Origin of the sequence: Vibrio hepatarius (genome assembly GCF_043642085.1) — a bacterium.
In the GTDB taxonomy this organism is placed as follows: domain Bacteria; phylum Pseudomonadota; class Gammaproteobacteria; order Enterobacterales; family Vibrionaceae; genus Vibrio; species Vibrio hepatarius_C.
Window position 1 is genome coordinate 1 of sequence record NZ_JBHZSA010000006.1, and the last position, 57,671, is coordinate 57,671.

Genomic DNA, 57,671 nt, shown 5'->3' on the forward strand with positions numbered 1-57,671 from the left:
TTCCACGTTCAGTCCTCTTTGTTCCGACCAAATATCCGTTTAGGTATAAGCGTTAGCGCTTATCCGAATGGCATTAATGTCAAGGCATGGGGTTTTCTTTTGTGTCCGCTCGTGACTCTTAATCCCGAGTATCTTCTTCGATGGTCACTTGAAGGGTCTGTTCTTTCCCTTTGCGTAGAATCAAGACATCAACCACTGTTCCCGGTCGAAGCTCAGTAACTATATCCATAACGCTTTGGCGGCCATTAATCTTCTGATCGTTAATCTTTAGAATGATATCTTGCGGCTCAAAGCCTGCGTTGGCAGCCGGCCCATTAGGGTCCACTCCGAGTACGACGATACCGCCCAAATGTTCGCTGCCTAGTAATCGAGAGGTGACCGAATTAATATCTTGGCCATCAATACCAATGTAGCCACGAATCACACGTCCATCAGCAATGATTTTTTGCATGATTTTGTTGGCAAGCGCGTAGGGAATGGCAAATGAAATTCCATAAGTTTCAAGCTCAGTCGCTTGCTGGAATGACGCCGTATTGATACCGACCAGTTCACCACGGGTATTGACTAAGGCGCCTCCAGAGTTACCTTCATTGATGGCTGCGTCTGTTTGAATAAAGGCTTGGTGACCATCTGCACTGATCGAGGAGCGACCGGTGGCTGAGATAATACCGAAGGTAGTGGTTTGCCCTAGGTTGTATGGGTTACCAATGGCTAAAACGACATCGCCAACAATAGGGGAATAGTCAGGGTTGAGCGGGATAACAGGTAGGTTATCTCCCTCAACACGTAATATTGCGATATCTGTGCGACGATCTTTACCGACCAACTGAGCAGCGGCAACTCGACCATCTTGTAGCGCAACAATGATTTGGTCAGCTTGAGCCACTACGTGGTAGTTGGTAATGATGTAGCCCTTCTCACTAACAATCACCCCTGAACCTAAGCCTTGGGTAAGCAGCTTAGAGCGATCATTCTCAGTGTATTTTCGGCTATAGATGTTAACCACGGCAGGGGCGGCTTTACGCACTGCCTTATTAAACGAAATCTGCGATAAGTTATCGATGCTGCGATCTTCGGGCACATCTTGGGGAAGAATATTAGTGCGTAGAGAGGGCACGGCTACTAACAACAGAGCTGCTGTCGCTATACCTAAGCCAACAGAACGCAATAAAAACTGCAGCATGCTTTCCTCGTCATGGTTATAAAAGGGATAAGTTGGTGAAGAATAGCACTAGATGAGAAAATAATAAAAGGACAGCCGCTTATGCAGCTGTCGTTTCGAGGTTGTATCGCATTTTGTGTTGAGGTGGGGCTAGCGAATGACTAGGTAAATGCTGCGATCGCCACGTTGGATATTAAGTGCGAGTACACCTGATTGTTTTTCGACGATTTTTCTAAAATCAGCGAGGTTTTTCACTCTTTGACGGTTAACGCCAATAATGATGTCGCCCTCTAGGAGCTGGTATGCTTCTGCTTGAGAGCCTGCTTCTACAGACGTGACCTTAACTCCTTTAACCTTATCTGAGCTATTGGTATTGCTTAACTGAGCACCAGATAACCCTTCATGCAGTTTATCTGCGGTCGTCTTGACACTCGCTTGCTCACCTAAGGTAACGTCGAAAGACTTCTCCTTGCCGTCACGGACTAGACCTAAAGTGATTTTCTTACCTGCGCCCAAGGTGGCGACCTTAGCCCGTAATTCACTAAACGAGTTAATCGCTTTGCCATTGACTGAGACAATAACGTCGCCCGCTTCTAACCCCGCTTTATCTGCGGCGCTGTCAGGCACAACTTGGCTAACAAATGCCCCTTTGCTCGACTCAAAGCCAAGTGCTTCAGCAAGCTCTGAGGTGATTTCACCGCCTTGAACACCAAGCATACCTCGCTTCACTTCGCCAAACTCAAGAATCTGCCCAGTGAGATTAGTCATCATATTGGAAGGAATGGCGAAACCAATACCCACATTACCGCCATTTGGTCCTAAAATAGCGGTATTAATACCAATCAGTTCTCCGTTAAGGTTGACCAAAGCACCACCTGAGTTGCCGCTGTTAATCGCCGCGTCGGTTTGAATAAAGTTCTCGAAATTCTCAAGGTTTAAGCCACTTCGGCCCAAAGCGGAAACAATACCCGAGGTGACGGTTTGGCCTAAGCCAAATGGGTTACCAATTGCGACAGTGAAGTCACCGACACGCAAGTTGTCGGAGTCAGCGATTTTAATCTCGGTCAGATTCTTGGCTTTCTCCAGTTTGAGTAACGCCACATCAGACATTTGATCGCCGCCAACCAGTTCTGCGTCGTATTCACGGCCATCATGCAATTTGACGCGAATTTTTTCTGCACCATTAATCACATGGTAGTTGGTGATGATATGGCCTTTTTGGGCATCAATAATCACGCCAGAACCAAGTCCTCTAAATGGACGTTCTTGTCGCTGTTCCGCGGGAAAGTCTGGACCAAAGAAGAAGCGAAATTGATCGGGAATCTGTTGCTTCGAAACTTGAGTGCCTTCAACGGAGATGCTGACGACTGCAGGGGTTACTCGCTCTAGCATTGGCGCTAGGCTTGGTAATTGTTCACCACCAACAGACAAAGGCAGTGCTGCCGTTGCTTGAATTGGTGTGATGATTGAACTTAGGCTTAAAGATAGAAGAGTTACTGCAAGCAAAGGTTTTTTCATCGGATACTCCTAGTTGATTAAGGACACTCTCTTAAACTGATACGTAGAATAAGAATTCAATGGCCACTGCTAGGAATATGACTCAAAAACCTTTGCAAAGTTCAGCAAAGAAATGGTTATGAAGCTTTCGCTGACACTACATCTTGAGAATCTAGGATCTCTTTCTTCTCTTCTTTCAGCAGGCCAGTTGAGCCAGACGCATAATCTTTTGGCGCTTCGTTAAGAGGTTGAATATCAGCTAGGACTTCGACACTTTCGTCGTCACTTGGCGTTTCAGATTGCTGGTTAATCTTTTTAACGAACGGGTTGTCTTGTTCTGGAATGTTAGGCAACAGCTCACTTGAGGTCTTTGCCATGTGCTGGTAAAGCTTAGTGTATTCTTTACCTAGTGAGTCTAACATTTCCGCTGATTGGGCAAAGTGGTCAGCAAGATCTTGTTTTTGCTGCTCTAATTCAAACTTCGCGGTTTCTAAATCTTTTTGGACACTTTTCTGTTTCTTATATCCAGGCGTGCTCAAACGAGAGATCACAACCCCTAAAACGGTACCGACAAGCAAACCAACGAGGGCATACATCCAAGGCATAATAGCTCCTTATCATTGTTATTTAACATGTTTTTTACTGGTTAGTTACACATGTTGTACTCACATGGTACTATGAGAGCCTTAGCCAATAAAGAAAAATGCATGTGCTCTACATAGCAGTTTCATAGTCTTCTTCATTAGGTAACGAAGCGATGACGCCACTAGATATCTATAACAACGACATAAAAGAACATGGTTTTCAGAAGGATGCAGCTCAACTTCAAGCGGTCTCAGCCCTTGATAAGCTCTATCACGAATTTCTCGAATACTTGAATACGCCAGTCGAGAAGCCAAGTGGTTGGCGGAGTTGGTTCTCCAAGAAATCTCCAGATCTACCTCAAGCGCCGAAAGGCCTCTATTTTTGGGGAGGAGTAGGGCGAGGCAAAACCTATTTAGTGGATACTTTCTTTGATTCTTTGCCTACCGAAAAGAAAATGCGTGTTCACTTCCACCGCTTTATGTACCGAGTTCACGATGAATTAAATGCTCTGGGTGATGTGAACGATCCGTTGGAGTTAGTCGCAGACAAATTTAAATCTGAAACGGAAATTATCTGTTTTGATGAGTTTTTTGTTTCTGATATTACCGATGCGATGATTTTGGGTACGTTATTTCAAGCGCTGTTCAAGCGTGGGGTGATTTTGGTCGCCACCTCTAATATCCCACCTGAAGATTTATATCGTAATGGCTTACAACGAGCGCGTTTCCTCCCGGCTATCGCCTTGATTCAAGAAAACTGCCACATACTCAATGTTGATAGTGGTATCGACTACCGACTTAGAACCTTAGAGCAAGCGGAAATATACCATTTCCCATTAGACCAACAGGCGAGTGAAAACTTGGCGCTCTACTATGAGCAACTGGTCGGTGAAGGCAAGCGCGGTGCTGAAAGTATTGATATCAACCATCGTGAGATTGCTGTTATTCAAGCGTCAGAAGATGTGCTGCATGCTACATTTGAGCAGTTATGCCAGTCAGCACGTAGCCAGAATGACTATATCGAGATGTCTCGCCTTTATCACACCGTGTTGCTGGCTGACGTTAAGCAAATGCACAGTACCATTGATGATGCAGCGCGACGCTTTATCGCACTGGTGGATGAGTTTTATGAGCGCAATGTAAAACTGATTATCTCATCGGAAGTGGCATTAGAAGAGCTTTATGCTGGTGGATTACTTGAGTTTGAGTTTAAACGTTGTCAATCGAGATTGATTGAAATGCAAAGTCATGATTATTTAGCGAAAGAGCATTTGGCGTAACTCCTCGCCAAGCCAGAGCGGGATTGAAAAAAAATGAACTTTTTCTGCGAAAAGAGGTGATTTTTTCTACTGACTTCTCTATAATCCTGCGACCCACCGTTACTGCAGACCTTATTATCGAAGGTATTTCGACATAACGGGTCGAGAGTGCCAACCACTCGAAGGGGTGTTGACTGGACTCTTAGTCAGTGGGAGCGAAAGCTCCTTAAGTGTAAATTTAATTATTGAACGGGTTATTATTAGCATGAAAACTTTCGTTGCTAAACCAGAAACTGTAAAACGCGACTGGTACGTTGTAGACGCTGAAGGTAAAACTCTTGGCCGTCTAGCAAGTGAAATTGCATCTCGCCTACGTGGCAAACACAAAGCTGAATACACTCCACACTGTGACACTGGTGATTACATCATCGTTGTTAACGCGGAGAAAGTTACTGTAACTGGTAACAAGGCTAAAGGTAAGATTTACTACCGTCACACAGAATTCCCTGGCGGCCTAAAATCAATCAGCTTCGAGAAGCTAATTGATCGCAAGCCAGAGATGGCTCTTGAACTAGCAGTAAAAGGTATGCTACCACGTGGTCCTCTTGGCCGTGCTATGTACCGTAAGCTGAAAGTTTACGCTGGCGCTGAGCACAACCATGTTGCTCAACAACCACAAGTACTAGACATCTAATCGGGGATTTCGAAAATGGCAGATAATCAATACTACGGTACTGGCCGTCGCAAAAGCTCAGCTGCACGTGTTTTTGTTAAACCAGGCAGCGGCAACATCGTAATCAACAAGCGTAGCCTTGATGAGTACTTTGGTCGTCCAACTTCTCGCATGGTTGTTAAACAGCCTCTAGAGCTAGTTGAACTAACTGAGAAACTAGACCTATACGTTACTGTTAAAGGTGGCGGTATTTCAGGTCAGGCAGGTGCGATCCGTCACGGTATCACACGTGCTCTAATGGAATACGATGAGTCTCTACGTCCTACTCTACGTGCAGCTGGTTACGTTACTCGTGACGCACGTTGCGTTGAACGTAAGAAAGTTGGTCTACGTAAAGCACGTCGTCGTCCACAGTTCTCTAAGCGTTAATCTTTTTTCGAAAAGATTCGCTTCCAATGCTTGCATTGGGATGTGGTACCAAAAGCCTGGCTTCTGCCAGGCTTTTTTGTTTTCCCCTCAAAAAAATCTCCTATCCGACACATACTTAGTGTTTGAGTTATCCTACTTCATCTCCTTTTGTGACCTCACTGGCGATTCACCTCACAAATGTTACAAAAAGGTAGCTTTATCTTGTCAAAAAGTAGGGTTTTATTTATCATTTGCCGTCAAATAAATACAACTAAATTCGTATTTTGTTAGCCATGCTCTTTAAGCGGAATAACAATAATCCACAAGGAGCAAATGGGAGAATGTTTGGATGAGCAATGCGCCTTTAAATAACGGTCGCAGACGTTTCTTAACCGCTACAACAGCTGTTGTTGGTGGTCTAGGAGCAGCTGCAGTCGCCGTTCCTTTTATTAAATCTTGGAACCCAAGTGAAAAAGCCAAAGCTGCGGGTGCCCCTGTTGAAGTTGATATCGGTAAACTTGAAGAAGGGCAGATGGTTCGTGTCGAGTGGCGTGGTAAACCTGTATGGGTTGTACGTCGTGCACAAACTGTCGTAGACGGGCTTAAAGCGATCGATGGTCAATTACGTGACCCTTCATCAGGAGAAGAACAACAACCGACTTATGCTCAGAATGCTTACCGCTCAATTAAGCCAGAGTACTTTGTCGCTGTTGGTATTTGTACACACCTTGGTTGTTCTCCAACCTATCTACCTGACAGTTTTAATGAACAAGTTCAGGGTGTGAAGTCAGGTTTCTTCTGTCCATGTCATGGTTCTAAATTCGACATGGCAGGCCGTGTATTCCAGGGCGTTCCTGCGCCACTGAACCTAGTTGTTCCAAAACACATGTATTTAAGCGATACGAAAATCCTTATCGGTGTTGACGAAGAAGGGGAGGCATAATGCAAGCTCTACTTGATTGGGTAGAAAAACGCATACCCGCAATGAATGCGTACAAGAAGCACCTTTCTGAGTATCCGATGCCAAAGAACTTTAACTTTTGGTATCTATTTGGCTCACTAGCGATGCTTGTCTTGGTTAACCAGATCCTAACGGGTATTTGGTTAACGATGAACTACGTACCATCAGGTGATGGTGCATTCGCTTCAATCGAATACATCATGCGTGATGTAGAGTACGGTTGGTTACTGCGTTACATGCACTCGACAGGCGCTTCTGCGTTCTTCGTCGTGGTTTATCTGCACATGTTCCGTGGCCTTATCTACGGTTCATACCAGAAGCCTCGTGAGCTACTGTGGATCTTCGGTATGCTTATCTTCCTTGTGTTGATGGCTGAAGCCTTCATGGGCTACCTACTTCCATGGGGCCAGATGTCTTACTGGGGTGCTCAGGTAATCATCTCTCTCTTCGGTGCTATTCCTGTTATTGGTGATGACCTAACACTATGGATCCGTGGTGACTACGTTATCTCCGGTGCGACGCTAAACCGTTTCTTTGCTCTACACGTTATCGCGCTACCAATCGTACTTCTGCTGCTTATCGTTCTACACGTACTAGCACTACACGAAGTGGGTTCAAACAACCCAGATGGTATCGAAACCAAGCTTCCTAAAGGTACAATGGGCGACGACTACAAGACTCAGTTCCCATTCCACAAGGATTACACTAAGAAGTACGACATTATCGACTCTATTCCTTTCCACCCGTACGGGACGGTGAAAGATATGGTCGGTGTTGCCGGTTTCCTATTCTTGTTCTGTTACGTGCTGTTCTTTAACCCAGAAATGGGGGGATACTTCCTTGAGCCGCCTAACTTTGAAGCTGCAAACCCACTGAAAACACCTGAGCACATTGCTCCTGTATGGTACTTCACTCCGTTCTACGCGATCCTTCGTGCGGTTCCGGACAAGCTACTAGGTGTTATCGCGATGGGGGCATCGATTGCGGTTCTATTTGTTCTACCTTGGCTAGACCGTTGTCGCGTACGTTCTTACCGCTACCGCAGTAAGTTCCATTTATTCAATATCATCCAATTCACGATCAGCTTTATTGCGTTAGGTATTCTTGGTGCGCTTCCAGCAACACCAACATACACGCTGCTAGCTCAGATCTTCAGCTTAGCCTACTTCATGTTCTTCGTGCTGCTGTACTTCTACAGTAAGAACGAAGCGACTAAGCCACTACCAGAAAGGGTGACATTCAAATGAAAAAATGGATTGTAATTTTATTTGCAATGCTGCCTTCATTGGCAATGGCAGCGGGTGCGAACGTACCACTTGATAAAGCAAACAACGACCTGAGTGATCAAGCGTCACTGCAAAACGGTGCGAAACTGTTTATGAACTACTGTTTCGCCTGTCACTCAACTCAGTACCAACGTTACGAGCGTGTTGCTCGTGACATTGGTATCCCAGTTGACTTGCTAAAAGAAAACCTAATCTTTGACCCAGAAGCGAAAGTGGGCGACTTGATGGAAAACGCGATTCCTGACAAGTCTGCAGCGAAATGGTTTGGTGCTCCACCACCAGATCTAACGCTGGTAGCTCGAGTTCGTGGTACAGACTGGCTATACACTTACCTACGTTCTTTCTATGAGGATCCAAGCCGTCCATTTGGCGTAAACAACATTGTTTTCCCAAGTGTTGGTATGCCTCATGTTCTAGAAGAGCTACAAGGCATTCCTAAGCCAATCTTCGAAACGCACGTTGTTGACGGTAAAGAAGTGACTAAGGTTGTTGCTGTTGAGTCTGACGGTACGGGTGAACTAAACACCGAAGAATACGACAACGCAGTTCGCGACCTAGTGAACTTCCTTGAGTACTCAGGTGACCCAGTTAAGCTAGAGCGTCATGCACTAGGTTGGTGGGTAATGGGCTTCTTAGTTATCTTCACTATCGTTGTTGTGCTACTGAAGAAAGAGTATTGGCGTGATGTGCACTAATTGTGCTATCATACTGTGCTAATTCCCAATTTTTGAACTTAACAATGGAGGCTTAGCCTCCATTGTTTTTATATTTGTAAGTGTGCTGGAGGGCTCCATGGCTGTAGCTGCCAATAAACGTTCTGTGATGACTCTATTCTCAAGTGCATCTGATATGTATAGCCATCAGGTACGTATTGTTCTAGCGGAGAAAGGTGTAAGTGTTGAAGTTGAACTAGTAGATGAAGCAAATCTACCAGCTGAACTTATTGAACTTAACCCGTACAAGACAGTTCCAACATTAGTTGACCGTGAGCTTGCGCTTTACGATTCAAAGATCATCATGGAATACCTAGATGAGCGTTTTCCTCATCCACCATTGATGCCTGTATACCCGGTTGCTCGTGGTAACAGCCGTTTAATGATCTACCGTATCGAGAAAAACTGGTACACGCTTGCTGAAAAAGTCGTTAAAGGCAACGCTGAAGAAGCGGAAGCTGCGCGTAACAAACTACGTAACGACCTTCTAACTCTTGGTCCTGTATTCGCAGAATACGAATACTTCATGAGTGAAGAGTTCAGCCTAATTGACTGCTATTTAGCACCGTTACTATGGCGCCTACCACAGCTTGGTATTGAGCTAGTTGGCCCAGGTTCTAAAGAGCTAAAAGTTTACATGAACCGCGTATTTGAGCGTGATTCATTCCTAGCTTCTCTAACTGAAGCTGAACGTGAAATGCGTCTAACTCGTTAATCGGCGAGAAGATGGATATTGCAAACATGACACCACGCCGACCATATATGCTACGTGCATTTTATGATTGGCTGGTGGACAATGACTTAACACCACACTTAGTTGTGGCGGCAGATCTTCCAGGGGTACGTGTACCGCTAGAGTTTGTCCAAGATGGTCAAATCATTCTTAATATCGCACCAAGAGCGGTAGGAAATCTAGAGCTAGGCAACGAAGCGATTACTTTCAGTGCTCGTTTTAGTGGTCGTCCACATTCCGTTATCGTTCCACTGTATGCTGTTCAAGCGATTTATGCGCGTGAGAATGGTGCTGGCACAATGTTTGAGCCAGAAGATGCATACATGGGTGAATATGAAGAAGAGGGTATCTTCGAAGAGGAAATGGCAACAGAAGAGTCACCTTTATCTGTTGCCACTGAATCTGAAGAGCTTGAGGCTTCTGAAGTGACCGATGGTGGTGACGATGAGCCACCAAGACCAAAAGGTCGCCCAAGCTTAAGAGTCGTCAAATAATAAAAAAGCAGCGTATCACGCTGCTTTTTTGTATCTCAATTAGCTGATTTTAGCTTTCGCTTTCACCGGAATGAAATGCTCGCACCACTTGTTTAACGCCCGAGATATTTCTCGCGACATCAGTGGCAATATCAGCATGTTGCTGTGAAACGTAACCAAGTAAGAACACTTCTCTATCTTCGGTAATCACTTTGATCTTCACGCCACTCAAATCAGAGTTAGCCAGCAGTGCCGATTTCACCTTAGTGGTGATCCAGCTATCGTGACTAATTTCGCCCATAGATAAAGGCTGCTTAACTCTAAGTTGGTTGTGAACGTTATTCACCCCTTTGATTTTACGCGTCTGGGACTCTAAATCACGCTTGAGCGCTTCTGTATTGGCTTGTCCCACTAAAATCACAGTGCCATCATATGAGCTGGCAGTCACGCGAGCATTGCCGCGGAATGGGGCTTTATTGCCAATACCGGCGACTTCAAACTCTATGTTGTTATCGTTCCAAATTTCTTGAGTGGTTCTAGGGTCGATAACAATGCTTGCCGTCGTTGCAGCTCCCGCAACAAACAAGCCTGCACAGCCTGTTGTGGAGAGGATAAACAGTGATAACAATAAAGCCTTAATTGAATGCATAGCTTACTCTTCGTGCGCTGGGAATAGTACTTGGTCGATAAGATCGCACAAGCAATGCAGCGTCACCATATGAACTTCATGAATTCTTGCTGTTCTGTGAGAAGGAATACGGATTTCTACATCATGCTCACCGAGTAAGCCGGCCATTTCACCACCGTCTTTACCTGTGAGTGCAATGATGGTCATATCACGCGTTACTGCCGCTTCCATGGCTTTGATAATGTTCTTACTGTTACCGCTAGTAGAGATCGCCAGCAAAATATCGCCTGGTTGACCAAAGGCACGTACCTGCTTAGAGAAAATCTCTTCATAGTGGTAGTCATTTGCGACGGCAGTCAAGGTTGTATTGTCCGCCGTAAGAGCCATACCAGGTAGGCTAGGACGCTCAGTTTCAAAACGGTTAAGAAGACAGGAAACAAATTGTTGCGCGTTTGAAGAAGAGCCACCGTTGCCACAGCAGAGGATTTTATTGCCATTCAATAGACTAGCGACCATCGCTTGTGCTGCATGGGTAATGGCATCTGGAAGCGCCTCTGCAGCGGCGATTTGGATCTGAATACTTTCTGTAAAGCTGTCTTTAATGCTATCGAGCATTGTTTATCCTTGAGTTATTGCGTTTCTTATCCACTCGATTTGCTCACCGTTTTGGTGAATGGCGACTAAATCAAAGCGAAAATCAGTTGAATAGACGGACAAGCCATTTTTCATTAGCCATACATTGGCCGTTCTAATTAGCTTTTGTATTTTTGAGCGAGTGACAGTCTCAGCCGCATGACCAAAAGCTTGGCTCTTTCGGTAGCGCACCTCAACAAAAACAATGCTGCTTTTGTCTCGCATGATGAGGTCGAGCTCTCCACCTTTAGCAAGGAAGTTTCGCTCAATTAGCGTTAAGCCGCAACTGATAAGATACTTTTCAGCAACGGCTTCATAGTGTTGACCGCTGGCGCGCTTAGTCGTTGGCACCGTGTTCAGCCCAGCTGATTTCACGTTGTACGATACAGTTCTCGTCAATGCTTAGCGTACCAGTATTGCCATCAATGGTGTAGTCAGTGACCACTTTCATTTGCGGCAAATGTTCCATTAGTCGGTAAGCATCCATACCCAGCGCTTGGAGACGTTTTTCAGCATTTGAGTCTTTAGGCCATAGCTGATCCATTTGCGCTTTTAGCGCGGCATCTGGATGAATGAGCAATGGAATATCGCTATACATTACGCCAGATAGATCTTCGTACTGGTGGCGACCACTGTTACTACGTGAGTTGGAGTACAGCTTTGGTGGTACAGTGTCTGGGTTAATCGCGACTTCGATAAATGGTTTAATCAAAGTTAGCTCAGCGCTGTTAGCAACAATGTAAACGGAATCAATGTCGCGACGGCTACGTGGCTGGCTTTCAAGTGGCGTGCTCAGTAGAGACTCCATTTGAGCAATGTTTTGTTGGCTTGCTTGTAGGCCAAATACATTGTTGATGTCACGCTGAAGTTGGCGTTTGTCGCCAAACAAGCTTACCGCAACTTTGTTGTCACTGTATTTTTTCCACTCTTGCTCAAAAGCTTCAACGACGCGAGGACCTAAACGCCCTTTTGGCGCAAGGATTAGAGGGAATTGGTAGCCTTGTGCTGCTAAGTGTTTTGCTGCCTGAGCAACTTCTTGCTCAGGTGATAGGGCTAGGTAACAAACATTGGTTCCTGGCTTCACTTCATCAGGAATGTTGAGCGCTAGTGCCGAGACGTTACTGTTTGAGCTCGCAAGAGATTCTTGCAGTTGCTCAATGTTATCTTTAATCAGTGGGCCGACAACCGAGTCAATTTGCTTGTCACTGAGCGCGAGCTTTATTTCGTCAGCAGATTGTACGTTGGTATCAATGACCGTCAGTGTTGCATTTTCATCGCGCTCATCGTCATTCATCATTTCAAGAATGAAACCATCGCGGATCAGTTGTGCTTGTTTCGCAAATTTGCCTGACAGGGGTAACAGCAACGCAGTATTGACTGGCTTAGTCATTTCCAATGCCAAGATATCGACAATGCTTTGCGGTGTATAAAGTGCCGCCGGGTGGTTAGGGTTAGCCGCTAACCATTGCTCGATCTGACTTTGCAGTTCCGGTAAGTGACTGGATAGTGTTTTGGTGTAGCCAGATAGTTCAAGCCAGCCAAGCCAGACTGAATTAGTTTCTTGTGCGCGTTGCGCTTCTAACTTAGTTGCAGGAATTAGGCTAAGGTTGCGCCAAACGTTCTGCGCCAGTTGTGGCTGCTCCTGTTCTGAGGCAAATCGACTGCCTAAAGAGAGTTCTTTAGTTGCATTGTAGTCATCACCGAGAGTCGTAAACAATGAGGCGCGCAGTTGATGGTAGTTTTGCCACTGGTCATTAGCAAGCTGCCATGACGGACGGAAATTGAGTTGCGCTAGTGCATCTTGAGGCTTCTCTTGAGCGATCAGTAACTCGGAACGGGCCAGTTGCCACTCCGCTTGCTGCATGTCACTAAGCGACTGGCGAGCAAGACGCTTGATGAGTAGCTCTGCTTGAGCAACATCTCCGTTGTCTACTGCAGATTTCAGCGCCATGACCAACCAATCATTTTGCAAACTACCAGTGCTGCTATCTGCTCGCATCAAATAGGTCTGAGTTGGTTGGTTTGGATCCAAAGTAATATCGACGCTTTGCGGTGTCTTAGGGGCAGAAGAACACGCCGCCAATGCGACAGCGAGTGCTACAGGAGTCAATAAGCGTGTTACACTGAGACGCTTGTGGTTATTCTTGGCCATGAGTTCTTTACTAATTCCGTATAAAATTGTGTCTATATTAATCGTTGAAGTGATGGTAAACAAATGACAGATAACAAAACCTTACCAACAGAGGTTCCAACTCTCTATATCGTACCTACGCCAATTGGCAATTTAGGTGATATTACTCAACGAGCGATAGAAGTTCTATCTACAGTCGATCTTATTGCCGCTGAAGATACACGACATACAGGTAAGTTGTTGTCTCACTTCTGTATTCAGACTAAAACTTTTGCTCTTCATGATCATAATGAACAACAAAAAGCGCAAGTGCTAGTCGACAAATTGTTAGCGGGGCACTCAATTGCACTCGTTTCTGACGCTGGAACCCCATTAATAAGTGATCCAGGATACCATCTTGTCAATCAATGTCGTCAAGCAGGCGTCAAAGTTGTCCCATTACCGGGGGCGTGTGCGGTGATCACTGCGTTGAGTGCCTCTGGCCTACCATCCGATCGCTTTAGCTTTGAAGGCTTTCTGCCTGCGAAAAGCAAAGGCCGTAAAGATAAGTTTCTAGAAATTGCAAAGGCAGAGCGTACTTGTGTGTTTTACGAGTCACCTCACCGTATTCTTGACTCGCTTGATGACATGTTAGAGATTCTTGGGGCAGAGCGTGAAGTGGTACTTGCCCGCGAACTAACCAAAACGTTTGAAACCATTCAAGGGATGCCACTCGGCGAGCTTATTGAGTGGGTTAAGTCAGACTCTAACCAACAGCGTGGCGAAATGGCGTTGTTGATTCATGGCTATCGCGCTGAAGCGGACGATACCTTGCCAGAGGAAGTGACGCGCACTTTAACTATTTTAACTAAAGAGTTACCACTGAAAAAAGCCGCAGCGATGACAGCAGAGATCTACAATCTGAAAAAGAATGCGCTCTACAAATGGGGTTTGGATAATCTGGACTAAGCAGTTCGAGGAAATGACAATCGAGTTTGATAACTACTTGTCACTTCATATCGTCATCCTCAAGAGTGAGGTACGAACGAGTTGGGGATCTCTATTTTGGTTAGAGATTCCCTACTCATTCCTTCGTCGTTCTATGGCATGACCAATTATAGATAATTAACTGCACGTTTTTTGTCCAGTTAACACCCTCATTGCATCATATCTGTGATCTCGCTAGACACTTAGCTGATAACTCTATACAATCCGCCCTCGGAGCTGACTGGGTAGTCGCTGCTTTGTTGATGTCCTTCGGGAGACTGACGTTGAGGTCCTTTTAGGAGACTGACGTTGACGTCCTTCGGGAGACTGACAAGGGGGAGGAAAGTCCGGGCTTCATAGAGCAAGGTGCCAGGTAACGCCTGGGGGGCGCAAGCCCACGACAAGTGCAGCAGAGAGAAGACCGCCGATGGCCCTAGGGCACAGGTAAGGGTGAAAGGGTGCGGTAAGAGCGCACCGGACGACTAGTAATAGTTCGTAGCAGGGTAAACTCCACCTGAAGCAAGACCAAATAGGCCTCCACATTGCGTTGCTCGCGTAAGGAGGCGGGTAGGTTGCTCGAGCCAGTGAGTGATTGCTGGCCTAGACGAATGGCTACCGCCGCGCAAGCGGAACAGAACCCGGCTTATGTGTCGGCTCCACCTATTCGAGACCCATCGTAACTTTATTGTTATGATGGGTTTTTTGCTTTTAATTGACCTAATTTATTTTCTAACGATTAAACTTGGCGCAAAATCACGTGTTCTCTCACGCTAGAGGTGGCGATAAGCCGCTAAATCAGTACACTGGAGAGTCAGAATTCGTCAATGCGTCAGCTACATGAGATAACTATGACCGAAGCATTTAAACACATATCCGTACTTTTACATGAATCTATCGATGGTTTAGCGATTAAACCTGATGGCATCTACATAGACGGAACATTCGGTCGTGGTGGTCATAGCCGCACGATTCTATCTAAATTAGGTGACAACGGTCGTCTTTACAGTATTGACCGTGACCCTCAAGCGATCGCAGAAGCGGGTAAAATTGATGACCCTCGCTTTACTATTATTCATGGTCCTTTCTCTGGTATGGCGCAATATGCGGCAGAGTATGGCCTTGTCGGTAAAGTTGATGGCGTACTACTTGACCTTGGCGTGTCCTCTCCTCAGCTAGATGATGCAGAGCGAGGCTTTAGCTTTATGAAAGATGGTCCACTAGATATGCGTATGGATCCGACATCAGGAATCCCGGTCTCTCAATGGCTAATGGAAGCTGACCTTGATGATATTACCTGGGTTATCCGTGAGTTTGGTGAAGACAAACACGCTCGTCGAATTGCTAAAGCGATTGTTGCTTACCGTGAGAATGAAGAAAACGAACCAATGACACGTACAGGTCAATTGGCGAAGTTAATCTCAGAAGCCGCGCCGAAAAGCTTTAAAGAGAAAAAACACCCAGCAACGCGTTCTTTCCAAGCTTTCCGTATCTACATCAACAGTGAGCTAGAAGAGATTGATACCGCACTAAAAGGCGCAGCGAGCATTTTAGCGCCTGAAGGTCGTTTGTCTGTGATCAGTTTCCACTCATTAGAAGATCGTATGGTGAAGCGATTTATTCGTAAAGAGAGCAAAGGTCCTGAAGTACCTCATGGTATTCCTATGACGGAAGATCAGATCAAAGCCCTTGGTAGTGCCAATCTAAAGCCTGTTGGTAAAGCGATCAAACCATCGAAACAAGAAGTTGAAGAGAACGCTCGCTCGCGCAGTTCTGTTCTGCGTATTGCTGAGAAACTTTAACCTGCAATGAGTAAGTCGTCTCCAAACCTAGCTAAATTAATTGCGCTCGACATTGTTAGTGTTGGGCGCGTGCCACTTGTGTTACTGGTACTGATTTTTGCTAGTGCAATGGGCGTCGTATTTACTACTCACCACACTCGTCAAGCGATCACCGAGAAAGACCAAACCATGGTCGAGCGCGAAAGATTAGACAATGAGTGGCGTAACTTACTGTTAGAAGAGACCGCCTTGGCTGAACATAGCCGTGTTCAGGCGGTGGCCAAAAAAGAACTGGACATGAAACGTCCAGACTCAGACAAAGAAGTCATCATTAATCTCCCATGAGCAAAAAAGTAAAACCAGCAGAAGCTAAATCAGACAATCAGCCAGCGACACTTATTCGTTGGCGTTTCTATCTTGTTCTTTTCTTTGTGTTCTGCGCGTTTGCTGCACTGTGTGGCCGTATTGCTTATATCCAAATTATTGAGCCTGATAACCTGATCAAACAGGGCGATATGCGCTCGATTCGCGCTAAGACTTTGCACTCGGCGCGAGGAATTATTTCAGATCGTAATGGCGAGCCTTTGGCTGTGAGTGTTCCTGTTGAAGCGGTATGGGCCGATCCGGCGACTATTTTTAAAGAAGGTGGCCTTGAAGACATTAACCGCTGGTATGCGCTTGCCGATGTATTGGGGCTTAAGCGTCAAGGTATGGTTGATAAGATCAACCGCAACAAGACCAAGCGCTTTATTTATCTGCAACGTCAAGTCAGCCCTGCGATGGCACACTATATCCGTGAGCTGAAGTTAGCTGGTGTTGGTCTAAAAGCTGAATCAAGACGTTATTACCCTGCTGGTGAAGTTAGTGCCCACTTAGTCGGTGTGACCGGTATTGATGGTCATGGCCTGGAAGGTGTTGAGCGTAGCTATGACAAATGGTTAACGGGTGAGGCGGGTAAACGCATCATTCGTAAAGACCGTTATGGTCGTGTGGTAGAAAACATCTCTTTAGAAGAGCGTGAAGAAGGCAAACCGCTCGAACTGACTATCGATCAGCGCATTCAGGCGATCGCTTATCGTGCGATTAAACAGGCGGTGGCTGACTTCCGTGCAACTTCCGGCTCGGCGGTTATCCTAGATGTGAAAACTGGCGCGGTATTGGCGATGGTTAATGCGCCATCTTATAACCCGAATAATCGCTCAGACCTTCAATCGGCTAAAATGCGAAACCGTGTTATTACTGACGCGTTTGAACCAGGGTCAACGATAAAGCCTTTTGTTGTTCTTGCTGCACTTGAAAATGGCGTCGCCGATGAAAACACTATAATTGATACTGGCAACGGCATTATGCAGATCGGTGGCAGTCGCGTACGAGACACGTCTAAGGTGGGTAAAGCCAATCTTCAAACCATTCTTAAAAAGTCGAGTAATATCGGTGTCGCTAAGCTAGCTTTGGATATGCCGCTTGAAGCGCTACTCGGTATGTATAGCTCAGTCGGTTTTGGTGAAGTATCTGGCTTAAACCTAGTGGGTGAAACGCAAGGTATTTTCCCTAACCGCCGTCGTTGGTCAAAATTTGAAATAGCCACGCTATCATTTGGTTATGGTTTGACCATTACCCCTCTTCAACTCGCCCACGCCTATGCAACTCTAGGCAATTTAGGTGAGTATCAACCGATCCATATTATTGAAAACAACCAGCAGAACCTCGCTAAGCAAGTGATTGATCACGATAACGCTCGTAAGGTGCTTGATATGCTTGAAACCGTGACTCAGCCCGGTGGTACTGCAACTAGAGCGGCCGTTCCTGGCTATCGAGTGGCGGCGAAAACGGGTACCTCACGTAAAGCGATTGCGGGTGGCTATGGTGATGAATATTTTGCCTATACCGCGGGTGTTGCGCCAGCGAGCGAGCCAAGGGTCGCTTTAGTTGTCGTAATTAATGAACCGCAAGGTGACAGCTACTACGGTGGTTTAGTGGCTGGTCCTGTATTTTCAGAAATATTAAAAGGGACGCTGCAGATTTTGAATGTAGCGCCTGATGAAAATCGATTTAAACAAGATTAAGTGAGTTTACTATGTCCAAGGAACTGACCTTAGCAGCACTGCTCTCTTCATGGCTGGATATCTCTACTGATAAGAGCGCTAATATTGTCGTTAAGCACCTTGAGCTTGATAGTCGCAAAGTTACGTCAGGAACAACGTTTGTTGCGATTAAAGGACACGCTGTTGATGGACGCCGTTTTATTGCTTCTGCGATTGAAAAGGGGGCCAACGCCGTTATTGCTGAAGCGTGTGAGCAACATGCAGCTGGAAACATTGAGTTTATCGGCGATGTTCCGGTTATTTATGTCGCGCAGTTGAGCGAATACCTTTCTGCTTTAGCGAGCCGTTTATACCCTTTAGATACTCACCAAGTCATCGGCGTGACGGGAACCAATGGCAAAACCACCATCACCCAGTTGATCGCGCAGTGGCTTGAGCTTGTTGGCAAGAAAGCAGCCGTGATGGGCACCACAGGTAATGGTTTCTTAGACAACCTACAACCTGCTGCTAATACCACAGGTAACGCGATCGAAATTCAACAGACCTTGCATCAACTAGAGCAACAGTCTGCTCAGTTTACAGCTCTAGAAGTCTCTTCTCATGGTCTTGTTCAAGGTCGAGTAAAAGCACTCGACTTTGCTGTGGGTGTCTTTTCCAACTTGAGCCGTGATCACCTTGATTATCACGGTACGATGGAAGAGTACGCTGAAGCCAAATTCAGTTTATTCAGTGAGCACAATTGTCACAACGCTGTGATTAATATCGATGACCAAGTAGGTGCGTGCTGGGTAGAGCGTTTAGATAACGCGATCGCTGTTTCCCTTAAGCCGACAACGATCGAACGTGCCGTGTGGGCGAAAAGCGTTGCCTATTCAGAGTCGGGCATCACACTGTCGATTGATGGCATGTTTGGCGTAGGTGACTGCGTTGTACCACTTATCGGTGAATTCAATGCGAGCAATGTTTTGCTGGCAATGACGACCTTATTGGCGTTGGGTATCGATAAACAATTGCTTCTTGATACCGCGAGTTCTTTGAAACCGGTATTAGGTCGTATGGAACTCTTTACCGCAGAGAATAAAGCTAAGGTCGTGGTCGATTATGCGCACACACCGGATGCACTTGAGAAGGCGCTTAATGCATTGCGAGTTCATTGCCAAGGGCAGCTGTGGGCGATCTTTGGTTGTGGCGGTGATCGAGACAAAGGTAAACGTCCGATGATGGCCGAAATTGGTGAACGCTTAGCTGATCAAGTTATTTTAACCGATGATAATCCGCGCAGTGAGTCACCAGCAGAGATCGTTAAAGACATGCTTGTTGGTATGAACCAACCCAATACCGCTGTTGTTGAGCACAGTCGTTTCGATGCACTTCAATACGCCCTAGCTAATAGCCATGCAGATGACATTATCTTGCTTGCAGGCAAGGGGCATGAAGACTATCAAGTGATGGCGAATGAAACGGTTCATTACTCAGATCGTGAGTCTGCGATTCAATTGCTGGAGCAAAAAGCATGATTTCATTAATGTTAAGTCAAATCGCTGAGTCATTAGATGCTGAGCTTATCGGCAATGATAGGGTGATCAATTCAGTTTCAACGGATACGCGTAACATTGAGCAGGGGGCTCTGTTTGTCGCATTAGTCGGTGAACGATTTGATGCCCATAATTTTACTCATCAAGCGGTTGAATCAGGCGCGGGTGCACTGTTAGTCAGCAAGCCTGTTAGTGACGGTGTACCTCAGCTGTTGGTAAAAGATACCAAATTGGCGCTTGGTCAATTAGGTGCTCTCGTGCACCAGACATGTATGACTCCAACCGTGGCGATCACGGGTAGCTGCGGCAAAACCACAGTCAAAGAGATGATCGCGAGTATCATGGAGCAAAAAGGCCAGGTGCTGTTTACTGCCGGCAACTTTAACAATGAGATTGGCGTTCCGCTTACTCTACTACGTTCCACACCTGAAGATGACTTTGCGGTTATTGAGTTGGGTGCTAACCATATTGGTGAAATCGCGTATACCACACACTTGGTTCAACCTGATGTCGCTTTGGTCAACAACGTTGCGGCTGCGCACCTTGAAGGCTTTGGCTCGATGGATGGGGTGAAACAGGCTAAAGGTGAAATCTATCAAGGTCTTAAAGCAGGCTCGGTTGCGATTGTTAACCTAGATAGTAATGGTGGCGACTACTGGCAAGAAGTTCTGGCAGATAAGGTAGTGAAAACTTTCTCTCTGACAGATACCAGTGCTGATTTTACTGCCGCGGATATCTCACTGAATGAGATTGGGGAAGCGAGCTTTATGCTTAATACCCCACAGGGTGAGATTAAGGTAACGCTTGGCATCATTGGTCAACATAATGTGGCTAATGCACTTGCGGCTACAGCTTTAGCGTTAGAGCTAGGAGCAAGCCTAGAGATGATTCAATCGGGCCTTGCTTCACTCAATAAAGTGAAGGGTCGAGTTGAACTGATCGAACTTAATCAGCAGATTAAGTTAATTGATGACAGTTACAATGCCAGCGTTCCTGCGATGAAGGCTGCCGCAGATTTACTTGCAGGCTTCAAGGGCGTTCGTTGGTTAATTTTAGGCAATATGGCTGAGTTAGGCGATGAAAGTCTTGCACTTCACCGTCAAGTCGGACAACATGCTGCCCCATTCAAATTTGAATATGTGCTTACATTTGGCGCTGACGCGAAAGCGATCAGTGAAGAGTGTGGTGGCCTTCATTTTGAAGACCATCAGAGCATGATTGATTTTATTAAACAGCAGATAGAACAGCACCAAGAGCCTCAAACCTTATTGGTTAAAGGGGCGAATAGTGCTGGAATGAGCAAAGTTGCCGCTGCTGTCAAGGAGATGTACACATGATTATTTGGCTCGCGGAGCTGCTACAGCCATATTTTTCATTCTTCCGTTTATTCGAATACCTATCTTTTCGAGCGATTGTCAGTGTTCTAACTGCACTTGGTATCTCGTTGTGGATGGGGCCGATTATGATCCGTCGTCTGCAGTTACTGCAAATTGGTCAGGTAGTCCGTAACGAAGGTCCAGAATCCCATTTTAGCAAACGCGGCACCCCAACTATGGGCGGGATCATGATCCTAACTGCGATTGTTACCACGGTTTTACTTTGGACGGATTTATCCAACCCTTATGTTTGGGCTGTACTGGCAGTATTACTTGGTTACGGTGCGGTTGGTTTTGTCGACGATTATCGCAAAGTTGTGCGTAAGAACACCGATGGCTTAATTGCGCGTTGGAAGTATTTCTGGCAATCCGCCATCGCTTTAGTGGTAGCATTCGCACTATATGCTCATGGTAAAGACACGGCTGCGACTCAGCTAGTGGTGCCATTTTTCAAAGACATCATGCCTCAGCTAGGTTTGCTCTACATTGTCCTTACTTATTTCGTGATTGTTGGTACCAGTAATGCGGTAAACCTGACTGATGGCTTAGATGGCTTGGCTATTATGCCAACGGTATTGGTTTCAGCTGGCTTTGCTGCGATTGCTTGGGCAACGGGTAACGTTCAATTCGCGAACTACCTGCATATTCCATATATTCCTCAAGCGTCTGAATTAGTTGTTGTTTGTACCGCTATTGTCGGGGCAGGTTTAGGCTTCTTATGGTTTAACACCTATCCAGCGCAAGTGTTTATGGGCGATGTAGGCTCACTAGCACTGGGTGGAGCACTGGGTACGATTGCCGTTCTAGTACGTCAAGAGTTCGTACTGGTGATCATGGGTGGTGTATTTGTGATGGAAACCTTGTCAGTGATCTTACAGGTTGGTTCATACAAACTGCGCGGCCAACGTATCTTCCGTATGGCGCCAATTCACCACCATTACGAATTAAAAGGCTGGCCAGAGCCACGCGTAATTGTACGTTTCTGGATCATCTCTATCGTTCTTGTGCTTGTTGGTTTGGCAACACTGAAAGTTCGCTAAGGAAATCTCACTCATGACAATGGAACGCTGGGAAAATGTTGAGAAGGTAGTGGTTGTAGGGCTTGGTATTACCGGCCTATCAGTGGTTAAACACTTACAATCGCTGCCGAAAACGCTACAAATCCGTGTTATTGATACTCGTGAGTGCCCGCCGGGACGCGAGGAGCTAACGGAAGACGTTGCGCTTCACTCAGGCAGCTGGAATCTCAACTGGTTGCTTGAGGCTGACCTTGTGGTTGCCAATCCTGGTATTGCCCTCGCAACGCCAGAGATTCAACAAGTACTCCAAGCTGGCATTCCTGTTGTGGGTGATATTGAGCTATTTGCATGGCAGGTCGATAAACCTGTCATTGCGATTACTGGCTCAAATGGCAAAAGCACCGTTACCGATTGGACTGGCTGTGTGGCAAAAGCGTCCGGCCTCAAGGTTGGTGTCGGCGGTAATATTGGCGTGCCTGCGCTTGATCTTCTTCAGCTTGATGCCGATCTGTATGTGCTTGAACTCTCGAGTTTTCAACTTGAAACGACCTCGTCATTAAAGCCTACCGCAGCCGCGTTTTTAAACCTCTCAGAAGACCATATGGATCGCTACGATGGGATGAGTGATTACCGTCAGGCGAAATTGCGCATTTTCCAGCATGCAAAAACTTGCGTGGTGAATGCTGATGACAAACAAACCTATCCAGATGATGACTGCAATGTGGTTGAGTTTAGTTTAGTCGAGCAGACTCGCTATCACTTAGTCACAGAAGGGGACGTTGAGTATGTAGCCATCGCTGGGCGTAAACTGTGCCCAACTCAAGCGCTTTCTCTAGTTGGCCGACACAATGTCGCCAATGCATTGGTTGTTTTGGCTCTACTTAATGAGTCGGGTGTCGACATTACTTCAGGTCTTGACGCCCTTAAGTCTTACAATGGTTTGACACATCGATGCCAAGTGGTTGCTGATAATCATGGCGTTAAGTGGGTCAATGACTCTAAAGCAACCAATGTCGCAAGCACATTAGCAGCATTGGCTGGGCTAGAGTTAGCTGGCAAATTATATCTGCTAGTCGGTGGTGTCGGTAAAGGGGCTGATTTCTCAGAGCTCAAGCCTGTATTGAGTGCGTTGAATGTTCAGTTGTGTTGCTTTGGTGAAGATGGTGACGAGTTCATGCCTCTACACCCTAGTGCGAAATCTTTTACCTCGATGAAAGAGATTATTGAATGGCTTGCACCTCAGGTTGAATCAGGCGACATGGTGTTATTGTCTCCAGCTTGTGCCAGCTTTGATCAGTTCAATAATTTTATGGCCCGTGGTGATGCATTCACTGAGCTAGCAAAAATCTACTCTTAGTTGTTAGGGAACTATGCAGATTCGAGATGTTTTCAGCAGTATTAAGCGTTGGATGACCACTGCGTCACCAGAGGCTTTGTATGACCGTCAGTTGGTATGGATATCCCTTGGCTTGATGCTTACTGGATTGGTTATGGTAACGTCTGCTTCGTTCCCTATCAGTTCTCGTCTAACGGATCAGCCATTCCACTTTATGTTCCGTCATGCGATATTTCTTGTGCTTGCTCTTATAGCCTCGTCGGTTATTTTGCAAGTGCCGATGAAGCGCTGGCTGCAATACAGTACTTGGTTACTGCTGATCTCTATTGGTTTGCTGGTTGTGGTGCTTGTCGCGGGTAAATCCGTTAACGGTGCATCTCGCTGGATCCCGCTTGGTCTGTTTAACCTACAGCCTGCCGAAGTAGCAAAACTGTCGCTGTTTATTTTCATGTCGGGATACCTTGTGCGTAAAAGCGAAGAGGTACGCTCAAGTTTCTTTGGCGGCTTTATCAAGCCGATCATTGTATTTGCTACCTTAGCAAGTTTACTTCTTCTCCAGCCAGACTTAGGTACGGTCGTGGTAATGCTAGTGACCTTGTTTGGGATGCTATTTATTGCCGGCGCGAAGCTGACTCAATTCCTTGCGCTGATGGTAGTGGGTTTGATGTCGGTCGCGACTCTTATCTATATAGAACCTTACCGTATGCGCCGTGTCACTTCTTTCCTCGATCCTTGGGAAGACCCATTCGGCAGTGGTTACCAGTTGACGCAATCTTTGATGGCGTTTGGTCGCGGAGAATGGTTTGGTCAAGGGCTAGGTAACTCGATTCAAAAACTCGAATATCTTCCGGAAGCGCACACTGACTTTGTATTTGCCGTACTGGCTGAAGAGCTCGGTTTTGTGGGTGTTGTCTTAGTATTGCTGTTGATTTTTAGTTTGGTACTTAAAGCGATATATATTGGCCGTAAGGCATTCGACAATGAGCAGCTATTCGGTGGCTACCTTGCTTTTGGCATCGGTATTTGGTTTGCTTTCCAAACACTGGTTAATGTCGGTGCAGCGGCCGGAATGGTGCCAACCAAAGGTTTGACTTTGCCACTGATCAGTTACGGTGGTTCGAGCTTGATTGTTATGGCAGTAGCCGTTTCTATCCTACTGCGCATCGATCATGAATGTCGTTTGGTCGCTGCAGATAAGCATCAACAACAGTTAGAAAATGATGAAAAAGAATAAAAGATTAATGGTGATGGCCGGTGGTACCGGCGGTCACGTTTTCCCCGGCCTTGCCGTTGCTAAACAACTACAATCACAAGGTTGGGAGATTCGCTGGCTAGGTACCGCGGATCGTATGGAAGCTGATTTAGTACCTAAACATGGTATTGAAATCGACTTTATCAAAGTAAAAGGTCTACGAGGTCAAGGTATTGGCCGGCTAATTAAAGCACCATTCCAGATCATCAATGCCATTATGCAAGCTAAGGCGCACATGAAACGTTGGCAACCTGCTGCTGTGCTTGGCATGGGTGGTTACGTCAGTGGTCCGGGCGGGATTGCAGCTTGGTTGCTGGGTATCCCAGTGGTACTCCATGAACAAAATGCAGTAGCAGGGTTAACCAACCAGTGGCTATCAAAGATCGCGAAGAAGGTGTTTCAGGCTTTCCCTGGTGCATTCCCAACGGCGCCTGTCGTGGGTAACCCCGTACGTGAAGACGTAGTGGCGATTGACGCTCCTGAGCAGAGAATGGCGCAGCGTGATGGAAAGATTCGCATCTTAGTGATGGGTGGAAGCCAAGGCGCTCGCATCCTTAATCAGACCCTACCAGAGGTCATGGCCAAGCTAGGTGAAGGGTATGAGATTCGTCACCAAGCGGGCAAAAATAGCCAACAAGAAGTTGAGCTAGCGTATCAGCAACATCAAGTGAGTAATGCGCAAGTAACAGAGTTTATTGATGATGTTGCAGAAGCTTACACATGGGCTGATTTACTGGTATGTCGCTCAGGTGCGCTGACCGTGTCAGAGGTATCAGCGGCAGGTGTTGGGGCTATTTTTGTCCCATTTATGCACAAAGACAGACAACAAGCGCTGAACGCAGACCATTTGGTCGAGTGCGGTGCGGCAAAAATGATAGAGCAGCCTGAGCTGAGCGTGGATAAGTTGGTTACAGAGATTCAGACAATGGATCGTGAAACCCTAATGACCATGGCAACAAAAGCGAAAGCGGCAGCGAAGTTAGATGCAGATAAAGTGGTAGCCGAAGCCATTATCGCATTGACGAAATAACGAGAAGATTCATGACAGTTCAACATACTCAAAATTTAGCTCAGATTCGAGCGATGGTGCCTGAGATGCGCCGAGTTAAATGCATTCACTTCATTGGTATTGGTGGTGCAGGCATGAGCGGTATTGCCGAAGTGCTACTCAATGAAGGTTACCAAATCTCTGGTTCTGATATTGCCGAGAATCCAGTGACTGAGCGACTTGCTGATAAAGGTGCAACCATCTACATCGGTCATGCTGAAGAGAATGTCGCTAAAGCGAGTGTGGTCGTGGTGTCGACGGCGATCAATGAAGAGAACCCAGAAATCATTGCAGCTCGCGCTGCACGTATTCCTGTTGTTCGTCGTGCGGAAATGTTGGCTGAGTTGATGCGATTCCGCCACGGTATTGCGGTAGCTGGTACTCACGGTAAAACCACGACAACCGCTTTGGTTACCCAAATCTACTCAGAAGCAGGTTTAGATCCTACGTTTGTTAACGGTGGTTTAGTTAAAAGTGCCGGTACCAATGCGCGTTTAGGTTCGAGCCGAATCTTAATCGCAGAGGCGGATGAGAGTGATGCTTCATTCCTTCATCTTCAGCCAATGGTAAGCATTGTCACTAATATCGAAGCGGACCATATGGACACTTACGGTGGTGATTTTGAGACACTTAAGCAGACATTTATCGATTTTCTGCACAACTTACCTTTTTATGGTCAAGCGATTGTGTGTGTTGATGATCCTGTCGTTCGCGAATTAATTCCAAAGATTAGCCGCCAGGTGATCACCTATGGTTTCTCTGATGATGCCGACGTACGTATTGCCAACTACCGTCAAAATGGCCAACAAGGCAAGTTTACCGTGATTCGCCAAGGTAAGGCTGATCTTGATATCACGCTTAATATCCCTGGTCGTCACAATGCATTAAATGCTTCTGCAGCCATAGCGGTCGCGACAGAAGATGATATCTCAGATGAAGCAATCCTAAATGCGATGGCTGGCACGCAAGGTACAGGTCGACGCTTTGACCACCTTGGTGAGTTTGATACTGGTAATGGTCAAGCGATGCTGGTAGACGATTATGGTCATCACCCAACCGAGGTTGATGTGACGATTCAGGCAGCACGCAATGGTTGGGAAGATAAACGCCTAGTGATGATTTTCCAGCCTCACCGTTATAGCCGTACACGAGATCTTTATGACGATTTCGCCAACGTACTTGAGCAAGTCGATGTATTGATCATGCTTGATGTATATTCTGCAGGTGAGAAACCGATCGCTGGCGCTGATGGACGAGCATTATGTAGGACTATTCGCAGTCGCGGTAAGCTGGATCCGATTTTTGTACCGGAAAGCAAGGCATTACCTGCAGTTCTCGCTAATGTTTTACAAGATGGTGACTTAGTACTAACTCAAGGCGCAGGGGATGTTGGTAAAGTCGCTAAACAACTCGCTGCTTTTGAGTTAAATATCGATAAGATGAGCCAAGCTTAATCAAAAACATCGAATTTTAAGTATTTGCTGCACTTATTGCATTTAAAGTAGCAATTTCTCACTTTCAATGTTTGATACTTTCTTTGACCCCAGTATAATCCGAAGGTTAAAGTAGGTGCTTTAGTCTCTATATACGAATTGGGTTAGGGAAAGATAAGCGAGCTAATAGCAAGGACTATGGACTTTGATTAAAAGTGCTTTTAATGAAGGCCGTCGTTTAACCTCTGCGCCACTAGTGAAACAACATGCCCTCGGAGGCAGTTTCTTGCTAGTGGTCTTGTTGTTAATAGGCTCTCTCCTCTACTCGACGGTTTCTTGGATGTGGGATGATCAACGTCTGCCACTATCAAAAATCGTACTTCAGGGCGAACTGCATTATGTTACCGCGCGAGACGTTCAACGAGCGTTTGCTCAGTTAGAGCATGTCGGAACATTCATGTCTCAGGACATTGACGTACTGCAAAGTATGGCAGAATCAATCCCTTGGGTTTCTCATGCCTCAATTCGTAAACAGTGGCCTGATACCGTAAAAGTCTTTTTGACAGAACATCACGCAGAAGCAATCTGGAATGGAAATGCTCTGCTTAACGATTTCGGTCAAGTTTTCGACGGTGATATCGGTCAACTGGATGAAGATCGTGTAAAACTATACGGACCGCTTGGTACAAGTAGTGAAGTACTGCAAGTATGGCGAGATATTAGTCCAAAGTTTGAAGCACTGCATTTAACGATAACTTCTCTGGTTCTCAATGAGCGTAGAGCTTGGCAAATTATTCTGGATAACGGGATTCGCTTAGAGCTAGGCAAAGAATCTTTAGAAGAGCGTATTGAGCGCTTTATCTCGCTTTACAAGAATTTGGGTAGCGATGCTGAAAGGGTTAGCTACATTGACCTCAGGTATGATACGGGAGCCTCTATTGGATGGTTCCCTGAGCAAGAGTTAGAACAAGAGAATACAGATGACTAAGACCGCTGATGACAACATTATTGTTGGTCTTGATATAGGCACTGCTACCGTATCAGCTCTGGTAGGCGAAGTATTGCCTGATGGTCAAATCAATATTATTGGCGCAGGCAGCAGTCCTTCCCGCGGGATGGATAAAGGTGGTGTGAACGACCTTGAATCGGTAGTGAAATCGGTTCAGCGCGCTGTCGACCAAGCAGAACTGATGGCTGAGTGCCAGATCAGCAATGTGTTCATTTCGCTTTCAGGGCGACACATTGCGAGCCGTATTGAAAAAGGCATGGGAACGATATCTGATGAGGAAGTGTCTCAAGAGGATATGGACCGTGCCATTCATACCGCAAAATCAATTAAAATTGGTGACGAGCAACGCATTCTCCACGTAATTCCTCAAGAATTTACGATTGATTACCAAGAAGGGATTAAAAACCCGCTAGGTTTATCAGGAGTGCGAATGGAAGTTAGTGTTCACCTTATTTCTTGTCATAACGATATGGCACGAAATATCATTAAGGCAGTAGAGCGCTGCGGCCTTAAAGTTGAGCACCTTGTTTATTCTGGATTGGCGGCAAGTAATGCGGTCATTACAGAAGATGAACGTGAACTGGGCGTATGTGTCGTTGATATCGGCGCTGGTACAATGGATGTGTCTATTTGGACTGGTGGTGCGCTACGTCATACTGAAGTGTTCTCGTACGCGGGTAACGCTGTCACCAGTGATATCGCTTTTGCTTTCGGTACGCCAGTGAGCGATGCGGAAGAAATTAAAGTGAAATATGGCTGTGCTCTTAGTGAGCTAGTCAGCAAAGATGACACGGTTAATGTTCCAAGCGTTGGTGGTCGTCCATCACGCAGTTTACAAAGACAGACTCTGTCTGAAGTAATTGAGCCTCGTTATACTGAGCTCATTGGATTGGTTAACCAAACTATCGACAACGTTCAAGAGAAACTGCGCGAAGAAGGTATTAAACACCACTTAGCAGCAGGTGTGGTGCTCACTGGTGGAGCGGCACAAATTGACGGTGTGGTAGAATGTGCGGAGCGAGTATTCCGCAACCAAGTTAGAGTTGGCAAACCTATAGAGGTAAGCGGCTTAACAGATTACGTAAAAGAGCCGTATCATTCTACGGCTGTTGGTCTACTTCATTATGCAAGAGATGCCCAGATAAGTGATGAAACTGAATACAACGAGCCTTCTCGTCCTTCAGTGACAAGTTTATTTGATCGCGTGCGTAATTGGATACAAAAAGAGTTTTAACCTGAGCAGCAGGAAAAACGGAGATAACACATGTTTGAACCGATGATGGAAATGTCTGACGACGCGGTAATCAAAGTCGTTGGAGTTGGTGGCGGTGGTGGTAACGCCGTTGAACACATGGTGCGTGAGTCCATCGAAGGTGTTGAGTTCATTAGTATTAACACTGATGCTCAGGCACTTCGTAAAACCAGTGTGAATAGTGTTATTCAGATTGGCGGCGATATGACTAAAGGTCTAGGTGCTGGTGCGAACCCTCAAGTAGGACGTGACGCAGCTCTCGAAGATCGAGATCGTATTAAAGAAGAGCTCAACGGTGCCGATATGGTATTTATCGCAGCTGGTATGGGCGGTGGCACAGGTACAGGTGCAGCTCCGGTAATTGCAGAAGTAGCGAAAGAGCTAGGTATTCTGACTGTTGCTGTTGTAACTAAGCCATTTAGCTTTGAAGGCAAAAAGCGTTTAGCTTTTGCTGAACAAGGTATTGAAGAGCTTTCTAAACATGTGGACTCGCTAATTACGATTCCAAATGAAAAGCTTCTTAAAGTACTTGGCCGTGGAATTACTCTACTAGAAGCCTTTGCTAGTGCGAATGACGTATTGAAGAACGCGGTACAAGGTATTGCGGAACTGATTACTCGCCCAGGCATGATTAACGTCGACTTTGCGGACGTACGCACTGTAATGTCGGAAATGGGTCATGCAATGATGGGTAGTGGCGTTGCGAAAGGCGAAGATCGTGCAGAAGAAGCGGCAGAGATGGCAATCTCAAGCCCACTTCTAGAAGATATCGATCTTGCTGGCGCTCGTGGTGTACTTGTAAACATCACTGCTGGCCTAGATATGCGTCTAGATGAGTTTGAAACTGTAGGTAACACAGTTAAAGCATTCGCATCAGACAACGCAACAGTGGTAATCGGTACTTCATTAGACCCTGATATGGCTGATGAAATCCGCGTTACAGTTGTAGCGACAGGTATTGGTAACGAGAAGAAACCGGATATCACGCTAGTTGCGGGCGGCAAGGCAAAAGTAGCACCAGTTGCTCAGCCTCAAACTCAACCACAAACGGCACCTGCACAGCAGACAGTCAATAAAGTGGAAGAAAAGCCGGCACCAACTTTGCAAGAGAAACCTCAGGTTACTCCTCAGCCAACGACAACGCCATCAGGTTCAGGCGCAGGCCAAAGTGCAGCACCAAAACCTGAGAAAGAGGGCTATTTAGATATCCCTGCGTTCTTACGTCGTCAAGCTGACTAAAAACACTACAATTTGACACTGTTCGATTTTGTGGTAGCATGCACGGTCAATATCGCTTATTGACCGTGATTTGTAGCATATTTACTGAGGCAAGCAGATGATCAGACAACGTACTCTGAAAGAAATGGTGAAAACAACTGGTGTGGGTCTCCACTCTGGTCGTAAAGTCACGCTTACTCTTCGCCCAGCAGCTGCAAACACAGGTATCGTGTACCGTCGTACTGACGTAAATCCACCAGTAGATTTTCCTGCAGACCCTGAATCTGTTCGTGACACTATGCTGTGTACAGCACTAGTTAACGACGCTGGTGTGCGTATCTCTACGGTAGAGCACCTTAATGCCGCGCTTGCAGGTATGGGTATCGACAACATTGTTGTTGAAGTTGACGCACCAGAAATTCCAATTATGGATGGTAGTGCCAGCCCATTTGTATTCTTACTACAACAAGCGGGTATTGAAGAGCAAAACTCACCAAAACGCTTTATTCGCATCAAAAAGCCAGTGCGCTTTGAAGATGGCGATAAGTGGGCTGAATTTGTACCATTCAACGGTTTCCGTATGGATTTCGAAATTGAGTTTAACCACCCAGCGATCGATGCAGATGAACAGCACCTACTGTTCGACTTCTCATCTCAAGGGTTTGTTAAAGAAATTTCACGTGCACGTACTTTCGGCTTTATGCGTGATATCGAATACCTACAGTCGCAAAACCTAGTGTTAGGCGGTAGCTTTGATAACGCAATTGTTTTAGATGAATACCGCATCTTAAACGAAGAAGGTCTTCGCTTTGAAAACGAATTCGTAACTCACAAAGTGCTAGATGCTATCGGTGACCTTTACATGTGTGGTCATCCAATCATCGGTGAATTCCGTGCATTCAAATCGGGCCATGGCCTAAATAACCAATTGCTTCGCTCAGTATTGGCTGATCAAGAAGCTTGGGAATGGGTTACCTTCGAAGAAGAAGCAACATCTCCAGTTGCGTTCGCTGAACCAAGCATGGTTTTAGCGTAACAAGAATTAGAAAAAAGCCAGACGTAAGTCTGGCTTTTTTTATGCCTGTAGAATTGGGCTAGTCAGGTTTTTTAGCCAATTTGGCTAAGCTCTCTAAGCGAGCTTTCACTTTCGGAGAAGCGCCTGACGCGATCATCTCTAAATATTGAGCAGCCGTTTCTGAAATAGGATCGCGCGGTTTACTTTGTTCCGCCTTGGTTTTATCTACGCGATACAGTTCTGGGTTGATCTGAACAGAGACAGCGATCAATCGAGCAAAGCCCTTTGATCTTAACTGATTTAAGATATTCAACCGTTCATAATCGATCTTCATTTTGATGCTGGCACTTGCCACTTCAATGATCAATTGACCATCACGTATGTTTGCCACTCGGCAATGTTGTTCCGTTCCGCGCGGCAAGATCGTTTTTAATTCACTGTTGATCATCATGATCTCTTTAGCGTGTTGCTGAAGTTGAGATAATCTCGAATCAGCAATAATGTCGTCGCCAAGAGTCGGGCGGTGGTCTCTCATAATCTGCCTCAAATAAAACGGACACTTCTATTCTAGTGAATGAGACCAAGGGAAGATAGGGAAATCTCTGACATCAAAAAATCCTTATTGTGAGTAAACTTCCTTCATATAACGACAAAAAATAAAGAGTGGTTCAAACAAATAACTATGTTATTGGTTGTTAGAGACAAAATTTCATAAACTAAGCGCCACTTAAAGTAACACAAGCCTTGAAATCTATAGTTCTCATCACAATATCTGAGGAAAGTGATTTATCTCAGTATTCTTAGTTCAAAACTGTTAGAGACTGAAGGCATTAAAAGTAGATCGGGCCCGATCTGAATAAAGAGAGATTCATAGCAAATGATAACTAAGCTACTGACAAAGGTAATTGGCAGTCGCAATGACCGAACACTGCGCCGCCTGAGAAAGATTGTAAAAGAAATTAATAACTACGAGCCGACCTTTGAAGCGCTTTCTGATGAAGAATTGAAAGCTAAAACGGTTGAGTTCCGTCAGCGCTTAGAGCAGGGTGAAACGCTAGATAAGCTACTACCAGAAGCGTTTGCGACGGTACGTGAAGCATCAAAGCGTGTTTACGGCATGCGTCACTTCGACGTGCAGCTTATTGGCGGCATGGTACTAAACGCTGGCCAAATCGCCGAGATGCGTACAGGTGAAGGTAAAACACTGACTGCAACCCTACCTGCTTACCTAAATGCACTTAAAGGCGCGGTTCACGTCGTCACAGTGAACGACTACCTAGCTAAGCGCGATGCGGAAACTAACCGCGTCCTATTCGAATTCTTAGGTATGACAGTTGGTATTAACGTGCCAAACATGCCTCCTCAAGAAAAGAAAGAAGCTTACCAAGCGGATATTCTTTACGGTACGAACAACGAGTTCGGTTTTGATTACCTACGTGACAACATGGCTTTCCGTGCGGAAGACCGTGTGCAGCGTGAACGTTACTTTGCAATCGTCGATGAGGTGGACTCGATCCTAATCGATGAAGCGCGTACTCCACTGATCATTTCAGGTCCTGCTGAAGATAGCTCTGAGCTATACACACGAATCAATACTTTGATTCCGCACCTACAAAAGCAAGACCAAGAAGATTCTGAAGAGTACCGCGGTGACGGTCACTACACTGTCGATGAAAAATCGAAGCAGGTTCACCTGACAGAGACAGGCCAAGAGTTTGTTGAAGAGTTGATGATCAAAAATGGTCTGATGGAAGAGGGCGATACGCTTTACTCACCAACTAACATCAGTCTGTTACACCACGTGAATGCGGCACTTCGTGCTCATGTTCTATTTGAAAAGAACGTCGACTATATCGTGAACGAAGATGGCGAAGTGGTTATCGTTGATGAACATACTGGCCGTACTATGCCAGGTCGTCGTTGGTCTGAAGGTCTTCACCAAGCGGTAGAAGCGAAAGAAGGCGTTAAGATTCAGAACGAGAACCAGACGCTAGCGTCTATCACGTTCCAGAACTTCTTCCGTTTATACGAGAAACTGTCAGGTATGACAGGTACCGCAGATACTGAAGCATTTGAGTTCCAGTCTATCTACGGCCTAGAAACTGTGGTTATTCCAACCAACAAACCAATGATTCGTAACGATATGCCAGATGTGGTTTATCGTACTGAGACCGATAAGTTCAACGCGATTATTGAAGATATCAAAGAGCGTGTTGAAAAAGGTCAGCCGAGCCTTGTTGGTACAGTGTCTATCGAAAAATCTGAGCTGCTTTCAAATGCACTGAAAAAAGCAAAGATTAAGCACAACGTACTTAACGCTAAGTTCCACGAGAAAGAAGCGGAAATTGTTGCTAGCGCTGGTACTCCAGGCGCGGTAACTATCGCAACTAACATGGCAGGTCGTGGTACCGATATCGTGTTAGGTGGCAGTTGGCAATCGAAGGTTGAAGCATTAACTGATCCTACACCAGAACAAATCGCTGAGATTAAAGCAGAGTGGAAGAAAGTACACGATGCAGTGCTTGAAGCGGGTGGTCTACACATCATTGGTACTGAGCGTCACGAATCTCGCCGTATCGATAACCAGCTACGTGGTCGTTCTGGTCGTCAAGGTGATGCCGGTTCTTCACGTTTCTACCTATCGATGGAAGATTCACTACTGCGTATCTTCACGTCAGATCGTATGGCGAGCCTAATCCAGAGTGGTATGGAAGAAGGTGAAGCGATTGAGTCTAAGATGCTATCTCGTTCAATCGAAAAAGCGCAACGTAAAGTAGAAGGTCGCAACTTCGATATTCGTAAACAGCTACTTGAATACGATGATGTTGCCAACGATCAACGTAAAGTGGTTTACGAACTGCGTGACGAGCTAATGAGCGCTGAAGACATCAGTGAGATGATCGAACACAATCGTGAAGATGTTCTAACGGCGGTAATTGATGAATATATCCCACCACAATCTCTAGAAGATATGTGGGATGTAGAAGGTCTACAAGATCGTCTGAAGAACGACTTCGATATTGATGCACCAGTTAAACAGTGGCTTGAAGAAGACGATAAGCTGTACGAAGAAGCGCTACGTGAAAAGATTCTTGAGACAGCAATTGCGGTTTACAAAGAGAAAGAAACCGTTGTTGGCGAGCAAGTACTGCGTAACTTTGAAAAATCAGTGATGCTACAAACGCTAGATACGCTTTGGAAAGAGCACCTAGCGGCAATGGATCACCTACGCCAAGGTATCCACCTACGTGGCTATGCACAGAAGAACCCGAAACAAGAGTACAAGCGTGAGTCGTTTGAACTATTTGAAGGTCTTCTTGATGCACTGAAATCAGATGTGATCACTATCCTGTCTAAGGTTCGTGTTCAGCAGCAAGAAGAAGTTGAGCGTATGGAAGCTCAGCGTCAAGCTCAAGCTGAAGAAGCTGCACGTCGTGCTCAAGCTCAACATGCATCAGCGGAAAACCCGCTTTCTGATGGTGAAGAGTCTGAAGACGCGCATCAGCCAATGGTACGTGAAGAGCGTAAAGTTGGTCGTAACGAGCCTTGCCCATGTGGTAGTGGTAAGAAGTATAAGCAATGCCACGGTCAGATTAACTGATTCGGCATCGATATATAAATAATCAAGAGTCGCTTAGGCGGCTCTTTTTGTATCTAATGGTTATCTTAACAACAGTCGGCCACAATGCAGGGCATGACAATAGAAAGTAAATAGGAAGTCTGATGAAACGAATTCATATCGTAGCGGGAATCATCTTCAATCAAGATAAATCTCAGGTGTTTATTACTAAGCGTCCTGATGATAAACACAAAGGTGGTTTTTGGGAGTTTCCTGGCGGCAAAGTCGAGTTAGGTGAAACTGTCGAGCAAGCGATGGTGCGCGAATTAGAAGAAGAGATCGGAATTACCACCACTGAGCAGCAGCTGTTCGAACATCTAGAGTTTGATTATCCAGATAAATCATTGAAGTTTGATTTCATCTTGGTGACTCAGTTTGAAGGTCAACCCTATGGCAAGGAAGGCCAGCAAGGCGAGTGGGTAGCGGTTGCGAATCTTGCCGGTTACGCCTTCCCTGAAGCGAATGTGCCAATTTTAGAGCGAGTGATAAAAGAGTTTGCTTAGACTCTAGCCACTGATGACGATTGTTGATAGTTTATTGAGACAGATTGGAATAACTGCGAAGACGCAGACTAGAAAAGAATGGAGAACAGCGCAATGGTAAGAATTGCAGTTGCAGGTGCAGCGGGCCGTATGGGACGCAACCTAGTCAAAGCAACGTACAACAATGAAAATGCAGCAGTCGCAGCAGGATCTGAACGTCCAGAGTCGTCACTTGTCGGTGTTGATTTAGGTGAGCTGTGCGGTGAAGGTAAATTTGATGTTGTTGTCACGGATGATCTTGCCAAACAGATTGAGCAGTTCGATGTGATCATTGATTTCACCGCGCCAGTGAGCACTCTCGCTAATCTAGAGCTGTGTCGTCAGCATGGTAAAAGCATTGTGATTGGCACAACGGGCTTTTCTGACGAAGAGCGCGCGCAGATCGATGAAATCGCGAAACAAGTACCTGTGGTTATGGCGCCGAACTATTCAGTCGGTGTAAACCTAGTATTTAAGCTACTAGAAAAAGCAGCGAAAGTGATGGGTGATTACTGTGATGTGGAAATTGTCGAAGCGCACCACCGCCATAAAGTCGATGCCCCTTCAGGTACTGCAATTGGTATGGGAGAGGCGATTGCTGGCGCTATGGGTAACCAACTCAGTGATGTCGCAGTCTATGCTCGTGAGGGCATCACTGGTGAACGTACCAAAGATGAAATCGGTTTTGCTACGATTCGTGCCGGCGATATTATCGGTGAGCACACTGCTATGTTTGCTGACATCGGTGAGCGCGTTGAAATCACCCATAAAGCGACAGATCGTATGACTTTTGCTAATGGTGCGGTTAAAGCTGCGGTGTGGTTAAAGCAGAAACCTGCAGGCTTTTACACAATGACAGATGTGTTAGGGCTTAACGACCTATAATAGCTGTTATTAGCCTAGATTCTTAATTGCTAGAAGCAGGCTTAAATTTATAAATAGATAATTATGCGCTGGGCTTGCCTGGCGCTTTTTGTTTTTGGCCGTTAGTGGTTAAGAAGGTTGCATTGCAATATCTTAATATACACCCTGAGTTTATTGTTGTTTTTATGGGTTTGATGGTATTTTTTGTTTGTTATAGCTAAAAGTTAATGCGATCTATGGTAGTGCAACGTTTGCGTAATTTTTGAGGGCAAAACTGTGATCTCAAATTATCTTCAAATTCTAGAATTCATAAATCATTAATCATCTCTCCATGAAAGTGGTACTAAACGTGGGTTTTTGGAGGTCTAAAATGGTTTTTTGCTTTAAGTGCCCTAAATGCTAAATTTATTTTTAGGCCTGTATTGACAGTTGTGACCAGTGTCATTAGAATACCGCCAATTTGTCTAATTTCCATAAACACGCACTTTTAGGTGTTGCAGGAAGGTAGATTTGCAAATTAAATCAATTTTAATGCATTTTTATTCTGGAGGTTGTCTTGAGTAAGTCAGCACTGCTAGTCCTAGAAGATGGGACAGTATTCCACGGTGAATCCATTGGCGCAGTTGGTTCTGCTGTCGGTGAAGTCGTTTTTAACACCTCGATGACGGGGTACCAAGAAATCCTCACTGATCCTTCCTATTCTCAACAAATTGTTACTCTTACTTACCCTCACATTGGCAATACCGGAACCAATTCCGAAGACGAAGAATCTTCTTCAATCCACGCACAAGGCCTTGTGATTCGCGATCTCCCCCTTATCGCTTCTAACTTCCGTAACGAACAATCCCTTTCTGATTACCTTAAATCGCAAAATATCGTCGGCATTGCTGATATCGATACGCGTAAGCTTACTCGTATTCTGCGTGAGAAAGGTGCACAGAACGGTTGTATCATTGCGGGTAACAACCTAGACGAGGCTCTAGCGCTAGCTAAAGCGAAAGAATTCCCTGGCCTAAAAGGTATGGACCTTGCGAAAGAAGTTACAACAAAAGAAGCGTATCAATGGAAACAAGGTTCGTGGACGCTTGAGGGTGGACTTCCTGAAGCGCAAGACGACAGCGAGTTGCCATATCACGTTGTTGCCTACGACTTCGGTGCAAAACGAAACATCTTGCGAATGCTTGTTGACCGCGGCTGCCGCTTAACGGTTGTTCCTGCTGAAACTTCAGCTGAAGAAGTGCTGGCGCTTAACCCAGATGGCGTTTTCTTATCAAACGGCCCTGGTGACCCAGAACCATGTACTTACGCTATTGAAGCGACAAAAGTATTCTTAGAAAAAGGCCTACCAATCTTTGGTATCTGTCTAGGTCACCAAATTCTAGCTCTAGCGTCTGGTGCACAGACGGTGAAGATGAAGTTTGGTCACCACGGTGCTAACCACCCAGTTAAAGATTTAGATCGTAACGTTGTAATGATTACTTCTCAGAACCACGGTTTTGCTGCGGATGAAGCAACGCTACCTGAGAATCTACGTGCAACTCACGTATCGCTATTTGATGGCTCACTGCAAGGTATCCACCGTACAGACAAGCCAGCGTTTAGCTTCCAAGGTCACCCAGAAGCGAGCCCAGGTCCACACGACGCAGCGCCGCTATTTGACCACTTTATCGAACTAATCAAACAACACAGCGCTTAATTCGGAGTAGTAGAGAATGCCAAAACGTACTGACTTAAAAAGTATTCTAATTCTAGGTGCAGGCCCGATTGTTATCGGTCAGGCATGTGAGTTTGACTACTCTGGTGCTCAAGCATGTAAAGCACTGCGTGAAGAGGGTTACCGAGTTATCCTTGTGAACTCTAACCCTGCAACCATCATGACTGACCCGGACATGGCGGATGCAACCTACATCGAACCAATCCAGTGGGAAGTGGTTCGTAAGATCATTGAGAAAGAGCGTCCAGATGCAGTACTACCAACAATGGGTGGTCAGACTGCGCTTAACTGTGCTCTAGACTTAGAAAAGCACGGCGTACTTAAAGAGTTCGGCGTGGAAATGATTGGTGCAACGGCTGACGCTATCGACAAAGCAGAAGACCGTTCTCGCTTTGATAAAGCGATGAAGTCTATCGGTCTTGAGTGTCCGCGTGCTGATACAGCGAAAACCATGGAAGAAGCTTACGGCGTTCTAGATATGGTTGGCTTCCCATGTATTATCCGTCCATCATTCACTATGGGTGGTACTGGTGGTGGTATCGCGTACAACAAAGAAGAGTTCGAAGAGATTTGTCGTCGCGGTTTAGACCTGTCGCCAACCAACGAACTACTCATCGATGAATCACTAATCGGTTGGAAAGAGTACGAGATGGAAGTGGTTCGCGACAAAGCGGATAACTGTATCATCGTATGTGCGATTGAAAACTTTGACCCGATGGGTATCCACACTGGTGACTCTATCACCGTTGCTCCAGCACAGACACTGACAGACAAAGAATACCAGCTGATGCGTAACGCATCTCTAGCGGTTCTTCGTGAAATCGGTGTTGAAACGGGTGGTTCAAACGTACAGTTTGGTATCAACCCGAAAGATGGCCGTATGGTTATCATCGAGATGAACCCACGTGTATCACGTTCTTCTGCTCTAGCATCGAAAGCAACAGGTTTCCCAATCGCTAAGATTGCAGCGAAACTGGCTGTGGGTTACACATTAGATGAACTGCAAAATGACATCACTGGCGGCGCAACACCAGCATCATTCGAACCAACAATCGACTACGTAGTTACTAAGATTCCTCGTTTTAACTTCGAGAAATTTGCAGGTGCTAACGACCGTCTAACGACGCAAATGAAGTCTGTTGGTGAAGTTATGGCTATCGGCCGTAACCAACAAGAGTCGCTACAAAAAGCGCTTCGCGGCCTAGAAGTTGGCGCGACTGGTTTTGACGAAATGGTTGACCTAGATGCACCAGATGCACTAACAACTATTCGCCACGAACTTAAAGAAGCTGGCGCAGAACGTATCTGGTACATCGCGGATGCATTCCGCGCAGGTATGTCTGTAGATGGCGTCTTCAACCTAACGCAAATCGACCGTTGGTTCCTAGTTCAAATCGAAGACATCGTTAAGCTTGAGCAAGAGCTAAAAGCGAAAGGTTTTGCTGGTCTCAACAAAGACGAGCTGAAAAAACTTAAGCGTAAAGGTTTTGCTGATGCGCGCCTATCTAAGATTCTAGGTGTTTCTGAAAGCGAAATCCGTCGTCTACGTGACCAGTACGACATCCACCCAGTTTACAAGCGCGTTGATACCTGTGCGGCTGAGTTCTCGTCTGATACTGCTTACATGTACTCATCTTACGATGACGAGTGTGAAGCAAACCCAACAGATAAAGAGAAGATCATGATTCTTGGCGGCGGTCCAAACCGTATCGGTCAAGGTATCGAGTTTGACTACTGTTGTGTACACGCGTCACTAGCGCTGCGTGAAGATGGTTACGAGACAATCATGGTTAACTGTAATCCTGAAACGGTTTCAACTGACTACGACACCTCTGACCGTCTGTACTTCGAACCAGTAACTCTGGAAGATGTACTAGCGATTGCTCGCGTTGAGAAGCCAAAAGGCGTTATCGTTCAGTACGGTGGTCAAACACCACTTAAACTGGCTCGTGCACTTGAAGCAGCTGGTGTGCCAATCATCGGTACTAGCCCAGATGCAATCGACCGTGCAGAAGACCGTGAGCGTTTCCAAGTTGCCGTTGACCGTCTAGGCCTACTACAGCCAGAAAACGCAACAGTAACAACCATGGAGCAAGCGGTAGAGAAATCTCGTGAAATCGGTTTTCCATTAGTTGTACGTCCTTCATACGTACTGGGTGGTCGTGCGATGGAAATCGTATACGATGAGCAGGATCTACGTCGCTACTTCAACGAAGCAGTAAGCGTATCGAACGAATCTCCAGTACTGCTTGATAGCTTCCTAGATGACGCTGTTGAAGTCGACATCGATGCTATCTGTGACGGTGAGCGCGTGGTTATCGGCGGTATCATGGAGCATATCGAACAAGCGGGTGTTCACTCTGGTGACTCAGCATGTTCTCTTCCTGCATACACGCTAAGCCAAGAAATCCAAGACGTAATGCGCGAGCAAGTTGAAAAGCTAGCATTCGAGCTAGGTGTTCGTGGTCTGATGAACACGCAGTTTGCGGTTAAGAACAACCAAGTATACCTAATCGAGGTGAACCCTCGTGCAGCGCGTACGGTACCGTTCGTATCTAAAGCAACTGGTGCGCCAATCGCTAAGATTGCGGCTCGTGTAATGGCTGGTCAATCTCTAGAGTCGCAAGGCTTTACTAAAGAGATCATCCCACCATACTACTCAGTGAAAGAAGTGGTACTGCCATTCAACAAATTCCCAGGCGTTGACCCACTATTAGGCCCAGAAATGCGCTCTACTGGTGAAGTTATGGGTGTTGGTGCAACGTTCGCTGAAGCATACTCTAAAGCTGAGCTAGGCTGTGGCAATGTTTACCCTGAAGGTGGTCGTGCACTTCTTTCTGTTCGCGAAGGTGACAAAGAGCGTGTGGTAGACCTAGCATCTAAGCTTTCTAAGCTTGGCTACCAGCTAGACGCAACACATGGTACTGCAGTTATCCTAGGTGAAGCGGGCATTAACCCACGTCTAGTAAACAAGGTACACGAAGGTCGTCCTCACATTCTTGACCGTATCAAGAACAACGAGTACACCTACATCGTGAACACTGCGGCTGGCCGTCAAGCGATTGAAGACTCTAAAGTTCTACGTCGCGGTGCACTGGCTGAGAAAGTGAACTACACGACAACGCTAAACGCAGCATTTGCAGTATGTATGGCACATACCGCTGACGCTAAAACGTCAGTGACTTCAGTTCAGGAGCTACACGCTAAAGTAGCTGAGAACGAAGCGTAATAACAATCAGTAGGCTCGCAACGAAGCCTATATGACAACCTCATTGCCCGCTCACTAGAGCGGGCTTTTTTATTTTCTGATTATTGAAAAAGAGGAATGGGTTTAAGTCTAATCTTTCGTTAAAAGAATGGTTAACTTGATGGTATTTTGCACTTAGAGACTTGTAACTGATCGATCGAAAATGGAACTGACACTCGAAATTCTCACCATCCTATTCTTTGTTGCTACCGTGGCGGGCTTTATTGACGCTATGGCTGGTGGTGGAGGCTTGTTAACTTTACCTGCGTTACTGGCTGCAGGTGTTCCGCCGACACAGGCGCTCGCGACCAACAAGCTGCAAAGCTCATTTGGTAGCTTTTCAGCCAGTTGGTATTTCGTGCGTAACGGCATTGTCAGTATCAAAGAGATGCGCTTGGCGATTGCCTGTACTTTCATCGGCTCTGCTGTCGGTGCTGAGGCCGTGCAGTATATTGATGCGGGAGTGCTAACTAGCCTTATTCCGCTGTTATTGGTCGCCATTTCGCTCTATTTCTTAATGATGCCGAAAACCAGAGAGCAATCGGGCAAGGCTAAAATCTCTGAAGCGATGTTTGCTTTTAGTGTCGGTGGCGGAGTGGGGTTCTATGATGGCTTCTTCGGCCCTGGGACAGGTTCGATCTTTACCGTCTGCTTCGTCGCGCTTGGTCACTTCTCTCTTGTCGATGCGACAGCCCGCACTAAGGTGCTCAACTTTACGTCGAATATCGCCGCGCTACTGTTTTTTATTTTGGCCGGTTTACCTATTTGGGAACTGGGTCTGGTGATGGCCGTCGGTGGCTTTATCGGTGCTCAGCTCGGCGCGAAAGTGGTGGTGAGCAAAGGGCAAAAGTGGATTCGTCCTTTGGTGATTACCATGTCTATGCTAATGGCGACGAAGCTACTTTGGGAACAGCATCAGCAATGGTTGCTATCAATGTTTTAACCCTTGTAGATTGGTAAACACTCTGCCTTACACAAATATGAATAGGTCTAATCAAGGACTCAAGTTGCTTAAACTGAAAACAGTGGCTATCCGGTATGTTTAGCGCTCTGACAATAGACAGTGGGATCAGTGCAGGTGACGCCCCTCCTAAGGCTAATTGAGCCGCGGCAGTGTAAGCATCCATTTCCATTGCCGGTTTTATCCCTAACTTGGCTAGAGCTGGAAGTTGATAACTGTTGGATGGGTTCGTCAGGTCATTGGTGATGACTCTCTCTGGTAGTTTGTGTGGCTGTTTATCACTGACGATGAAAAACGGTTCATCACACAGGTGGAATGCCTTCAAACCATGTTGTGCAGGGAGTTGGCCAGCACATAGGCCTATTGTCGCTTTACCTGATTGGACTCGTTCGACGATTCTCGGTGTGTGATTGGTCGTTATTGTTAAGTACTTATCTTGTTTTAGATAATCACCGATCGTTTTGCCTAGGTAACCTGCAATGAGCGATTTTGAGCTGTCTAGGGTGATTAATGAGGTGTCCTCAAGCTCTTGCTGCTCATAGATTAGGCCGCGTAACTCATTGAATGAGGGGCCAATCGTTTCAATTAAAGCAATGCCATCGGGGGTCAGCTTTATCGATCGGCCACAAGGCTCAATCAGTTTTTTACCCAACTTCTTTTCCAGATTGGCGATACGCTTACTAACGGCGGATTGGCTGATGTAAAGTAAGCTTCCGGTGCGGCTCATGGTCTTTGCTTTACTTAACACAAGTAAGGTTTCAATGCCTTCCAATAGCATAGGGTTCACTCTAGGTGATAACGAATGATGCTACTGTACCTCATGCCAAGTAGAGTAGGGTATAGCCACAAGCAAAAAAAACGGCGCTCAATGAGCGCCGTTTTTTAAACCAGTGACTGAGAATTATAGAGACTCAGTGAAAGTACGTGCGATTACGTCACGTTGCTGTTCAGTTGTTAGCGAGTTGAAACGAACTGCGTAGCCAGAAACGCGGATAGTTAGCTGAGGGTAGTTCTCAGGGTGTGCTACAGCATCTTCTAGAGTTTCACGCTTAAGAACGTTAACGTTTAGGTGCTGACCACCTTCGATGCGTGGAGCTGTTTCGATAGCTACTTCACGGCTTTCGTAGTCGCCAAGATCGTTAATTGCGATTACTTGGTCAGCTTCGTAGCCAGAGTTTGCTGCTACACAACGAGCTTCATTCTTCTCGCTATCTAGTAGCCAGATAGAGTTTAGTAGGTCGTCATTTGCTGCTTTAGTGATTTGAATACCTTGAATCATTACTATCTCCTAGTCCACTTAACGTGGTTAATTGGTGTTAATTTTCGAATTTTAGTGAGCTACGTATTATATAGCGAATATCCCTTATGATAATATTGATTTAAGTCAAAAAACAACCAAAAACATTAATTTCCCGATGGTTATTTTCTTGTTCTAAATCAATAAAATCTTTGAAAACAACGTAGTTACAATTTATTTGATAATATAAAAAATATTTAATAACTCATTTTGTTGTAAATTTACTACAAAATGAGTTGAAAATTTGAGCTCCCTCTTTTAAATAACTGTTTTTCGGGGGCCATACTGAAAGTGAAAGGTGATTAAGTAACAATGATTAAAAAAGCAATGGGTAACAAGTTTATAGGTGCGCATGTCTCTGCGGCTGGTGGGGTTGACCAAGCGCCATTGCGTGCGCGTGAGATCGGTGCCAATGCTTTTGCACTATTTACTAAAAACCAACGTCAGTGGGTGGCTAAGCCCCTTGAAGCTGCCACTATCAGTGCATTTAAAGCCAACTGTAAAATGTTGGGTTTCAGTAGCGAGCAGATTCTCCCTCATGATTCTTATCTAATAAACTTAGGTGCTCCAGAAGAGGAAAAGCTGCAAAAGTCGCGCGCGGCATTTATTGATGAGATGGAACGTTGCAACCAACTAGGGCTGACTTTACTGAATTTTCATCCTGGGAGTCATTTAAAGAAGATATCTGAGAAAGAGTGCCTAGCGAGAATTGCCGAATCGATCAATCTTGCACATCAAGCGGTACCTGATGTCATTGCGGTGATTGAGAATACCGCGGGTCAGGGAACCAATCTAGGCTGGCGCTTTGAGCATCTCGCCGAGATCATTGAGCAAGTCGAAGATAAGTCGCGGGTTGGTGTATGTATTGATACTTGCCACACCTTTGCCGCTGGTTATGACTTAAGTACGTTTGATGCCTGTGAAACGACATTTGCTGAGTTTGATCGTGTAGTCGGGATGCAATATTTACGTGCAATGCACATTAATGACTCAAAGATTGCCTTAGGCGGCAAGGTCGATAGGCACCACGCCTTGGGCAAAGGCGAAATTGGTTGGGACTGCTTTGAGTATATCTCTAAAGATGCTCGATTTGATGCTATCCCATTGATTCTTGAAACGATAGAGCCTGAACTTTGGCCTCAAGAGATCGAAACGATGCGTAAGTTCCACCTGCAAGCTTTAGCTTAAGCGAAAAACTAGCGGAAATGTGGCATTAATCTTTCATAGCTTTTTATGAAGTCACAACATGAGGATACCACTATGCCTTTTACTTACTCGCACGTTTCGAGCCGCACAGTACGTCTACCTTTGCCAAATCGACATATTACGGGTCAAGGTCACTACCGTACTCCTCAAAAACACTAACTCCTTTGTTCCTTCTACTATTTTTGCGACAATGACAGCGCATATATAGTAGAAGGAATGGGTCATGAATACCTCACTTACCTGGCATGATGTTATTGGTGTAGAAAAGCAGCAAGAGTACTTTCAACAAACGCTCTCTTTTGTGGAAGCCGAGCGTGCGGCCGGAAAAGTGGTATTCCCGCCAGCGTCGGACGTTTTTAATGCGTTTAAGGCGACAGAGTTTGCCGATGTCAAAGTAGTGATCATTGGCCAAGATCCTTACCATGGCCCTAATCAAGCCCACGGATTATGTTTCTCAGTTTTGCCTGGGGTAAAAACGCCACCTTCACTGGTCAATATGTACAAAGAACTCGCTCAAGATATTGAAGGGTTTGAGATCCCGCCGCATGGCTATTTGCAAAGTTGGGCGCAGCAAGGGGTGCTATTGCTTAATACGGTATTGACGGTAGAACAAGGTAAGGCGCACTCACACGCAAAAAGTGGTTGGGAGACCTTTACCGATAAAGTTATAGAGGCAATCAACCAACATCAGTCTGGGGTTGTGTTTCTTTTATGGGGAGCACATGCGCAAAAGAAAGGTCGCTTTATTGATCGTGATAAACACCATGTTTTATCAGGTCCTCACCCGTCACCGCTTTCTGCACACCGTGGCTTTTTTGGCTGCGGCCACTTCTCTCAGACTAATGCTATTCTGACCTCTCAGGGGCAAAGCGCGATTCAATGGCAGCTTCCGATGCAGGTCAATGTGTAGCTGTTATTCACAAGTGTCTGATTAAAATCTGAACAAGATCAAGGCGTCTCTTCTTATACTCTAATACACTTATTAAAAGTAAGTGTTAAGGAGAGGCACTATGATGATTGAAAGAATCAAGCGTGAGCATGGCTATATGGTGCGCCTGCTGGCCATATTGCGCCATAAATTAGCGGTACTGAAAGATGAGCGCAGCGTTAACTATGGTGTGTTAAGAGAGATTGTCGACTACTTAGCAAATCACTCTGAGCGGGTACATCACCCTAAAGAGGACATCTTATATCACCATTACTTGACTCATTACGGTCATCATAAGGAAATTGATAACCTAGAGTTAGAGCACAAAACATTATCAGAGCAAACGCACGAGTTTCTTAATATTGTTGATATGGTGCTCCAAGACGCGGTTGTGCCACAAAGTCTGTTCATTGAGCAGCTTGAGTCATTCCTAAATGCGCAGAAGAACCACTTAGAAATGGAAGAGAAGCACATCTTTCCCTATCTAATGGAAACGTTCACCACTAAAGATTGGCAAATCGTCGAAGAGCAGTGGACAGTGTGCGAAGACGACCCTGTGTTCGGTGAAACCATCGCCGAGGAATACCAGCAGATCGCTGAGCGCGTCCACCAAAATGCACATGAAAGTATCTAATATAGGAAAAGAGGCGTAATGCCTCTTTTTTTGTAATCAGTATTCGACTGCGTTTACATTATCATAGCCGATATCCATATCCATCAACTCTTTTTGTAAGCGTTGGCGATCTTTAATGGCTTCGATCTCTCTCCACTTACGTTTTACCGGTTTTGAGCGGCCAGCTCTTCCTTTTGGTAAGTCCTGTTCGAAAATTTCGTCAAAGTTTAAGCCTTCCATAAGCTACCTCTTTATGATCATCTTTCCTTCAATCGGGCATGTTTTTAATACCATATCTAAAACTAGGCTAACTTTGATTCGTTTCTCATTTGTTACGTTTCAATGAAGTTTTTGCGCATATTGTGCGAGGGAGTCACAAAAAACGTCGCGTTGACTGATGTTTTTTTGAGCGTTTGATTCAACGAAAACGATTAAATTGACTTTCGCGGTATGTTAATTCCGTGTGTGAATTTTGACACAGAGATGACGAATTCAATTATGCACATATAAAATTGGAGCATAGCCCTACATTTTACGGTGTGTCATTTTTTATAGTGAGCTGCACGCCTTGTAGAGCAAGGTGTTGTCACCAGAAGAATATTGAGGTGATTCTTGGCAGTATGAATCAGCGCATGTTGATTAATAATTAATGAAATGTTCTGTTTTGATTGTTGGTTTGTGTGCTTTGCTGTTAATTGTAGGTGACTATCTAGTGAAAAATAACATTTTAATGAATTTGTTTGCATATTGATTTTTGTCTTTCTTCACTGCATTATCCGCCCGTCAAAAAATACGCTGATACGTAAAATGGAAGCATGAGGCGAGTTTTACAGATCTAGACTGCACAATATAACAATACCAATACTAAGCAATCTTGACACTTAGTAAGGCGGTCAGATGGAAGGCTTGGAAGCAAAGATCAGCGAAAACTCAATATGAGGATGTTATGACAGACTTAATTAATTTAATGAATGACCTGCTTTGGGGCTCCATTCTTGTTTATCTTCTAGTCGGTGTTGGAATCTACTTTACAGTCCGCTTGGGCTTTATCCAATTCCGTCACTTTGGCCACATGTTCTCAGTATTGAAGAACAGTCGCAAAGCAGACAAAGCTGGTATCTCTTCTTTCCAAGCTCTTTGTACTAGTTTAGCTGCACGTGTTGGTACCGGTAATATGGCCGGTGTAGCGGTAGCGCTTACTGCTGGTGGCCCTGGTGCTATTTTCTGGATGTGGCTTATCGCCATGTTAGGTATGGCGACATCATTCGCTGAAAGTACCTTAGCGCAGCTATACAAAACTAAAGATGACGACGGCAACTACCGTGGCGGACCTGCATACTACATGGAGAAAGGCCTAGGTATGCGTTGGATGGGCGTGCTGTTCTCGGTATTCCTAATTATCGCATTCGGTTTAGTATTCAACGCCGTACAGGCCAACTCGATTGCTAACGCGATGCACAACGCATTCGGATGGGAAGACACCTACGTAGGTGTGGTAGTTGTGCTACTTTCATCGGTTGTTATCTTTGGTGGTATCAAGCGTATTGCACGTGTAGCAGAATTAGTGGTTCCAATCATGGCACTGGCATACTTGCTACTGGCAATGTTCGTTATGGTGATGAACATTGAGAAGCTTCCAGCGGTTCTTACCTTGATCTTTAAGAGTGCGTTTGGCCTGCAAGAAGCTGCAGCTGGTGGCTTGGGCTACGCAATTGCCCAAGCGATGATTAACGGTATCAAGCGCGGTCTATTCTCAAACGAAGCGGGTATGGGTTCTGCGCCTAACGCTGCTGCTTCAGCAACACCTTACCCACCGCACCCAGCATCGCAAGGTTATGTGCAAATGCTAGGTGTATTCATGGACACGATTGTTATCTGTTCTGCGACAGTCGCTATCATCCTGATGTCAGGTGAGTACGTACCGCATGGTGAAGTGACGGGTATCGAATTGACTCAGAGCGCACTAAGTTCACAAGTAGGTGAATGGGGTGGAATCTTTGTTGCAGTAGCGATTTTCTTCTTCGCATTTACTTCAATCATTGCTAACTACTCTTACGCTGAAACGAACCTGATCTTCCTTGAGCACAACCACAAAGCAGGCCTAGGTATCTTCCGTATCGTCGTGCTAGGCATGGTAATGTTTGGTGCAGTAGCGTCACTACCAGTTGTTTGGGCTCTTGCAGACGTATCTATGGGTCTAATGGCGATTGTTAACTTGGTAGCAATTCTTCTACTATCAGGTATCGTGATTAAGCTGGCTAAAGACTACAACCGTCAGCTAGATGAAGGCAAAGTGCCAACGTTTGACTCGAACGATTTCCCTGAGCTGAAATCTCAGCTTGAAGATGGTATTTGGGATCAGAACAAAAAGAGCTAATCGATAGTTATCAGATTTGCCTATCAAAACGATTCAAAAAGCCATGCAGACAATGCATGGCTTTTTTTGTACCCTAAACTCAATAAAACAAAGATATGGATAGAGTAAAGTCATGTTAATCGTCGTTTCTCCAGCGAAAACCTTAGATTATGAATCCCCACTGGCGACAGAGCAATTCACTCAGCCAGATTTAGTTGAGTACTCAAAACAGCTGATTGAAGTATGTCGCAAGCTCACTCCTGCAGACGTTGCACGTTTGATGAAAGTGAGTGACAAGATTGCCGATTTAAACGTTGGCCGCTTTCAAGAGTGGAGTGAAGAGTTTACGACGGATAACTCGCGCCAAGCGATTCTTGCGTTTAAAGGCGATGTCTACACTGGTCTAGATGCACAATCTCTGTCTGAAGAGGACTTCGCTTACGCACAAGAGCATTTACGCATGCTCTCTGGCCTGTATGGTTTACTTAAGCCTCTCGACTTGATGCAGCCATACCGCTTAGAGATGGGCACCAAGCTGGCGAATGATAAAGGCACCAACCTTTACCAATTCTGGGGTAACGTTATTACTGATAAGCTCAATGAAGCTATCGAAGCCCAAGGCGATAACGTGCTTATCAACCTTGCATCGAATGAATACTTCAAAGCGGTAAAACCAAAAGCGTTAGATGCGCAGGTGATTACGCCGGTATTTAAAGATTGTAAGAATGGCCAATATAAAGTGATCAGCTTTTACGCTAAGAAAGCACGCGGCATGATGGCGCGTTACATCATTGAGAATCGTATTTCGAGCGTGGCAGACTTAACCAAGTTTGATAGCGCGGGTTATTACTTTGTAGAAGAAGAATCGACACCGACTGAACTAGTCTTTAAGCGAGAAGAGCAGAAATAGAAGGGGATGGGAATGCGCAGTTGGTTGAAGCGTCTATTAGCAAAATATGATGCGTGGTGTTTGTCTCTCGGATTGACCCCCGAGCATAAGCGCAGCTGTGTTCCTTATCGCACTGACCCGAGTGCTAAGAACTCTGATAAAACTAAGGCGCAAAAGTAATGCGCCTTTTTGATACCCACTGTCATTTCGACTTTGATATCTTCCAAGACGACTTTGAGTCTCAACTGAAATTAGCCCATGAGCAAGGTGTCTTGCGCTTTGTTGTTCCATCTATTGGCTCAAGTAATTGGGCCAAATTGCACCAAATGGCGGCAGACCACACCGATATCTATTATGCGCTTGGGATGCACCCCTATTTTCTTGATCAACAAAGTATTGATGAATTGCCTACCTTAAAAGAGCTGCTTAACCAGCGTGGCAATCAGTGCGTTGGGGTAGGTGAGTGTGGTTTAGATTCGGTGATTGAGGTTGATATGACGCTTCAGGAAACAGTGTTCATAGAGCAGGTCCGTTTTGCAACATCTTATCAACTTCCCCTCATTCTCCATTGCCGGAAAACACATAACCGAATGCTACAAATTTTGAAGCAAGAAAAGTTTCAATATGGTGGTATTTTGCACGGTTTTTCTGGCAGCTATCAGCAGGCTATGCAATTTATCGAGCTTGGTTTTTTCATCGGTGTCGGTGGTGTGATCACCTACCCAAGGGCAAATAAAACCAGACAAGCTATAGTTAGACTGCCAATTGAAAAGCTAGTGCTAGAAACGGATTCTCCGGACATGCCACTAAATGGTTATCAGGGCAAGCCCAATCATCCTAAGATGATAGGTGAAATCTTGTCCTGTCTCGCATCTCTCAAAGGAATGCCGAAGCAAACGATTGCTGAAATCGTTTGGAAAAATAGCAATTCAGCGTTCGGTATTTGTGAATAATTTCTAAATAAATTGTTCATTTGATGATTACCTAAAGCCTTAAAGGTGATCTAGTTCACGTAAATGAGTGAGCGGGCCATGAATCTTATTAGAAACTGTGAGGGTGGCATTACTTTATCATTGGCCGGATGAGTATAATTGCCTCCGCTTTTTGAGCTCCATTTTGTAACACGCCAATAAATAACATATAAGGAAGTCATAAACTATGAGCCTGTTTATGAGCCTAGTCGGTATGGCAGTATTGCTAGGAATTGCATTACTACTGTCTGATAACCGCAAAGCTATCAATCTAAGAACTGTGGGTGGCGCATTTGCTATCCAATTCATCATCGGTGGTTTCGTTCTATACGTACCATGGGGTCGTGACCTTCTAGCTGGTTTCTCAGCTGGTGTACAAAACGTTATCGATTACGGTAAAGACGGTACTGGTTTCCTATTCGGCAGCCTAGTTAACTTCTCAGTTGACGGTATCGGTTTCATCTTTGCTTTCCAAGTACTACCAACGCTAATCTTCTTCTCTGCGCTAATTTCTGTACTTTACTACATCGGTGTGATGCAGTGGGTTATCAAGATTCTTGGTGGCGGTCTACAAAAAGCACTAGGTACTTCACGTGCCGAGTCTATGTCTGCAGCAGCGAACATTTTCGTAGGTCAAACAGAGGCACCTCTAGTAGTACGTCCGTTTGTACCTAAAATGACTCAATCTGAGCTATTTGCAGTAATGTGTGGTGGTCTAGCGTCAGTTGCTGGTGGTGTACTAGCAGGTTACGCATCTATGGGTGTACCTCTAGAGTACCTTGTAGCCGCATCATTCATGGCAGCACCAGGTGGTCTACTATTCGCTAAAATCATTAAACCAGAAGTTGACACTCCAGACGAAGATTTGGAAAACAACATTGATGGTGGTGATGACAAACCAGCTAACGTTATCGATGCAGCAGCAGGTGGTGCATCAGTTGGTCTACAACTAGCACTTAACGTTGGTGCAATGCTACTAGCATTCGTTGGTCTAATCGCACTAGTTAACGGCATCCTAGGTGGCGTTGGCGGTTGGTTCGGCATGGAGAACCTAACTCTAGAACTACTACTAGGTTGGTTGTTTGCTCCTCTAGCATTCCTAATCGGTGTGCCATGGGCTGAAGCAACATTCGCTGGTTCTTTCATCGGTCAAAAACTGGTTGTAAACGAATTCGTAGCGTACCTAAACTTCGTACCTTACGTTGGTGATGCAGCACAAGTTGTTCCTGCAACAGGTGCGGTAATGTCTGAGAAGACTCAAGCAATCATCGCATTCGCACTATGTGGTTTCGCAAACCTTTCTTCTATCGCGATTCTACTAGGTGGTCTAGGTAGCCTTGCTCCTGCACGTCGTCACGACATCGCTCGTATGGGTGTTAAAGCAGTAGCTGCAGGTACTCTATCTAACCTGATGGCAGCGACAATCGCTGGCTTCTTCCTATCTTTCTAAGAAAGTAGAGTTAGATTATATAGACGCCGTTTAACAAAACCCCGTAGTCACACTTGGTGTGCTACGGGGTTTTTTGTTTTCTGGCTTCTAAAAATTTGCTGTTTGGGGCTTTAGGTTAAGCCTAGAACGGCAACGCTGTTTTCGTTTGAATATCGAGCAAACGTTAAACAGAATCTTTTTTGAGATACAAACCGTTTGCGCTCTATGAGCAACTACAGATTTTCGATGAATATCTATAATGTATAGTTGTAGGAAGTAGGGAAACGTTTTTGAATCAAACGTTGGAAGCTGGGCAAGGTGATGTCAGCTTACTACTTTTCATACATTCAGATTTATTGAAATGTTTTTCGCTAGCGATAATTAATACAAGGAGTATGATTGGCGCTGGCAGCAACGAGAGTTGCTAGGGCTATTGCCCTTATACGTTAGACACCGCAATCGAAGATTGTTGTGCCATAGACCAAACTGGTACTGTGCGGTGACAAGGATAGCAATTAGGGGTTAATTCGCTGTTTACCCCTGAGTCTTCAAGGAACCAAGTCCGTTCATTAATGACTACATCGCCAACTTGAATAGACAGGTTGAGCAGTAAAATTTTTGAATATTGATCGGAGATAGAAATGAGCGATTTAAAAGCAGCAGCACTACGTGCACTTAAACTAATGGACCTAACTACGCTGAATGATGACGATACTGATGCGAAAGTTATTTCACTATGTCATGACGCAAAATCAGCAGTAGGTAACACAGCTGCAATCTGTATTTACCCTCGCTTTATTCCTATTGCTAAGAAGACACTTCGTGAGCAAGGCACACCAGACGTTCGCATCGCGACCGTAACTAACTTCCCACACGGTAACGACGATATCGAAATCGCAGTTGCTGAGACTAAAGCAGCAGTCGCTTACGGTGCGGACGAAGTAGACGTAGTATTCCCTTACCGTGCTCTAATGGCAGGTAACGAAGAAGTTGGCTTCGAGCTAGTGAAGCAATGTAAAGAAGCGTGTGGTGACATCCTTCTTAAAGTGATCATCGAAACAGGTGAACTGAAAGAAGAAGCGCTAATCAAGAAAGCTTCTGAAATCTGTATCAAAGCAGGTGCAGACTTCATTAAAACATCAACGGGTAAAGTGCCAGTAAACGCAACTCCAGAATACGCTCGCATGATGCTTGAAGTGATTCGCGATATGGGCGTTGCAGAAACTGTTGGTTTCAAACCTGCTGGTGGCGTACGTACAGCTGAAGACGCGCAAGCATACTTAGCAATGGCTGATGAAATCCTAGGTGACAACTGGGTTGATGCTCGTCACTACCGTTTTGGCGCGTCAAGCCTGCTAACTAACCTACTTAATACATTAGAAGTGACAGACGAGACTGCTGATCCAGCAGCTTACTAATTCTCTCGTCCTATTTGACGCCGCAGCGTTGTTGACTGCGTAAGTTCATCCTAATCACATAGAGCCTCTATGCTCATAGGAATGGACTTACTTGTCGCCTAGCTGCAACGCCAAATAGTTTGAGAGTAAATAATGACAAAGTCTGTTTGGTGGAGTAGTGACTCGCTGCTCCACATTACCTCTTTACCTTACAACCTTGCTGCTCACAGCATGGGAGGATCTAATGTACTTACCTCAAGAAATTATTCGTAAAAAACGCGACGGCGAAATTCTAACCGCCGAAGAAATCAACTTTTTCATCCAAGGTGTTGCAAACAATTCTGTATCTGAAGGTCAGATCGCAGCATTTGCAATGGCCATCTTTTTTAACGAAATGACCATGCCTGAGCGTATCGCACTGACGTGTGCAATGCGTGACTCTGGCATGGTGATTGATTGGAGCCACAAAGAGTTTGGCGGTCCTATCGTTGATAAACACTCAACGGGTGGTGTGGGTGACGTCACTTCTCTAATGCTTGGCCCTATGGTGGCAGCATGTGGCGGTTTCGTTCCTATGATCTCTGGTCGTGGCCTTGGTCACACTGGCGGTACGCTAGACAAGCTTGAGTCAATTCCAGGCTACAACATCACACCGACTAACGAAGTATTTGGTGATGTGACAAAAGATGCTGGTGTTGCCATCATTGGCCAAACTGGCGATTTAGCGCCTGCAGATAAGCGTGTATATGCGACTCGTGATATTACAGCAACCGTAGACAACATCTCGCTAATCACAGCTTCAATCCTATCTAAGAAACTAGCAGCTGGCCTTGAGTCTCTAGTCATGGATGTAAAAGTAGGTTCTGGTGCATTTATGCCAACTTACGAAGCATCGGAAGAGCTAGCGAAGTCAATCGTAGCGGTAGCAAACGGTGCCGGTACCAAGACGACGGCAATTCTAACTGATATGAACCAAGTATTGGCTTCTTCGGCGGGTAACGCAGTAGAAGTACGTGAAGCGGTTCAGTTCCTAACAGGTGAATACCGTAACCCTCGTCTACTTGAAGTAACGATGGCGTCATGTGCTGAGATGTTAGTATTGGCAAAACTTGCTGATGACACAACAAGCGCGCGTGCAAAACTGATGGCAGTACTCGATAACGGTAAAGCGGCACAGTGCTTCGGCAAGATGGTTGCAGGCCTTGGTGGCCCAGCAGACTTCGTTGAGAACTACGATAACTACCTAGAAAAAGCAGACATCATCAAGCCAGTCTTTGCTGATGAGTCAGGTGTCGTTTCAGCAATGGATACTCGAGCAATCGGTATGGCGGTTGTTTCTATGGGTGGTGGTCGCCGCGTAGCAACGGACGTAATCGACTACGCAGTCGGCTTTGATGCTTTTATTCGCTTGGGTGAACAAGCGTCTAGTGACAAGCCTCTAGCTATTATTCATGCTCGCAATGAAGAGCAATGGCAAGAAGCGGCGAACGCACTGAAAGCAGCGATTACAATTGGTGGCGAATATACGCCAACTCCAGAAGTGTATCGTCAGATTCGCGCGGAAGATCTTTAAACTCTTCATATTTGAACTTGCAGCGGCGTTAACTGCGCTCGCTCACCGGAACGCCGGCCGCCCCTGTCACATAGACGAGCTATGCTCAGGGGATTCGCTTGCTTGATGCCTAGCTGCAAGTCCAACTATCTTGAGTTGAATTACTATTATTATTAGATTGGTCGATTGAGCTTTTGCTCTCGGCCAGTTAAAGGAAGAGAGCAATGAAAAGAGCATTTATTTTAGTCTTAGACTCATTTGGTATCGGTGCAACGGCTGATGCGAAAGATTTTGGCGATGTAGGTTCAGATACGATGGGTCATATCGCAGAGCAATGTGATAAAGGCTTGGCAGACAACGCGGATCGTAGTGGCCCACTAAAACTGCCAAATCTATCTAAGCTCGGTCTGGCAATGGCGCACAAAGAGTCAACAGGTAGCTTTGCTCCTGGCCTTGACGCTGACGCTGAAATCATCGGTGCTTACGGCCATGCGGCTGAGCTTTCTTCTGGTAAAGATACTCCATCAGGCCACTGGGAAATTGCAGGCGTGCCGGTATTGTTTGACTGGGGCTACTTCACTGATAAAGCAAACAGCTTCCCGAAAGAGCTAACAGACCGCATTCTTGAGCGTGCAGGTCTAGACGGTTTCCTTGGTAACTGCCACGCGTCAGGTACGCAGGTTCTTGATGATCTAGGTGAAGAGCACATGAAGACTGGCCAACCAATCTTCTATACCTCTGCTGACTCTGTTTTCCAAATTGCATGTCACGAGGAAACGTTCGGTCTAGACCGCCTTCTAAAGCTGTGCCAAATCGCACGTGAAGAGCTTGAAGACTACAACATTGGCCGTGTTATCGCTCGTCCATTCATTGGCCCAGGTAAAGGCCAGTTTGAGCGTACCGGTAACCGTCGTGACTTATCTGTTGAGCCACCTTCAGCAACGATTCTTCAAAAGCTAGTTGAAGAGAAGAGTGGTGAAGTTCACTCGATTGGTAAGATCTCTGATATTTATGCTGGCTGTGGTATCACTAAGAAGACTAAAGCAACGGGCATCCCAGCTCTATTTGAAGCAACCAAAGAAGCAATCAAAGAAGCAGGTGACAATACTATCGTGTTCACTAACTTCGTTGATTTCGATTCTGCTTACGGCCACCGTCGTGACGTAGCTGGTTATGCAGCAGCGCTAGAGTACTTTGATGGTCGTATCCATGAAGTGATGGAGCTGATGGAAGAAGATGACCTGCTAATTCTTACCGCTGACCACGGCTGTGATCCTACATGGCCAGGTACAGACCATACACGTGAGCATATTCCTGTGATCGTTTATGGCGCTAAAGTACCAGCGGGCTCTTTAGGTCTACGTGATACGTTTGCTGATATTGGTCAGACGTTAGCGAGCCACTTTGGTACATCACCAATGGATTACGGTAAAAACTTCCTGTAATTCTAAGTAGATATTTCAAATAGAGGGCTTGTCCCTCTATTCTTTTGTTTATTGCTTACTTATATCCGATTAAGAAAAGGAAATTAAATCATGGCAACTCCACATATCAACGCAGAAATGGGTGCATTCGCAGACGTCGTACTAATGCCGGGTGACCCGCTACGCGCTAAATACATTGCGGAAACTTTCCTGGAAGAAGTTGTACAGGTATGTGATGTACGCAATATGTACGGTTTCACGGGTACTTACAAAGGCCGTAAGGTATCGGTAATGGGCCACGGTATGGGTATCCCATCGTGCTCTATTTACGCGACAGAGCTAATCAAAGACTTCGGTGTGAAGAAGATCATCCGTGTCGGTAGTTGTGGTGCGGTAAGTGAAGATATCAAAGTTCGCGACGTTGTCATCGGCATGGGCGCATGTACGGACTCTAAAGTGAACCGTATTCGCTTTAAAGGTCATGACTTTGCTGCTATTGCAGACTACAAGATGGTGCGCGCGGCAGAAGATGCAGCTAAAGCTCGTGGCATTGAAGTGAAAGTAGGTAACCTATTTTCGGCTGAGCTGTTCTACACGCCAGATCCAGAAATGTTCGATGTAATGGACAAGTACGGCATCGTCGGTGTAGAAATGGAAGCGGCGGGTATCTACGGCGTATGTGCTGAGTACGGCGCTAAAGCACTGACTATCTGTACCGTGTCAGACCACATCAAAACAGGCGAGCAAACGACTTCAGATGAGCGTCAGACAACGTTCAACGATATGATGATCATTGCCCTCGATTCTGTTCTTCTGGGTGATGAAGAGTAATTATCACTTTTCTTCCTGTGGGATGACCAATAAAAAAGGGTTGATGCTTGGCATCAACCCTTTTTTGTTTTCTGGTTTTTACTGCATATCTTTAAGCAATAAATTTTCACCCTTACGCTTATTCGGCTTACGACGGATAATCAGCGTCAACAGTAAACCGGCGATAAAACTCATCCCAACCATGGTGTACATGTATCGATCACTTTTACGGTAGTAGTGATCTGAAAACGCCGTGAGCTTACCAGTTTCAAAGGTAATGCGAACAAATCCGATTACCGTGCCATCTTTCAGCACCGGTTCAACCAGTTGTTGTTTACCGATACGTGCGGTCTGTAAAGGGGTGTCTAAACCTAGAATTTCGCGCACTGAGGTTGCTTGGTCGCTGGCTGCCAGCTTGACCCCTTCTGCGTCGTAGATGGTGGCATCAAC

Annotated in this window: 53 protein-coding genes and 1 other RNA gene (1 of these 54 running past the window's edge); 42 read left to right on the forward strand and 12 right to left on the reverse strand. The window is 45.6% G+C overall.

What is annotated here, in order from left to right:
* Positions 1-118: 118 nt before the first annotated feature.
* The 3 genes from degS to zapG all read right to left on the reverse strand — a co-directional run bounded on the left by degS (position 119) and on the right by zapG (position 3,264).
* Positions 119-1,183 carry an outer membrane-stress sensor serine endopeptidase DegS gene (gene degS / locus ACHUFZ_RS13055; RefSeq protein WP_394127510.1) on the reverse strand — a complete coding sequence of 355 codons (1,065 nt, stop codon included), beginning with the start codon at positions 1,181-1,183 and terminating at the stop codon, positions 119-121.
* 129 nt (positions 1,184-1,312) lie between these two features.
* Positions 1,313-2,680, reverse strand: a complete 1,368-nt coding sequence (locus tag ACHUFZ_RS13060; RefSeq protein WP_394127511.1) for a Do family serine endopeptidase — start codon at positions 2,678-2,680, stop codon at positions 1,313-1,315.
* Positions 2,681-2,796: 116 nt separating this feature from the next.
* Positions 2,797-3,264, reverse strand: a complete 468-nt coding sequence (gene zapG / locus ACHUFZ_RS13065) for a Z-ring associated protein ZapG (protein WP_394127512.1) — start codon at positions 3,262-3,264, stop codon at positions 2,797-2,799.
* Between the two features lie 152 nt (positions 3,265-3,416).
* On the opposite strand from zapG, the gene zapE reads away from it, so the two are divergent.
* The 8 genes from zapE to sspB all read left to right on the forward strand — a co-directional run bounded on the left by zapE (position 3,417) and on the right by sspB (position 9,770).
* On the forward strand, positions 3,417-4,523 hold the full coding sequence (gene zapE, locus ACHUFZ_RS13070; RefSeq protein WP_394127513.1) for a cell division protein ZapE: 1,107 nt from the start codon (positions 3,417-3,419) through the stop codon (positions 4,521-4,523).
* A 244-nt stretch (positions 4,524-4,767) separates the two neighbouring features.
* Positions 4,768-5,196, forward strand: a complete 429-nt coding sequence (rplM, locus tag ACHUFZ_RS13075; protein WP_004744972.1) for a 50S ribosomal protein L13 — start codon at positions 4,768-4,770, stop codon at positions 5,194-5,196.
* A gap of 15 nt (positions 5,197-5,211) precedes the next feature.
* Positions 5,212-5,604 (forward strand): 30S ribosomal protein S9, encoded by a 393-nt coding sequence (rpsI, locus tag ACHUFZ_RS13080; RefSeq protein ID WP_004415472.1) that lies wholly within the window; start codon positions 5,212-5,214, stop codon positions 5,602-5,604.
* Positions 5,605-5,932: 328 nt separating this feature from the next.
* Positions 5,933-6,526: a ubiquinol-cytochrome c reductase iron-sulfur subunit gene (gene petA / locus ACHUFZ_RS13085; protein ID WP_134836477.1), complete on the forward strand. Its 594-nt coding sequence runs from the start codon at positions 5,933-5,935 to the stop codon at positions 6,524-6,526.
* The gene (locus ACHUFZ_RS13090; RefSeq protein WP_134836476.1) at positions 6,526-7,791 is read left to right on the forward strand and encodes a cytochrome b; all 1,266 of its coding nucleotides are present in this window, start codon (positions 6,526-6,528) and stop codon (positions 7,789-7,791) included. Before petA ends, ACHUFZ_RS13090 begins: the two co-directional genes overlap by 1 nt.
* Positions 7,788-8,525: a cytochrome c1 gene (locus tag ACHUFZ_RS13095; RefSeq protein ID WP_134836475.1), complete on the forward strand. Its 738-nt coding sequence runs from the start codon at positions 7,788-7,790 to the stop codon at positions 8,523-8,525. The genes ACHUFZ_RS13090 and ACHUFZ_RS13095 overlap by 4 nt, the downstream gene beginning before the upstream one ends.
* A gap of 97 nt (positions 8,526-8,622) precedes the next feature.
* Complete coding sequence (sspA, locus tag ACHUFZ_RS13100; RefSeq protein WP_053440147.1) at positions 8,623-9,258, forward strand: stringent starvation protein SspA; 636 nt, start codon at positions 8,623-8,625, stop codon at positions 9,256-9,258.
* 11 nt (positions 9,259-9,269) lie between these two features.
* The gene (gene sspB / locus ACHUFZ_RS13105) at positions 9,270-9,770 is read left to right on the forward strand and encodes a ClpXP protease specificity-enhancing factor (RefSeq protein WP_394127514.1); all 501 of its coding nucleotides are present in this window, start codon (positions 9,270-9,272) and stop codon (positions 9,768-9,770) included.
* 49 nt (positions 9,771-9,819) lie between these two features.
* On the opposite strand, the gene ACHUFZ_RS13110 is transcribed toward sspB, so the two are convergent.
* The 4 genes from ACHUFZ_RS13110 to ACHUFZ_RS13125 are packed head-to-tail and all read right to left on the reverse strand — an operon-like array spanning position 9,820 to position 13,162.
* Entirely contained in the window at positions 9,820-10,398 is a 579-nt protein-coding gene (locus tag ACHUFZ_RS13110; protein ID WP_134836473.1) for a BON domain-containing protein, read from the reverse strand.
* Between the two features lie 3 nt (positions 10,399-10,401).
* Positions 10,402-10,992 carry a phosphoheptose isomerase gene (locus tag ACHUFZ_RS13115; protein ID WP_004415461.1) on the reverse strand — a complete coding sequence of 197 codons (591 nt, stop codon included), beginning with the start codon at positions 10,990-10,992 and terminating at the stop codon, positions 10,402-10,404.
* Between the two features lie 3 nt (positions 10,993-10,995).
* Positions 10,996-11,361, reverse strand: a complete 366-nt coding sequence (locus ACHUFZ_RS13120) for a YraN family protein (RefSeq protein ID WP_394127515.1) — start codon at positions 11,359-11,361, stop codon at positions 10,996-10,998.
* Complete coding sequence (locus tag ACHUFZ_RS13125; RefSeq protein WP_394127516.1) at positions 11,348-13,162, reverse strand: penicillin-binding protein activator; 1,815 nt, start codon at positions 13,160-13,162, stop codon at positions 11,348-11,350. Before ACHUFZ_RS13125 ends, ACHUFZ_RS13120 begins: the two co-directional genes overlap by 14 nt.
* 63 nt (positions 13,163-13,225) lie before the next feature.
* On the opposite strand from ACHUFZ_RS13125, the gene rsmI reads away from it, so the two are divergent.
* From rsmI to lpxC, 16 genes are all read left to right on the forward strand, one after another.
* Positions 13,226-14,089 (forward strand): 16S rRNA (cytidine(1402)-2'-O)-methyltransferase, encoded by an 864-nt coding sequence (rsmI, locus tag ACHUFZ_RS13130; RefSeq protein WP_394127517.1) that lies wholly within the window; start codon positions 13,226-13,228, stop codon positions 14,087-14,089.
* Between the two features lie 251 nt (positions 14,090-14,340).
* An RNA gene (rnpB, locus tag ACHUFZ_RS13135) (RNase P RNA component class A) lies at positions 14,341-14,769 on the forward strand.
* 186 nt (positions 14,770-14,955) lie between these two features.
* A complete protein-coding gene (gene rsmH, locus ACHUFZ_RS13140) occupies positions 14,956-15,906 on the forward strand; it encodes a 16S rRNA (cytosine(1402)-N(4))-methyltransferase RsmH (RefSeq protein WP_134836469.1) in 951 nt (316 codons plus the stop codon).
* A gap of 6 nt (positions 15,907-15,912) precedes the next feature.
* Positions 15,913-16,230: a cell division protein FtsL gene (ftsL, locus tag ACHUFZ_RS13145; protein ID WP_134836468.1), complete on the forward strand. Its 318-nt coding sequence runs from the start codon at positions 15,913-15,915 to the stop codon at positions 16,228-16,230.
* Positions 16,227-17,951: a penicillin-binding transpeptidase domain-containing protein gene (locus tag ACHUFZ_RS13150; protein ID WP_394127518.1), complete on the forward strand. Its 1,725-nt coding sequence runs from the start codon at positions 16,227-16,229 to the stop codon at positions 17,949-17,951. The genes ftsL and ACHUFZ_RS13150 overlap by 4 nt, the downstream gene beginning before the upstream one ends.
* Before the next feature lie 11 nt (positions 17,952-17,962).
* On the forward strand, positions 17,963-19,447 hold the full coding sequence (gene murE / locus ACHUFZ_RS13155; protein WP_394127519.1) for a UDP-N-acetylmuramoyl-L-alanyl-D-glutamate--2,6-diaminopimelate ligase: 1,485 nt from the start codon (positions 17,963-17,965) through the stop codon (positions 19,445-19,447).
* Positions 19,444-20,802 carry a UDP-N-acetylmuramoyl-tripeptide--D-alanyl-D-alanine ligase gene (locus ACHUFZ_RS13160; RefSeq protein WP_394127520.1) on the forward strand — a complete coding sequence of 453 codons (1,359 nt, stop codon included), beginning with the start codon at positions 19,444-19,446 and terminating at the stop codon, positions 20,800-20,802. Before murE ends, ACHUFZ_RS13160 begins: the two co-directional genes overlap by 4 nt.
* Complete coding sequence (gene mraY, locus ACHUFZ_RS13165; protein WP_134836464.1) at positions 20,799-21,881, forward strand: phospho-N-acetylmuramoyl-pentapeptide-transferase; 1,083 nt, start codon at positions 20,799-20,801, stop codon at positions 21,879-21,881. Before ACHUFZ_RS13160 ends, mraY begins: the two co-directional genes overlap by 4 nt.
* Before the next feature lie 19 nt (positions 21,882-21,900).
* Entirely contained in the window at positions 21,901-23,217 is a 1,317-nt protein-coding gene (murD, locus tag ACHUFZ_RS13170) for a UDP-N-acetylmuramoyl-L-alanine--D-glutamate ligase (RefSeq protein WP_394127670.1), read from the forward strand.
* A 13-nt stretch (positions 23,218-23,230) separates the two neighbouring features.
* On the forward strand, positions 23,231-24,430 hold the full coding sequence (ftsW, locus tag ACHUFZ_RS13175; protein WP_394127521.1) for a cell division protein FtsW: 1,200 nt from the start codon (positions 23,231-23,233) through the stop codon (positions 24,428-24,430).
* The gene (murG, locus tag ACHUFZ_RS13180; protein WP_394127671.1) at positions 24,417-25,478 is read left to right on the forward strand and encodes an undecaprenyldiphospho-muramoylpentapeptide beta-N-acetylglucosaminyltransferase; all 1,062 of its coding nucleotides are present in this window, start codon (positions 24,417-24,419) and stop codon (positions 25,476-25,478) included. The genes ftsW and murG overlap by 14 nt, the downstream gene beginning before the upstream one ends.
* 11 nt (positions 25,479-25,489) lie before the next feature.
* Complete coding sequence (murC, locus tag ACHUFZ_RS13185) at positions 25,490-26,950, forward strand: UDP-N-acetylmuramate--L-alanine ligase (RefSeq protein WP_394127522.1); 1,461 nt, start codon at positions 25,490-25,492, stop codon at positions 26,948-26,950.
* 184 nt (positions 26,951-27,134) lie between these two features.
* Positions 27,135-27,917 (forward strand): cell division protein FtsQ/DivIB, encoded by a 783-nt coding sequence (locus ACHUFZ_RS13190; RefSeq protein ID WP_394127523.1) that lies wholly within the window; start codon positions 27,135-27,137, stop codon positions 27,915-27,917.
* Positions 27,910-29,172 (forward strand): cell division protein FtsA, encoded by a 1,263-nt coding sequence (gene ftsA / locus ACHUFZ_RS13195; protein ID WP_394127524.1) that lies wholly within the window; start codon positions 27,910-27,912, stop codon positions 29,170-29,172. The genes ACHUFZ_RS13190 and ftsA overlap by 8 nt, the downstream gene beginning before the upstream one ends.
* Positions 29,173-29,202: 30 nt before the next feature.
* Positions 29,203-30,429 carry a cell division protein FtsZ gene (gene ftsZ / locus ACHUFZ_RS13200; RefSeq protein ID WP_394127525.1) on the forward strand — a complete coding sequence of 409 codons (1,227 nt, stop codon included), beginning with the start codon at positions 29,203-29,205 and terminating at the stop codon, positions 30,427-30,429.
* A 97-nt stretch (positions 30,430-30,526) separates the two neighbouring features.
* Positions 30,527-31,444, forward strand: coding sequence for a UDP-3-O-acyl-N-acetylglucosamine deacetylase (gene lpxC, locus ACHUFZ_RS13205; protein ID WP_053440129.1), 918 nt, complete (start codon positions 30,527-30,529; stop codon positions 31,442-31,444).
* Positions 31,445-31,502: 58 nt separating this feature from the next.
* Here lpxC and ACHUFZ_RS13210 read toward each other — a convergent pair whose 3' ends face one another.
* Positions 31,503-31,958: a DUF721 domain-containing protein gene (locus ACHUFZ_RS13210; protein WP_394127526.1), complete on the reverse strand. Its 456-nt coding sequence runs from the start codon at positions 31,956-31,958 to the stop codon at positions 31,503-31,505.
* A gap of 342 nt (positions 31,959-32,300) precedes the next feature.
* Here ACHUFZ_RS13210 and secA point away from each other — a divergent pair, with 342 nt between their 5' ends.
* The 6 genes from secA (at position 32,301) to ACHUFZ_RS13240 (ending at position 42,331) form a co-directional block, all read left to right on the forward strand.
* Positions 32,301-35,024 carry a preprotein translocase subunit SecA gene (gene secA / locus ACHUFZ_RS13215; RefSeq protein WP_394127527.1) on the forward strand — a complete coding sequence of 908 codons (2,724 nt, stop codon included), beginning with the start codon at positions 32,301-32,303 and terminating at the stop codon, positions 35,022-35,024.
* 122 nt (positions 35,025-35,146) lie between these two features.
* Positions 35,147-35,545, forward strand: a complete 399-nt coding sequence (gene mutT / locus ACHUFZ_RS13220; protein ID WP_394127528.1) for an 8-oxo-dGTP diphosphatase MutT — start codon at positions 35,147-35,149, stop codon at positions 35,543-35,545.
* 78 nt (positions 35,546-35,623) lie between these two features.
* Positions 35,624-36,448 carry a 4-hydroxy-tetrahydrodipicolinate reductase gene (dapB, locus tag ACHUFZ_RS13225; protein ID WP_394127529.1) on the forward strand — a complete coding sequence of 275 codons (825 nt, stop codon included), beginning with the start codon at positions 35,624-35,626 and terminating at the stop codon, positions 36,446-36,448.
* Positions 36,449-36,983: 535 nt separating this feature from the next.
* Positions 36,984-38,123 carry a glutamine-hydrolyzing carbamoyl-phosphate synthase small subunit gene (carA, locus tag ACHUFZ_RS13230; protein ID WP_394127530.1) on the forward strand — a complete coding sequence of 380 codons (1,140 nt, stop codon included), beginning with the start codon at positions 36,984-36,986 and terminating at the stop codon, positions 38,121-38,123.
* Positions 38,124-38,139: 16 nt separating this feature from the next.
* Positions 38,140-41,370, forward strand: coding sequence for a carbamoyl-phosphate synthase large subunit (gene carB / locus ACHUFZ_RS13235; protein WP_394127531.1), 3,231 nt, complete (start codon positions 38,140-38,142; stop codon positions 41,368-41,370).
* Positions 41,371-41,551: 181 nt separating this feature from the next.
* Positions 41,552-42,331 (forward strand): TSUP family transporter, encoded by a 780-nt coding sequence (locus tag ACHUFZ_RS13240; protein ID WP_394127532.1) that lies wholly within the window; start codon positions 41,552-41,554, stop codon positions 42,329-42,331.
* Here ACHUFZ_RS13240 and ACHUFZ_RS13245 read toward each other — a convergent pair.
* Positions 42,267-43,127 carry a LysR family transcriptional regulator gene (locus ACHUFZ_RS13245; RefSeq protein WP_394127533.1) on the reverse strand — a complete coding sequence of 287 codons (861 nt, stop codon included), beginning with the start codon at positions 43,125-43,127 and terminating at the stop codon, positions 42,267-42,269. The genes ACHUFZ_RS13240 and ACHUFZ_RS13245 overlap by 65 nt on opposite strands.
* A gap of 123 nt (positions 43,128-43,250) precedes the next feature.
* Entirely contained in the window at positions 43,251-43,628 is a 378-nt protein-coding gene (gene grcA, locus ACHUFZ_RS13250) for an autonomous glycyl radical cofactor GrcA (protein ID WP_004415419.1), read from the reverse strand.
* A gap of 330 nt (positions 43,629-43,958) precedes the next feature.
* Between grcA and nfo the strand changes: the two genes are divergently transcribed.
* The 3 genes from nfo (at position 43,959) to ACHUFZ_RS13265 (ending at position 46,414) form a co-directional block, all read left to right on the forward strand.
* Positions 43,959-44,834 carry a deoxyribonuclease IV gene (gene nfo, locus ACHUFZ_RS13255; RefSeq protein ID WP_394127534.1) on the forward strand — a complete coding sequence of 292 codons (876 nt, stop codon included), beginning with the start codon at positions 43,959-43,961 and terminating at the stop codon, positions 44,832-44,834.
* 241 nt (positions 44,835-45,075) lie between these two features.
* Positions 45,076-45,762, forward strand: coding sequence for a uracil-DNA glycosylase (gene ung / locus ACHUFZ_RS13260; protein ID WP_394127535.1), 687 nt, complete (start codon positions 45,076-45,078; stop codon positions 45,760-45,762).
* 100 nt (positions 45,763-45,862) lie between these two features.
* A complete protein-coding gene (locus ACHUFZ_RS13265) occupies positions 45,863-46,414 on the forward strand; it encodes a hemerythrin domain-containing protein (protein WP_394127536.1) in 552 nt (183 codons plus the stop codon).
* A 36-nt stretch (positions 46,415-46,450) separates the two neighbouring features.
* On the opposite strand, the gene ACHUFZ_RS13270 is transcribed toward ACHUFZ_RS13265, so the two are convergent.
* The gene (locus tag ACHUFZ_RS13270; RefSeq protein ID WP_394127537.1) at positions 46,451-46,633 is read right to left on the reverse strand and encodes a DUF3545 family protein; all 183 of its coding nucleotides are present in this window, start codon (positions 46,631-46,633) and stop codon (positions 46,451-46,453) included.
* Between the two features lie 706 nt (positions 46,634-47,339).
* Between ACHUFZ_RS13270 and ACHUFZ_RS13275 the strand changes: the two genes are divergently transcribed.
* The 9 genes from ACHUFZ_RS13275 (at position 47,340) to deoD (ending at position 57,242) form a co-directional block, all read left to right on the forward strand.
* Complete coding sequence (locus tag ACHUFZ_RS13275) at positions 47,340-48,770, forward strand: alanine/glycine:cation symporter family protein (RefSeq protein ID WP_394127538.1); 1,431 nt, start codon at positions 47,340-47,342, stop codon at positions 48,768-48,770.
* 112 nt (positions 48,771-48,882) lie between these two features.
* Entirely contained in the window at positions 48,883-49,659 is a 777-nt protein-coding gene (yaaA, locus tag ACHUFZ_RS13280; protein ID WP_394127539.1) for a peroxide stress protein YaaA, read from the forward strand.
* A gap of 12 nt (positions 49,660-49,671) precedes the next feature.
* Positions 49,672-49,818 carry a DUF5363 family protein gene (locus ACHUFZ_RS13285; protein ID WP_394127540.1) on the forward strand — a complete coding sequence of 49 codons (147 nt, stop codon included), beginning with the start codon at positions 49,672-49,674 and terminating at the stop codon, positions 49,816-49,818.
* Entirely contained in the window at positions 49,818-50,591 is a 774-nt protein-coding gene (locus ACHUFZ_RS13290) for a TatD family hydrolase (protein WP_394127541.1), read from the forward strand. The genes ACHUFZ_RS13285 and ACHUFZ_RS13290 overlap by 1 nt, the downstream gene beginning before the upstream one ends.
* A gap of 205 nt (positions 50,592-50,796) precedes the next feature.
* Complete coding sequence (locus ACHUFZ_RS13295; RefSeq protein WP_126574101.1) at positions 50,797-52,059, forward strand: NupC/NupG family nucleoside CNT transporter; 1,263 nt, start codon at positions 50,797-50,799, stop codon at positions 52,057-52,059.
* A gap of 620 nt (positions 52,060-52,679) precedes the next feature.
* On the forward strand, positions 52,680-53,456 hold the full coding sequence (gene deoC / locus ACHUFZ_RS13300; protein WP_053440112.1) for a deoxyribose-phosphate aldolase: 777 nt from the start codon (positions 52,680-52,682) through the stop codon (positions 53,454-53,456).
* 223 nt (positions 53,457-53,679) lie between these two features.
* Positions 53,680-55,008 (forward strand): thymidine phosphorylase, encoded by a 1,329-nt coding sequence (gene deoA / locus ACHUFZ_RS13305; RefSeq protein ID WP_394127542.1) that lies wholly within the window; start codon positions 53,680-53,682, stop codon positions 55,006-55,008.
* 203 nt (positions 55,009-55,211) lie between these two features.
* Positions 55,212-56,432: a phosphopentomutase gene (locus ACHUFZ_RS13310; protein WP_394127543.1), complete on the forward strand. Its 1,221-nt coding sequence runs from the start codon at positions 55,212-55,214 to the stop codon at positions 56,430-56,432.
* Positions 56,433-56,522: 90 nt separating this feature from the next.
* Entirely contained in the window at positions 56,523-57,242 is a 720-nt protein-coding gene (gene deoD / locus ACHUFZ_RS13315) for a purine-nucleoside phosphorylase (protein ID WP_053440109.1), read from the forward strand.
* Positions 57,243-57,320: 78 nt separating this feature from the next.
* On the opposite strand, the gene ACHUFZ_RS13320 is transcribed toward deoD, so the two are convergent.
* Positions 57,321-57,671, reverse strand: the 3' portion of a protein-coding gene (locus ACHUFZ_RS13320) for a YtjB family periplasmic protein (protein WP_394127544.1). It continues 258 nt past the right edge of the window; only the last 351 of its 609 coding nucleotides appear in the window; its start codon lies off the right edge, out of view; the stop codon is at positions 57,321-57,323.

What these genes read in the sequence shown, in the direction of transcription:
- ACHUFZ_RS13095 (WP_134836475.1), top strand. Translation starts at nt 7,788, where the DNA reads ATGAAAAAATGGATTGTAATTTTATTTGCAATGCTGCCTTCATTGGCA.
- ftsA (WP_394127524.1), top strand. Translation starts at nt 27,910, where the DNA reads ATGACTAAGACCGCTGATGACAACATTATTGTTGGTCTTGATATAGGC.
- carB (WP_394127531.1), top strand. Translation starts at nt 38,140, where the DNA reads ATGCCAAAACGTACTGACTTAAAAAGTATTCTAATTCTAGGTGCAGGC.
- grcA (WP_004415419.1), bottom strand. Translation starts at nt 43,628, where the DNA reads ATGATTCAAGGTATTCAAATCACTAAAGCAGCAAATGACGACCTACTA.
- sspB (WP_394127514.1), top strand. Translation starts at nt 9,270, where the DNA reads ATGGATATTGCAAACATGACACCACGCCGACCATATATGCTACGTGCA.
- zapE (WP_394127513.1), top strand. Translation starts at nt 3,417, where the DNA reads ATGACGCCACTAGATATCTATAACAACGACATAAAAGAACATGGTTTT.
- zapG (WP_394127512.1), bottom strand. Translation starts at nt 3,264, where the DNA reads ATGCCTTGGATGTATGCCCTCGTTGGTTTGCTTGTCGGTACCGTTTTA.
- ftsW (WP_394127521.1), top strand. Translation starts at nt 23,231, where the DNA reads ATGCAGATTCGAGATGTTTTCAGCAGTATTAAGCGTTGGATGACCACT.
- rplM (WP_004744972.1), top strand. Translation starts at nt 4,768, where the DNA reads ATGAAAACTTTCGTTGCTAAACCAGAAACTGTAAAACGCGACTGGTAC.
- petA (WP_134836477.1), top strand. Translation starts at nt 5,933, where the DNA reads ATGAGCAATGCGCCTTTAAATAACGGTCGCAGACGTTTCTTAACCGCT.
- ACHUFZ_RS13270 (WP_394127537.1), bottom strand. Translation starts at nt 46,633, where the DNA reads ATGGAAGGCTTAAACTTTGACGAAATTTTCGAACAGGACTTACCAAAA.
- murD (WP_394127670.1), top strand. Translation starts at nt 21,901, where the DNA reads ATGGAACGCTGGGAAAATGTTGAGAAGGTAGTGGTTGTAGGGCTTGGT.
- ftsZ (WP_394127525.1), top strand. Translation starts at nt 29,203, where the DNA reads ATGTTTGAACCGATGATGGAAATGTCTGACGACGCGGTAATCAAAGTC.
- ACHUFZ_RS13265 (WP_394127536.1), top strand. Translation starts at nt 45,863, where the DNA reads ATGATGATTGAAAGAATCAAGCGTGAGCATGGCTATATGGTGCGCCTG.
- ACHUFZ_RS13240 (WP_394127532.1), top strand. Translation starts at nt 41,552, where the DNA reads ATGGAACTGACACTCGAAATTCTCACCATCCTATTCTTTGTTGCTACC.
- deoC (WP_053440112.1), top strand. Translation starts at nt 52,680, where the DNA reads ATGAGCGATTTAAAAGCAGCAGCACTACGTGCACTTAAACTAATGGAC.
- degS (WP_394127510.1), bottom strand. Translation starts at nt 1,183, where the DNA reads ATGCTGCAGTTTTTATTGCGTTCTGTTGGCTTAGGTATAGCGACAGCA.
- mutT (WP_394127528.1), top strand. Translation starts at nt 35,147, where the DNA reads ATGAAACGAATTCATATCGTAGCGGGAATCATCTTCAATCAAGATAAA.
- deoA (WP_394127542.1), top strand. Translation starts at nt 53,680, where the DNA reads ATGTACTTACCTCAAGAAATTATTCGTAAAAAACGCGACGGCGAAATT.
- secA (WP_394127527.1), top strand. Translation starts at nt 32,301, where the DNA reads ATGATAACTAAGCTACTGACAAAGGTAATTGGCAGTCGCAATGACCGA.
- rpsI (WP_004415472.1), top strand. Translation starts at nt 5,212, where the DNA reads ATGGCAGATAATCAATACTACGGTACTGGCCGTCGCAAAAGCTCAGCT.
- yaaA (WP_394127539.1), top strand. Translation starts at nt 48,883, where the DNA reads ATGTTAATCGTCGTTTCTCCAGCGAAAACCTTAGATTATGAATCCCCA.
- murC (WP_394127522.1), top strand. Translation starts at nt 25,490, where the DNA reads ATGACAGTTCAACATACTCAAAATTTAGCTCAGATTCGAGCGATGGTG.
- rsmI (WP_394127517.1), top strand. Translation starts at nt 13,226, where the DNA reads ATGACAGATAACAAAACCTTACCAACAGAGGTTCCAACTCTCTATATC.
- mraY (WP_134836464.1), top strand. Translation starts at nt 20,799, where the DNA reads ATGATTATTTGGCTCGCGGAGCTGCTACAGCCATATTTTTCATTCTTC.
- ACHUFZ_RS13090 (WP_134836476.1), top strand. Translation starts at nt 6,526, where the DNA reads ATGCAAGCTCTACTTGATTGGGTAGAAAAACGCATACCCGCAATGAAT.
- ACHUFZ_RS13125 (WP_394127516.1), bottom strand. Translation starts at nt 13,162, where the DNA reads ATGGCCAAGAATAACCACAAGCGTCTCAGTGTAACACGCTTATTGACT.
- ftsL (WP_134836468.1), top strand. Translation starts at nt 15,913, where the DNA reads ATGAGTAAGTCGTCTCCAAACCTAGCTAAATTAATTGCGCTCGACATT.
- sspA (WP_053440147.1), top strand. Translation starts at nt 8,623, where the DNA reads ATGGCTGTAGCTGCCAATAAACGTTCTGTGATGACTCTATTCTCAAGT.
- ACHUFZ_RS13060 (WP_394127511.1), bottom strand. Translation starts at nt 2,680, where the DNA reads ATGAAAAAACCTTTGCTTGCAGTAACTCTTCTATCTTTAAGCCTAAGT.
- ung (WP_394127535.1), top strand. Translation starts at nt 45,076, where the DNA reads ATGAATACCTCACTTACCTGGCATGATGTTATTGGTGTAGAAAAGCAG.
- ACHUFZ_RS13295 (WP_126574101.1), top strand. Translation starts at nt 50,797, where the DNA reads ATGAGCCTGTTTATGAGCCTAGTCGGTATGGCAGTATTGCTAGGAATT.
- ACHUFZ_RS13290 (WP_394127541.1), top strand. Translation starts at nt 49,818, where the DNA reads ATGCGCCTTTTTGATACCCACTGTCATTTCGACTTTGATATCTTCCAA.
- dapB (WP_394127529.1), top strand. Translation starts at nt 35,624, where the DNA reads ATGGAGAACAGCGCAATGGTAAGAATTGCAGTTGCAGGTGCAGCGGGC.
- ACHUFZ_RS13245 (WP_394127533.1), bottom strand. Translation starts at nt 43,127, where the DNA reads ATGCTATTGGAAGGCATTGAAACCTTACTTGTGTTAAGTAAAGCAAAG.
- deoD (WP_053440109.1), top strand. Translation starts at nt 56,523, where the DNA reads ATGGCAACTCCACATATCAACGCAGAAATGGGTGCATTCGCAGACGTC.
- ACHUFZ_RS13210 (WP_394127526.1), bottom strand. Translation starts at nt 31,958, where the DNA reads ATGAGAGACCACCGCCCGACTCTTGGCGACGACATTATTGCTGATTCG.
- ACHUFZ_RS13275 (WP_394127538.1), top strand. Translation starts at nt 47,340, where the DNA reads ATGACAGACTTAATTAATTTAATGAATGACCTGCTTTGGGGCTCCATT.
- lpxC (WP_053440129.1), top strand. Translation starts at nt 30,527, where the DNA reads ATGATCAGACAACGTACTCTGAAAGAAATGGTGAAAACAACTGGTGTG.
- ACHUFZ_RS13110 (WP_134836473.1), bottom strand. Translation starts at nt 10,398, where the DNA reads ATGCATTCAATTAAGGCTTTATTGTTATCACTGTTTATCCTCTCCACA.
- ACHUFZ_RS13115 (WP_004415461.1), bottom strand. Translation starts at nt 10,992, where the DNA reads ATGCTCGATAGCATTAAAGACAGCTTTACAGAAAGTATTCAGATCCAA.
- nfo (WP_394127534.1), top strand. Translation starts at nt 43,959, where the DNA reads ATGATTAAAAAAGCAATGGGTAACAAGTTTATAGGTGCGCATGTCTCT.
- ACHUFZ_RS13160 (WP_394127520.1), top strand. Translation starts at nt 19,444, where the DNA reads ATGATTTCATTAATGTTAAGTCAAATCGCTGAGTCATTAGATGCTGAG.
- murG (WP_394127671.1), top strand. Translation starts at nt 24,417, where the DNA reads ATGAAAAAGAATAAAAGATTAATGGTGATGGCCGGTGGTACCGGCGGT.
- ACHUFZ_RS13150 (WP_394127518.1), top strand. Translation starts at nt 16,227, where the DNA reads ATGAGCAAAAAAGTAAAACCAGCAGAAGCTAAATCAGACAATCAGCCA.
- rsmH (WP_134836469.1), top strand. Translation starts at nt 14,956, where the DNA reads ATGACCGAAGCATTTAAACACATATCCGTACTTTTACATGAATCTATC.
- ACHUFZ_RS13285 (WP_394127540.1), top strand. Translation starts at nt 49,672, where the DNA reads ATGCGCAGTTGGTTGAAGCGTCTATTAGCAAAATATGATGCGTGGTGT.
- ACHUFZ_RS13310 (WP_394127543.1), top strand. Translation starts at nt 55,212, where the DNA reads ATGAAAAGAGCATTTATTTTAGTCTTAGACTCATTTGGTATCGGTGCA.
- murE (WP_394127519.1), top strand. Translation starts at nt 17,963, where the DNA reads ATGTCCAAGGAACTGACCTTAGCAGCACTGCTCTCTTCATGGCTGGAT.